Source organism: Micromonospora sp. NPDC049230 (genome assembly GCF_040647875.1).
Taxonomy (GTDB): domain Bacteria; phylum Actinomycetota; class Actinomycetes; order Mycobacteriales; family Micromonosporaceae; genus Micromonospora.
Map to the genome: position 1 here is coordinate 1 of NZ_JBEZCZ010000048.1, position 51,621 is coordinate 51,621.

A 51,621-nucleotide genomic window follows, 5' to 3' on the forward strand; every position below is an offset into this window, starting at 1 on the left:
CCCGCCCGCGCGCCGTTTCTTCTCCCCTCTTTTCTTTCCCCGGCCGCCGGCGACCGTCAGCCGTAGATGATCTTCATCTGCACCAGGTTGTCGGCTCTGCTGACGTCCGGCAGAACGTCACGTTCGCTGTCCATCGGCTGGACCTCCACGTCCGCCTTGTCCGTGCTCACCGTGTCGCCTTTGAACACATGGAAGTCCAGGTCCAGCCGTATCTCCGCCCCGGCGGCGAGCTGACCCAGACCGCAGACGATCGGGTCGATGGTCTCTGGGACGCCCGTGCACCTTTCCCACCCGTCGACGTCCGCGCGCACCACCGCGGGCACGCCCAACCGCAGCGCCACGTGGGCGACCGGGCCCGTGCCCCGGTTGCGGATCCGCACCGTGGCCGTACCCGTCCGGGAGCCGTCGTCCGCGACTTTCAGCACGAGGTCGCCGGTGGTGACCGCGACATCCGCCAGATTCGGGTTCGGGCCGAAGCTCGTCGGCCCGGAGACCTGGGTGAACGAACCATCCTTCCAGCGGTAGCCGCGCCACTGCCGCTGTGACCACTTGGCGGCCCAGCCACCCCCGGGAGCGATGTCACCGACCTGCACCCGGACCGTGCCGTCATCCACGACGTCGAGTGCGAACAGCCACTGCGGCTTGTCGATGGTGGTCGCGACCACGCGGCCGAGCGTCACGACCTTTCCCGTTTCGTCCCGGTCGAAGGCGACCACCTGCATCGGGCCACCGGTGCCGAGCCCGCACTGCACGAGCGCCATCGTCTCCACCGCCCCGTCCCCGTCGACGTCGCCGTGGTCGAGTGCCACGAGCCAGTTGACGCCCTCGCGATTCTCGCCGGAGATCTTTACCCCCGACGTCGGGCAGCCGCGCCCGGCCCGCCACGCGGGCAGCGTCACCGACGCACCGAGCAACTGGGACCTGCTGAACCGCCCGTCGGGCACACCGGGGGTGGGGCTGCCGCTTGGCGCGGAAGGGCTGGGGGTCGGGCTCTCCGGGCCACTCGGTGTGGGTGCCGGCGAGCCGCTCGGCGTCGGCTCGACCGGACCCGGCCGGTGGTCGGGCCCGTTCATCGTCGCGTACCCGAGGGCCGACCCGCCGAACAGCGCGAGCACCGCCCCGGCGGTGGCCACCCACCGACGACGGCCACGGCCTCGCACCGTCCGCCGGACGGCGGCGGGCCCGGGCACCTCGACCTCCTCCAACACGGTACGGCGGTAGCGGGTGAATTCTTCGGCCAGGCCAAAGGTCTCCTGCTCAGACATCCCGCACCTCCTCGTTGGTGTCGCGTAGCTGGCTGGCGAGTGCGGCCCGGCCCCGGTGCAGCCAGGACTTGACAGTCCCCTCGGCGACCTGTTCCTGGGCGGCGATCTCCGCGACAGTGAGGTCGGCGAGGTAGTGCAGGACGACGGCCCGCCGCTGCTTCGCCGGCAACGTCGCCAGCGCGGATTCGAGAGCCACCCGGTCCGGGCTGGGCTCCGGGACATGGGTCTCCCGCTGTCGCAGCAGCCACGTCTGGGCGGTGCGCAGTCGCCGCCAGCGGTTGTGCCCGAGATTCCAGGCGACCTTGCGTACCCAGGCCAGGGGGTCCTCGTATCCGACGATCCGGTCCCAGCGAGCGTACGCCCGGCAGAACGCCTCCTGAACCAGGTCCTGCGCCTGCCCACGGTCACCCGTGTACGCGGTCAGCTGCACCACGAGTCCCCGGAAGTGGGCGTGGTAGAAGTCGTCGAAGACCAGCTCTGCCGACGTGGTGGTTGTGCTTTCCGCTGGGTCTGGTGGGCGTCCACCCACCCGCACGTCTCTCGTCACAAGCACCCGTCCTCCCCGTGGTGGCCACCGGCGGTGCGTTCGCCAGCACCAGTCACACCTGCGGGCGTGACGGCGGGTTGCACGTCGGTTGGCGTCGATTCGTTGTCTGATCCGGGACATCGGGCCGTGCGCTCAGGCTGGTCACCGCCGGACCGCGAGGACGTCGCCTGTGATTCACTGTCGATGAGGAGAGGGGGCGCTCGTGCAGCTACCGGGAGTGCTCGGCGAGCCGATCCGGTTCGTGCTGAACTGGGGCCGCCGCTACTCGCTCTGGGTGTTCAACTTCGGTCTGGCCTGCTGCGCGATCGAGTTCATCGCCACCAGCATGGGTCGGCACGACTTCATCCGGCTCGGCGTGATCCCGTTCGCCCACGGCCCCCGCCAGGCCGACCTGATGGTGGTGTCCGGCACGGTGACCGACAAGATGGCCCCGGCGATCAAGCGGCTCTACGACCAGATGCCCGAGCCGAAGTACGTCATCTCGTTCGGCGCCTGCTCCAACTGCGGCGGCCCCTACTGGGACTCGTACTCGGTGACCAAGGGCGTCGACCAGCTCATCCCGGTCGACGTCTACGTGCCCGGCTGCCCACCCCGGCCGGAGGCCCTGCTGCACGGCATCCTGCGTCTGCAGGAAAAGATCGCCGCCGAGCAGTCCGGCCTGGGCGGTGTGCCGCAACGGGATCTGCTGGCCGCCCCGCTGGACGCCCCGCCCCGCGAGGCCGCCGCCCCGCGCTCCGTCGACTCCCTCACCGCCCCACCGGTACGCCCACCCACCGCGACCTGACGGCAGCCGACCGTCACCCGGGAGAAGTCGGGCGGAGGTCTGCCGCACGCTCATCAGCTGTTGGCCGCGCGACCAGCGTGATCTGTCCGAACCCAAGTCGGGTCCTCCCCTCATGGCAGCCGGAGCGGAACGCGCCCGACACCAGATAGACGTCAGCGAACCCACTGTTTGGTTGCCCTTGCCCGACAGCCAATTCGCCTTGATCCAGAATCGGCGATGCGATACCCCGTCGCCCCTCGCCTCAACCCGTCGGCCGCAGGGGCAAAGCGGATGTCCGACGTACGGGATTGCCGGGCCGGGCTAGCCTGCCCAACATGACCAGCTCCACGGACCAGCGGTCCGCCCACATCGTCGACGTGCTGACCGAGGAGTTCGGTGCGTCGATGGCGATCGACCCGGCCGCCTTCCGCCGGAAGTTCCGCAAGATGGCGGCCTCGCCGTTCGCCTTCTACCGGGGTAGCGCCGCCCTGTTCTACGCCGACCAGCTCGGCGACTTCGCCGACGACCGGTTCCTCGACGAGCGGACCAGCCGGGTGTGGATCCACGGTGACCTGCACGCGGAGAACTTCGGCACCTACATGAACGCGTCCGGGCAACTCGTGTTCAACGTCAACGACTTCGACGAGGCGTACGTCGGGCCGTTCACCTGGGACCTGCGCCGGCTCGCGGCAAGCGTGGCGTTGCTCGGCTACGGCAAGGCCCTCTCCGACAGGGCGATCGGGGACCTGGTCGCCGGCTTCGCCCGGTCGTACCTGACCGAGCTGCGGGCCATCGCCGCCGGCGGCGACGACGCGATCGGCTCGATCACCCTGGAGAACGCCGACGGTGTCCTGCGCCGGGTGCTCCAGCAGGCCCGGCTCAACACCCGCGTCGACCTGCTCGCCGCGCAGACCACCATCGACAACTACGAGCGGCGCTTCTCCGTCGGTGACGGGGTCTTCGAGATCGACGACGCCACCCGGGACCGGGTACGCGCCGCCTTCCAGGACTACCTGGGCACCCTGCCGACCGCCTCGACGCAGCTCCGGCCGGTGGCGGCGCGGATCAAGGACGTCGTGTTGCGCAAGGGCGTGGGCATCGGCTCGGCCGGGCTGCCCTCGTACAACCTGTTGCTGGAGGGGCACACCCAGGCCCTGGAGAACGACGTCGTCATCTACATGAAGCAGGCGCAGGTGCCGGCCGTGGCCCGGTACGTCACCGACGAGTCGGTCCGCGGCTACTTCCAGCACCAGGGGCACCGGACCGCCGAGTCGCAGCGGGCGTTGCAGGCGCACGCCGACCCGTGGCTGGGCTTCACCGAGCTGGACGGTGCCGGCCAGCTCGTCGCCGAGGTCTCCCCGTACGCCGCCGACCTGGACTGGTCGGACGTGAACGAGCCGGAGGAGTTGTCCGGAGTGCTCGTCGACCTGGGCCGGGCGGTGGCCCGGATGCACTCGGTCGCCGACGACGAGTCCAGTCACGACCTGGTGGACTACTCCACCGAGGAGGCGATCGTGGCCGCGGTGCACGACGACGAGTCGGGGTTCGTCACCCACCTGGTGGACTTCGCGCACGCGTACGGGGTGCGCGCCCGGCAGGACCACCAGCTCTTCGTCGACCTGTTCCGCAACGGCCGGCTGCCCGGCATCTGATCGGGCGGCGCGTCGCTCAGGACGCGAACTCCAGCACCACCTTGATGTCGTCCGGCCCGGGGGTGTACGCGTCGGCGTACCGGTTCACCGGCACCCGCCGGGTGATCAGCGACTCGAGCCAGACCTGGTCCGCGCGGGTGAGGGCCTGCGCGGCCATGTCCCAGTGCCGCCGGTTGGCGTTCACCGAGCCGAACACCACGTTGTTCTCCAACACCAACGCCCGGTTGAGCGCACCGGCGTCGAAGTCGATGCTCCGACCACCGCTGGACACCCCGGCCAGGCAGACGATCCCGTTCGGGGCCGCCTTGCACATGACGTCCAGGACCACAGTGGGCGCGCCGGTGCACTCGATCACCACGTCCGGCTCGAACGGCAGGTCGTTGACCGGCACCGCGTGGTAGGTGGCGCCGAGCCCGGCGACCAGCTCCGGCTTCGGCCCGTCGGTCGCCCGGTCCAGCACGTGCACGGTGAGCCCGCGCTGGGCGCCGAGCAACGCGGCCAGCAGACCGATCGGCCCGGCCCCGGTCACCAGGACGGTCTGCGGCTGCCACTCGGCCCGGTGCCCGATCCGCTCGATGTGGTCCCAGGCCTTCGCCACCACACTCGTCGGCTCCAGCAGAACGCCGACCTGGGCCAGCGCCGGGTCGAGCTTGACCGCGAACTGGGGTTCGATCCGCCAGCGGTCGCGGGCGAACCCGGGTAGCGCCTTGATGCCGTGCTCGGTGTACCGACCGTTGCGGCACATGTCCCACTCGCCGACCGCGCAGTTCGAGCAGGGGACCGGGTCGGGATGTCGGACGATCCCGGCCACCAGGTCACCGGGTCGCAGGGTGCCGCTGGCGTCCTCGATCACCCGGCCCAGCGACTCGTGCCCGATGACCAGGCGGTCCGCACCCGGCGGCGCCTCGCCGTAGTCTCCGGCGATGATCTCGTGGTCCGTGCCGCAGATGCCGACGGCCAGCGCCTCGACCAGGACCGAGCCCTCCTCGGCAGGCGGCTCCGGCCGATCCTCGACGAGGCTCAGCGAGTTGGCGACCCCGGGTTTCACAGTCACAGCGCGCACGCCCTCATCTTTCCCCGCCGGGGGCCGCGCCGCGCCCAAAGCTGGCAGTTCATCTGGCGTCGGCGTCGGCCAGCCGGGGACCCGACAGGCCCTAAGATCAGCGGCATGACTCCCGAAGAGGTCGGCGCTCGGCTGGTCGCGCTGCTCGCGCCGGTCGCGGTGACCCCGTCGGTCTCCGGCGGGCAACGGTTCGCCCGCGCCACCGTCGACGTGCCGCCGGAGAGCTGGCTGACCGCCGTTCGTGCCGCCCGCGACGACACCGAGCTGGCCTGCGACTTCTTCGACTGGCTCTCCGCTGTCGACGAGTTGACCGACGGCTTCGACGTGGTGGCGCACCTCTGGTCGACGCGACTGCGGCACGGAGTGCTGCTGCGCACCAGGCTGCCGCGCGGCGCTCCCACCGTGGCCTCGGTGGTCGACGTCTACCCGGGTGCCGCCTGGCACGAGCGGGAGACACACGAGATGTTCGGCATCGACTTCGCCGGCCACGGGGAGTTGCTGCCGCTGTTGCTGCCACCGGAGTTCGAGGGCCACCCGCTGCGCAAGGAGTTCGTGCTCGCTTCCCGGGTGGCGAAGCCCTGGCCGGGCGCCAAGGAGCCGGGCGAGTCCGAGGCCGGTGGCGGACGCCGGCCGATCCGCCCGCCGGGCGTTCCCGCTCCGGGCGAGTGGGGGACCACGCCCACCCCGGCCGGCGCCGGCGGCCTGGGGGAGGGCCCGCGCGGCGGCACCCCGGCCCGCCCGGCCGGTGAACGTCCGGCGCGGCCCGCCCCGGGGGCCCGTCCGGCGCGTACTCCCCGGTCTGCCGCGGGTGACAACGGCCCGGCTGCGTCGGCGCGGCCCGCGCCCGCTGACGACCCGGCCTCGCCCGCGCGGCCCGCGCCCGCTGACGACCCGGCCGTGCCCGCTGACGGGGGCGGCTCGGCTGACCCGGCGGGGTCGGGTCCGGTCGCGGACCCGCCGGCACGGGACGACCGCACCGACGACGACGGGGGTACGGCCTGATGCCGCTCTGGGTGGAGCTGGTGCTGCGGGTGGGTGGCGTGCTTGTCGCGTTCCTCACCCTGCCGTTGCTTGTCGGCCAGGCCGAGCACAAGGTGATGGCGCACATGCAGGGCCGGCTCGGTCCGATGTACGCGGGCGGTTTCCACGGGTGGGCCCAGTTGGTCGCGGACGGGGTCAAGTTCGTGCAGAAGGAGGACGTGACCCCGCGCGAGGCCGACCGGGCGGTGTTCCGGCTGGCCCCGGCGGTGGCCCTGGTGCCCTACCTGCTGGTGCTGCTGGTCATCCCGCTCGGCCCGAACGACCTGGTCGGGCAACCGTTGGACATCGGCCTGTTCTTCGTGCTGGCCGTGGTCGGTGTCGGTGTGGTGGCGGTGCTCATGTCGGCGTGGGCGTCGGCCAACAAGTACAGCCTGCTCGGTGGGCTGCGGGGTGCCGCCCAGTTGCTCGGTTACGAGCTGCCGCTGGTGCTGGCCGCCGCGTCGGTGGCGATGGCGGCGGGCACGCTCAGCCTCTCCGGGATCGTCGAGGCGTGGCAGCCGTGGTGGCTGCTCTGGCAGGCACCCGCGATGATCGTCTTCTTCGTCGCCGGGCTGGCCGAGATCCGCCGGCCGCCGTTCGACATGCCGGTGGCCGACTCGGAGCTGGTCTTCGGCTACATGACCGAATACACAGGTCTGCGCTTCGCCTTCTTCCTGCTCGCCGAGTACGTCGGCATCGTGGTGATCGCCGCGCTGACCACTGTGCTGTTCCTCGGTGGGTGGCAGGGCCCGTTCGCCGACGATCAGTTGGGTTGGCTCTGGACGCTGCTCAAGATCTTCGCGGTGTCCTTCGTGATCATCTGGCTACGGGTGTCCTACCCCCGGCTCCGCGAGGACCAACTCCAGCGCCTCTGCTGGCTGGTGCTGGTGCCCGCCTCCCTGGCACAGCTGGTCCTAACCGCAGCAGTCCGAATAGCCCTGTAGCAGCCCCACCCCACCCCACCCCACCCACCCCGCCCCGCCCCGCCCCCCCTGCTTCGCGTCGATCATGGAGTTGTGGTGCCCGGAATGTGGCGGACAACACCGACTTGTCACCCACCACAACTCCATGATCGACGGGCTGGGCGAGGGCGGCCCGGTCAGCGGAGCGGGGTGTGGGCTGGGTCTACTGGTTCGGTGGGGGGTGGGGGTGGGGTGCCTTCGCCGAAGGGGCGGCCGCCCAGGGCCTCCCGACCGTGTGGGGTGACCCAGTTGGACAGGTCGGGGCCGAGCGGCACGATCCCGGTCGGGTTGATGTCGCGGTGCACCTCGTAGTAGTGCCGCTTGATGTGGTCGAAGTCGATGGTGTCGCCGAAGCCGGGGGTCTGGAACAGGTCCCGGGCGTACGCCCACAGCACCGGCATCTCACTGAGCTTCTGCCTGTTGCACTTGAAGTGGCCGTGGTAGACCGGGTCGAAGCGGACCAGCGTGGTGAACAGCCGCACGTCGGCCTCGGTGATGGTGTCCCCGACCAGGTAACGCTGGTCGGTCAGCCGCTCGGTCAACCAGTCCAGTCGGTCGAAGAGCCGGTGGTACGCCTTGTCGTACGCCTCCTGGCTGCCGGCGAACCCGCACCGGTAGACGCCGTTGTTGACGTCCCGGAAGACCACGTCGTTCACCTCGTCGATCTGTTCCCGCAGGTGTTCGGGGTAGAGCTGCGGGGCGCCGTCGCGGTGGTACGCGCCCCACTGCGTGGACAGGTCCAGGCTCATCTGCGCGTAGTCGTTGGTCACCACCTGCCCGGTCGGCACGTCGACGATCGCCGGGACGGTGATGCCGCGCTCGTAGCCGGGGAAGCGCTTGAAGTACGCCTCCTGGATGCGCTCGATGCCGAGCACCGGGTCCCGCCCGCCCGGGTCAAGGTCGAAGGTCCAGCTCCGGGCGTCGTGGGTCGGCCCGGCCACCGCCATCGAGATGGCGTCCTCCAGGCCGAGCAGCCGGCGCACGATGATCAGACGGTTGGCCCACGGGCAGGCGCGACTGACCGCCAGTCGGTACCGACCCGGCTCCACCGGGTACCCGTTGCGCCCGTCCTTGGTGATCCGGGTGGCGATGTACCGCTGGTCGCGGGTGAACTCGCTGCCCGGCTCGACGTACTTCCCGCCTGGTTCCTCGCCCACGTCACCCTCCCGGTCCGGTCAGTGTCTCTACCCCATCCTTGCGGATCTACTGCCCAGCGATGCCGGATACCCTGCCGGCATGACGGATGTGGAGGCTGCGGCACGGCGGTTCGTCACCGACGTGTGGAACGCCCGCCGGGAGGAGTCGGCGTACGAGTTGATCGCCGAGGAGTGCCCGGGGCTGGGCGGCACCGGCCCGGAGGCGACGCTGGCCTGGCACCGGGAGCGGCGGGCGGCCTTCCCGGACCTGCGCTACAAGATCGTGGACGTGGTGGCGGCCGGCGAGCGGGTGGCGGTGCACTGGCGGGCCGCCGGCACGCACGCCGGGCAGTTCGGGCCGGTGCCGCCGACCGGGCAGGTGGTCAGCTACTCCGGTGCGTCGTTCCTCCGCTTCGACCCGACGGGCCGGATCGTCGAGGTGTGGAGCTGCAACGAGCTGTTCCAACTCCTCCAGCAGCTCGGCGTCGAGATGCTCCCACCGGCCGTCAGCGGACCCGGGGCCTGATCCGGCTGAGCGGCAGGTTGATCGGAAAGGGCTCGCCGGTGTCGACGACCGTCGTCCACCGCCCCGTCTCGCGGTAGACCTGGCTCACCGCGTCGATCCGGTAGGTCACGACCTCCAACGCGCCACCCTGCGTCTCGATCCGCCAGTAGAAGGGGATGCCCGCCTGGGCGTACAGCGCCGGCTTCACCAACCGGTCCAGTGTCTCGGTGCCCTCGCCGACGACCTCGACGGCGAGTACGACGTCGGCGGGGGCGTACCAGTGCCGGTGCCCTTCGTCGTTCGCGGCGTGGAGGATCACCCCGTCGGGCACGAACGTCCGTCTGTCGCTCAGTCGCACCTCCACGCCGTGGACGCCGTCACACCCGTCTGGTGACATGTCGTCAAGCGCGGCCATGAGACGTGCCGTGAGCTTCTGGTGCGTGGTTCGCGGAGGCGGCGGCACGAGCAGAATGCCGTCGAGCAGTTCACGGCGGCGATTGTCGTCGGGAAGTCTGTCGAGATCGTCGGTGGTCCAGCCGCCCTCCGGAGTGCAAAACCTTTCTAGTTCGGTAGTCATCGATCCTCCGGCCGGTTCGCGCACCCTACGTACACCCTAGGGTCGTCGACCTGTGGGTGGTGGTCGCGCGCGCCGGGGCCACAGGGCAGGATGGTCGACATGACCGACCCCAGCGAGCACGGCGACCCGCCCGGCGCCACCAGCGCGCGCGGCCTGCCCGGTGCGGGCCTGGTAAAGGGGCTGGCGGTCACCCTCAAGACGATGACCAGCCGCTCCACCACCCAGCAGTACCCGGACGTGGCCCCCGACCTGCCGCCCCGCTCGCGTGGCGTGATCGCGCTGTCGGAGGAGAACTGCACAGTCTGCATGCTCTGTGCCCGGGAGTGTCCGGACTGGTGCATCTACATCGACTCGCACAAGGAGGAGGTGGTGGTGCCCGGCGCCGCCCGCCCCCGGCAGCGCAACGTGCTCGACAAGTTCGACATCGACTTCTCACTCTGCATGTACTGCGGCATCTGCATCGAGGTCTGCCCGTTCGACGCGCTCTACTGGTCTCCCGAGTTCGAGTACGCCGAGTACGACATCAAGGACCTGCTGCACGACAAGGACCACCTCGGCCAGTGGATGGCCACCGTCCCGGCGCCACCGGCGCACGACCCGAACGGGGAGCCGGCCAAGGAGGAGACCGCCGCCGCCCGCAAGGCCGCCGCCGCGCGTCCGGCTCCTCCAGCGGTACGCCCCGACGCCGACCAGGACCCCACGTCGTGACCGCCGGAACTGGAGAAGCGGCCCGGGCTGGCGAGGCCGCCCGAGTTGGCGAGGCCGCCCGGTGACCGGCGCGGACGTGCTGCTGCTCGCCCTCGGCGCGGTGGCGGTCGGCGCCGGCGTGCTGGTGGTGACCACGAAGCACCTGGTCCGGGCGGGCCTCTACCTGGTGGTGTGCCTGGGCGCGCTGGCCGGTGACTTCCTGGTGCTCAGCGCCGAGTTGGTGGCCTGGGTGCAGGTGCTGATCTACGTGGGCGCGGTGGTGGTCCTGCTGCTGTTCGCGGTGATGCTGACCCGGGCCCCGATCGGTGCCTCCGACGACCTGGACCGGCCGGGCTGGCCGGCCGCCCTGATCGGTGGCGGCGCCGGGCTGGGGCTGACCGTCCTGCTCGTCGACGCGTACCGCTGGAGCACCGTCGCGCTCCCGGACGCGGGCACCGCCGAGCGGCTGGGTGAGCAGATCTTCCAGTCCTGGGTGCTGCCGTTCGAGGTGCTCTCGGTGTTGCTGCTGTCCGCCCTGGTGGGTGCGATCGTGCTGTCCCGGCCCGACATCGGCCGAGCTGGCACCGGCGCGGCTCCCACCGCCGATCGGCCCGGGTTCGACGTCAGCACCGGGGGCCGCCGGTGAGGCCGGTCATCCCGTACGTCACCGCCGCGCTGCTGTTCGGCCTCGGCGTGTACGGCGTGCTGCGCCGGCGCAACGCCGTACTGGTGCTGATGTCCGTCGAGTTGATGCTCAACGCGGTAAACCTGATCCTGGTCACCGCGGACACCACAGCCCGCGCCGTGTTGCCGCACTCGGGGCAGGTCTTCGCGCTGTTCGTGATCGTCCTCGCCGCCGCCGAGATCGGGGTGGGGTTGGCGATCGTCCTCCAGCTCTACCGGCTGCGGGCCAGCGTCGCGGTGGACGACGTGCCGCTGACCGAGCCGGCGCACCCCGTCGGCGGGCGCGAGCCGACCGTCCAGAACACGGAGGCTGGTCGGTGACCGGGCTGCTCGGGGCGCTGCTGCCCGCCGTACCACTTGTCGCCGGCCTGGCCGGCCTGCTGCTGCCGCCGGCGCCTCGGCGCACCGGCGCGACCGGCGGCGACCGGGCTCGGACGATCGCCGTGACGCTCGGCGTCACCGGTGCGGCGGGCGCGTTGGCGTTGGCCGTCGCGCTGCTGCTCACCGTCGACGGGCCGACCGAGACGTCGAGCACCTGGGTCGACGTCGGCGGGTTGGCGGTGACGCTCGGCGTCCGGCTGGACGGTGCCGCCGCGCTTGTCGCGGTGGCGGTCACTGCTGTCGCCCTGGCGGTGCAGGTCTACTCGATCGGCTACCTGCGGCGTGGTCCGCACGACGATGTCGACGTCGACCACCGCTACCCCCCGTACGCCGCACAGATCAGCCTCTTCACCGGCGCCATGCTGCTGGTGGTGGTCGCCGGTGACCTGCTCATGCTGTTGGTCGGCTGGGAGGTGATGGGCCTCTGCTCGTACCTGCTCATCGCCCACGACCGCCGACTGCCCAGCGCGCCGGCCGCCGCGATGAAGGCGTTCCTGGTGACCCGGGTCGGCGACGTCGGGTTCCTGCTCGGCATCGCGCTGCTGGGCGTGTCGACTGGCAGTTTCCGGATCGCCGACGTGCTCGCCCACGACCACTCCACAGCGACGTTGACCGCCGCCGGCCTGCTGTTGCTCGCCGGGGTGGCCGGTAAGAGCGCGCAGTTCCCGCTGCACACCTGGTTGCCGGACGCGATGGCCGGCCCGACGCCGATCTCCGCGCTGATCCACGCCGCGACGATGGTCGCCGCCGGGGTGTACGCGGTGGCCCGCCTCTACCCGCTGTTCACTGCCGCGCCGGTGACGCTGACCGTGCTCGGGGTGCTCGGCGCGATCACGCTGCTGCTCGGCGCGCTCGCCGCCACCGCTCAGGACGACATCAAGCGGGTGCTGGCCTGGTCGACGGTGTCCCAGTTGGGCTACATGACCGGCGCGTTGGCGGTCGGCTCGCCGTCGGCGGCGCTGTTCCACCTGCTCACCCATGCCGCGTTCAAGGCGTTGCTGTTCCTCGCCGCGGGTGCGGTGATCCACGCCGTGGGCACCACCCTGATGTCGGAGATGGGCGGGCTGTGGCGCAGCATGCCTGTGACGTTCTGGTGCACAGTGGTGGGCCTGGGCGCGCTGGCCGGGGTGCCGCCGCTCGCCGGTTTCTGGAGCAAGGACGGCGTCCTCACGGTGGCCGAGGCCGCCGCGCTGGAGGGCACCGGCCCGGCACCGTCGTGGGTGGGCTGGATCGTCTGGGTCGCCGGGTTGGTCGGCGTGGCGATCACCGCCTGGTACGCCGGCCGGCTGCTCCTGCGCGCCTTCTTCGGCACACCGCGCCTGCCGCTGGTCCGGCCGCACGATCCGCCCGCGGTGCTGCGCTGGCCGGTGCTGCTGCTGACCGTGCCGGCCGCGCTGCTCGGTCTGGCCGGGTTCGTCGGGGCGTTCGCCGACCGCCTGCGGTTCCCGACGGTGCCGGTGGCGGGTTCCGAGGACGGCCTGGTCCACGTGGGCCCGGCCATGCTGCTGCCGCTCGCGTTGCTGCTGGTCGGGGCGGGGCTTGTCACGCTGGGCTGGCGTCGGGACCCGACCGCCGACCCGGCGGACGCGCTGGGTCCGCTGCGGCCGGTCTTCGCCCGCGCGTTCCGGCTCGACGACGTCCAGCACACCCTTGTGGTACGCCCCGTCCGCGCGCTGGCCCGCGTCGTGCGCGCCGGTGACGAGGTGGTGGTGGACGGTGCCGTCGAGGGCAGCGGGCGGGTCGCGACCGGCCTGGGTGCGGGGCTGGCCGCGCTGCACCGGGCGGCGCTGCCCCGGGCCGCCGCCGGTGTGCTGGCCGGTGCCCTGCTGATCGGGCTGGCCGCAGCGCTGATCGGGGTGAACCGATGACGTTTGGGCAGGTGTTGCTGGTTGCCGTGCTGGCGGTGCCGGCGCTGGGTGCGGTCGCGGTGGCGGCGACGCCCCGGGACCGGGCGGCCCGGCTGGTCGGCACCGTGGCGGCGGCACTGACCCTGCTGGCCGCGGTGCCGCTGGTGTTCGATCGGCGGGGCTGGTTCGCCTGGTCGGCGGACGCCCCGGCGGTGCGTCCGTGGCACCAACTGGACCTGCCCTGGGTGCCCGGTCTGGAGTTGCGCTTCCACCTCGGCGTCGACGGCATCTCCTGGCCGCTCGTGGTGTTGACCGCGCTGCTCACGCTGCTCTGCTGCGCGTACACGGTGTGGCGGGTGCCCGACGGCGGCAGCGGCCGGGCGTTGGTGGCGCTGCTGTTGGTGGTCGAGGTGGGCATCCTGGGCACCTTCCTCGCCCTGGACCTGGTGCTGTTCTTCCTCTTCTTCGAGGTCGTCCTGCTGCCGATGTACGCGATCATCGCCGGCTGGGGCGGCGCGGACCGGCGTCGGGCGGCCCGCAAGTTCGCGCTCTACACCCTGTTCGGCTCGGTGTTGCTGCTGGTCGGCGTCTACGTGGTGGTCGCGGCGACCGGCACCGCCGACGTGGTGGCGTTGACCGGTGGCGCGGGGATGTCCAGGGGCACCCAGTTGGCGGCGTTCACCCTGCTGGCGCTGGCGTTCGCGGTGAAGAGCCCGCTGTGGCCGTTGCACTCCTGGCTGCCCGACGCGCACACCCAGGCCCCCACGGTGGGCAGTGTGGTGCTGGCCGGGGTGCTGCTGAAGATGGGCACGTACGGGCTGATCCGGGTGGCGGTGGGGGTGGCGCCGGAGGGCGCCCGGTGGGCGGCGCCGGTGCTCGGTGTGCTGGCCGTCGCCGCGATCCTGGTCGGTGCGCTCGCCTGTCTGGCGCAGGGCGACGTGAAGCGGCTGATCGCGTACTCCAGTGTGGGGCACATGGGCTTCGTGCTGCTGGGCGTCGCCACGCTGACCACCGTCGGCATCCAGGCGGCGTTGATCGGCAACATCGCGCACGGGGTGATCACCGCTCTGCTGTTCTTCCTGGCCGGTGCGGTGAAGGACCGTACCGGCACCGGCACCCTCGCTGAGTTGTCCGGCCTGCGGGAGACCGCGCCCCGGTTGGCCGGCCTGCTGGCGTTCGCGGCGATCGCGTCACTCGGTCTGCCCGGGTTGGCCGGCTTCTGGGGTGAGGCGTTCGCGGTGATCGCCGCCGTGCAGGTGGGCGGCCCGCTCTGGACCACCCTCGGGGTGCTGGCGGCGGTCGGCGGCGCGCTCACCGCCGCGTACTTCCTGCGGCTGCTGCGCCAGGTCACCCACCACCGGCCGAGTGTCGCCGTCGATCGGGTTGGCCCTGGCCTGGGCGGTGCGGAGCTGACCGCGTGGGTGCCGCTGGTGCTGCTCGCGTTGGCCATCGGGCTGGCGCCGGCGCTGGTCCTCGGCGTCGCCGAGGCCCCCGTCGACGCCCTGATCGGGGTGGTCAAACCATGAACGTCGCGCAGAGCGTGGACAGCGTGGCGCTGCTGCCGGCCTACCTGGCCGCCGGCACTGCCGTCCTCGTGCTCATCACCGACCTGCTGGTGGCCCGGCCTCGGGCCACCATCGCGGTGGCCGCGCTGGGCGCGCTCGGCACCGCCGTCGGTGCCGTCCTGGTCGGCGCGGCCGGGGAGCGGCGGACGTTCTGTGTCGGCGCGGACTGCTCCTGGGTCTTCGGCGGTCGGGCCGCGCTCGTCGGCGCGGTGGTGGCGCTGCTCACCCTGGGCGTGCTCGGGTTGTCCGTGCCGGCGCTGCGGACGGGGCGGTCGCCGGTGGGGGAGTACTGCTTCCTGTTGGCCTGCTCGATGACCGGTGGCGTGGTGCTCGGCGCGGCCGGCGACCTGATCACGCTGATCGTCGCCCTGGAGACGCTGACCCTGCCGCTGTACGTGCTTGTCGGCCTGCGTCGCGGCAGCCTCGCCAGCGCCGAGGCGGCACTTACCTTCTTCGTGGTCAGCGTGGTGGCCACCACCATCACGCTGCTCGGCGCGGCGCTGCTGTACGCGGTGACCGGCGGGCTGCACCTGGACCGGCTCGGCGCACTGCTCGCCGAGCGGCCGGAGGTGCGGGACCTGCCGCTGACCACTGCGGCGGTGGCGCTGCTGCTCGTCGGGTTGGCCTTCAAGGTGGCGGCGGTGCCGTTCCACGCCTGGGCGCCGGCCACCTACGACGGGGCGCCGCTGCCGGTGGCCGCGTACCTGTCCACGGCGTCGAAGCTGGGTGGACTGGTCGCGCTGCTCGCCGTGGTGCAGCGGGCGCTGCCGGCCGAGCAGACCGGCCCGGTGCTCGCCGTGCTCGCGGTGCTCACCATGACCGTCGGCAACCTGGTCGCGCTGCGCCAGCGGCGGACGGTCCGGCTGCTGGCCTGGTCGTCCGTCGCGCAGGCGGGCTACATCCTCGCCCCGCTGGGCGCGTTGGCGCTGGCCGCCGGCCGCACCGGCGAGGCACGCTCCGCCGCGTACGCCGCCGCGGTGGCGTACGCCGTCTTCTTCGTGGTGTTGGAGTTGGCCGCGTTCGCCGGGGTGACCGCGCTGCGCCCGGCCGGTGCGGATGGCGGCACGATTGACGACCTGCGCGGGGCGGCCCGCCGGCACCCGTGGCGAGCCGCGGCGCTCGGTCTCGCGCTCGTGGGTCTGGCCGGTCTGCCGCCGGGGCTGGCCGGCCTGTTCGCCAAGGTGACGGTGGTGCGGGCGTTGCTGGACGGCGGGGCGGCCTGGCTGGCGCTTGTGGTGGCGCTGAACGCGGTGATCGGGCTGGCGTACTACCTGCGGGTGACCGCCGCGCTCTGGGCACCGGTGACGACCACGCCGGGCCCGGCCGCGGCGTCAGCCGGTGACGGTGCGGTCGCCGTACCCCTGGTGGGTGTGGTGGCAGTGGTGCTGGCGGTGGCGACGGTGGCCGCCGTGGTCCTGGGCCTCGCCCCGCAGGTGGTGCTCGACCTGGCCGGGCGCTGACCTGCGAATTCCAGTCTCAGTGAACTCTCAGCGTTGAGACGGATGGTTGGCGGGTACCGGGTTGTTGCACCGGTCAGCGGATCCCGGCGATCCGTGCACCGAAGGAGAGATCGTGCACCACAACCGTCTGAAGACCGCCGCACTGCTCGGCCTGCTCTCCGCGCTGATTCTCGCGGTGGGCTACGGGTTCGGTGGCAGTGGCGGCCTGGTCATCGCCGTCCTCATCTCGCTTGTCATGAACGGCGTCACCTACTTCTACTCCGACAAGCTCGCACTGCGCTCGATGGGTGCGCAACCGGTCACCGAGGCACAGTTCCCCGAGCTGTACCGGATGGTGCGGGAATTGGCGACCGACGCCCGGCAGCCGATGCCGCGGCTGTACGTGAGCCCGACCGCGCAGCCCAACGCGTTCGCCACGGGTCGTAACCCGCAGCACGCGGCGGTCTGCGTCACCCAGGGCATCACCGAGATCCTCGACTACCGCGAGCTGCGCGGGGTGATCGGGCACGAGCTGTCGCACGTCTACAACCGGGACATCCTGATCTCCAGCGTGGCAGCCGGCCTGGCCAGCATCATCACCCTGCTGGCGAACCTCGCGTTCTTCATCCCGCTGGGCGGTGGGGACGACGAGGACCGGCCGAACCCGGCAGTGCTGCTGCTCACCCTGATCCTCGGCCCGATCGCGGCCACCGTGATCCAGTTGGCGATCAGCCGGAGCCGCGAGTTCCAGGCGGACGCCTCGGGCGCGGAGTTGAGCCGCGACCCGCTGGCCCTGGCCAGCGCACTCCGCAAGATCGACGCGGTGGCCAGCCGTCGGCCGCTGCCGGCTCAGGGCCAGCTCACCAGCACCGCCCACCTCATGATCGCCAACCCGTTCCGGGGCGGCGGCATGGCCGCGCTCTTCTCCACCCACCCGAAGATGGAGGACCGCGTCGCCCGGCTGGAGCAGATGGCCCGCAACTCGGGGCCTGTGCAGTTCCAACGCTGACCCGCTGAATCACCGCTCCGCCCGTACCCGCGCCCGGGTACGGGCGGAGCGCTGTATTTCGGTTGTTTGCCGGTACGGCGGTGGCGTTAGGGTCATAACGGCTCACGCTCATTACATCCTCGGGAGGTTCACTGTGACCGCGCTGCGTCAGTACCTGGGTGTCTGGCGGATCCCCGGCGCACCCATACTGCTGATCACCGGCATCATCGGGCGGCTCGGCATCGGCATGACCCCGCTGGCGCTGCTGCTGGTGGTCGAGCAGGTGACCGGGCGCTACGCGCTCGCCGCCATCGCCGGCGGCATCTACGCCGTCGCCGGCGCCGCCCTCAGCCCGGTGGCCGGGCGGATCGCCGACCGGGTCGGCCCGAGCCCCGTGCTGCTCGTCACCGCCGTGGCCCACCCGCTGGCGCTCATCGGCCTGCTGCTGGCCAGCCGCTCAGGCGACGACGCTCTCCCCGTCATCTACCTCACCGCAGGCGTGGCCGGCGCCACCTACCCGCCGCTCACGGCCGCCATCCGTGGCGCCTGGAACGAGCTGACCGACCCCGCCTCCGGCCGGTACGCACTGCGCAACACCGCACTCGCCGCCGAGACCTCGCTGTTCGAGATCGTCTTCGTGCTCGGCCCACTGCTCGTCGCCGCGTTCGTGCTGGTCGCCGACGCGGCAGCCGCGCTGATCGGCGCGGCGGTGGTCACCCTGGTCGGCACCACCGCGGTCGCCCTCGGCCGGGTGATGCGCGGCTGGCGTCCGCACCCGCGTGAACACCACGCCCGAGGACTCGGCCCACTGCGGGTCGCCGGCTTCCCGGCCCTGCTGGTCTGCGTGGCCGGCCTGGGCATCGCCTTCGGCGCCGCCGGGGTGACAGTCCCGGCATTCGCGAGCGGCCACACCACCGACGACCCGGAGAGCCTGGCCGGCCTTCTCCTGGCCGTCTGGGGGATCGGCAGCGCCATCGGCGGGTTCTGGTTCGGCGTCCGCAAGCCCGCGACGAACATGACCCGACAGTTCGCTCTCCTCCTCGGCGCGCTGGCCGGCACCTTCGCCGTGTTCGCGGTGATGCCCACCCCGCTGGCGCTGGGCGTCGCCCTGGTCTTCGGTGGAGCCACCATCGCGCCCGCGCTGACCCTGGAGAACACCCTGGTCGGCCGGATCGCCCCCACCGGCATGCTGAACGAGGCGTACACCTGGGTGGTCACCGTCGCGGTAGCGGCGAGCGCCGCCGGCGGCGCGGTGGCCGGCCTGATCGTGGACCACGCCGGCGGCGTCCGCTGGGCGTTCCTGTTCGCGGGGGCGGCGATCGCCGTCGGGGCCGCGGTCGCGGCCCTACCCGCCGGGCCCATCGCCCGCGCCGAAACCACAGCGGTACGCGCCGAAGACCTCATCCCCGCCTGACCTGTCCGGCTGGCCTGGGGTCGGCCTGGCCTGGCCTGGGGCAGCCTGGCCTTCGGTTGGGCTTGCCTTGCGGGGTCGGGCCTGGTCTGCGGTCGGCCTGGTCTGCGGTCGGCCTGGTCTCCGGTTGGCCTGGTCTGCGGTTGGCCTGGCCTCCGGTCGGCCTGGTCTGCGGTCGGGCTTGCACTGCGGGGTCGGGCTTGGTCCGGTTGCGCTTGATCCACTCGGGTTTCTTGAAGTCGGGCTGTCACGGGCGCGAAGATGCCCCGATATCAAGGAACCCGAGTGGATCTCAATCCGTGCGCGGCGGCCGGAGCCGCTACCGGTAGTTGTCGAACTGCAGGGCGACGCCGAAGTCCTCGCCCTTGAGCAGCGAGATGACCGCCTGGAGGTCGTCCCTCTTCTTGCCGGTGACCCGCAACTGGTCGCCCTGGATCTGCGCCTGCACGCCCTTGGGACCCTCGTCGCGGATCTTCTTGCTGATGGCCTTGGCCTTGTCGGGCTCGATGCCCTGGACGACCTTGCAGTCAATCTTGAAAATCTTGCCGGACGGGCGCGGCTCGCCAGCGTCCAGCGCCTTCAGCGAGATGTTCCGCTTGACGAGCTTCTCCTTGAACACGTCCAGTGCGGCGCGCACGCGTTCCTCGGTCTCCGCCTGAAGGCCGATCGCCTCCTCGCCGGACCAGGAGATCTCCGCCCCGGTGCCGCGGAAGTCGAACCGAGTCGCGAGCTCCTTAACCGCCTGCCGGAGGGCGTTGTCGACCTCTTGACGGTCAACCTTGCTCACGATGTCGAACGACGGGTTCGCTGCCATGTTTCTGCTCCTGCTGTCCGGCGGTCTGGGCCTGCCGTCGGCCGCCGACCAGCGGCACGACCCCCTGACCGTACCCGGTTGCGCCGGCACCGGGGGGAGCCGCTATCCTTGCTTCCGCCGCCGCGTTGCGACGCGGTGGGGTGCCCTGGCGGGTTGCCCGAGCGGCCAATGGGAGCGGACTGTAAATCCGTCGCGAAAGCTTCAGAGGTTCGAATCCTCTACCCGCCACCAGGTGCAGACACGGCCCCTGACCAGCAGAGATGCTGATCGGGGGCCGTTGTCGTTTGTCTGGCCGGGTCCGGCTGGGTCCAGCCGTTGACGACTGGTTGTGGGCAGATGGTGGGCAGGTCGATCTTGCCCCTGAGGGGCCTCTCTGGGGTTTCTAAGGCTGATTGCTGGGGCTGGCGTGGGCCACGTCGTGAGCGACCGGCTCCGGGCTGCTTGTTGGGCCTCGCTGGCTGCGGGAGGTAGGCCGGGGGCAAGCCAGTCCCGGGGTTGGACTGGCGCGGCAGCCGGAAGCCCTGGCCCTCGATTGGGTCGGCCCCTCCGGCTTCCGTACCGCCTGGCCGCGATCGTGCTGCTTCTAGATCGGCTGAATGCGGGCGGCGGTCCGGCGGCAGTCGGTGGCTCTCCGCCCCGGCGCCGGAGGCGGCCGGGGCGGCTTGCCACCGGCCGGCTCACCGCCCAGCGCCGCGCGGAGCGCGGCGCCTTGATCAGGAAGAGAGTAGTTCGGCAGCACGGGGAAGGAGAATTTTCCAGCCGGGGGATGCGGCTAAAAAGTCATCAAAGCTCGTGCGCTGCCACTACGTCGCCCCTGCTGAGCCGTCCAGTCTTTGGATCGATATCCCAGCCGTCCGCAATTAGGGCTGTAGTGATATCACGCAGGTCCAGCTTGTCGAGTTCCCAGCCTTCTCGTATACCGGTCCGAAGCAGCTCAAGATAGAGATGACTTGGCGTAGCCGGCCTGACGTTCGCCAGCTTTTGGATAGTTGTGGCGACAGTCGCCCGCTCGACCGCCTTGAGCGCCGTCGGAACGTCGCCATCTGCGTTACGCATCGTGATGACCAGATCGAGGGTGGCGACATCCTCAAAGCCCGACGCCAGCCCTTTGACCGAGCGCTGCCCCTTGTTCAGAACCACGAGCTTATCCGGATCAATCATAAGTCCTGCGTTCGCGATGGACCGCTGGATGAGGGCCCACACGCTGCCCGACGAGTTGCCAAAAACCATGCTGATGTAACCATCCGCACGCAAGATTCGATTGCACTCGCGGAGGGCATTGGTTAGCAACGCCTCGTATCGCTCAGCCGTTCGCTTGCCACCCTTGCTGCGATCGATAACCGCTTCCTGGTCGACATCGGTAAAACCGTCAAGCCATGCTTCTTGGAATAGCGCCATATCTGCATAGAACAAGTTGGATCCGAACGGTGGGTCTGTGAAGATATAGTCGACACTGTCGTCTTCAAGGGCAATGCTGTCGGCGCTTCCGATGCTGTAATTAACTTCTGGGCTATCGAGGTCTGGCAGGTCGACGCAGTTTCTGCGAGCTGTCCGAACGTAGTTGTCTGACTTCAGGACCGCCTTGACCTTTCGGGAGAATAGGTCGTAGACGTTCCACTCGTAGAACACGGCGGCGACATAGTAGTTGGCGTTGGCCGCATTGAGTGGGCGCTGGCGAGACCATTGATAGCGTTTTGAAGCGCGAGTTAGACACGCGGTGAAGGCAAACAGGAGCTTGCTACGGATCGCTGGATCTTCGACTTTGGCGATGTTCTTGCGCAGGGTGGCAAGGACAGCGAGGTTTCGGTCTGAATAGAATGAAGCAACGGTAGTCAGGCCACTTTTGCCTAGTGCTGACGCCTTGTACATCTGACGGTCAGGCGTGATTTCAACCCTTGGATAGTTGATTTTTTCTAAGTCTAGGCTAGTCGACTTGCTGCTTGGCGTCTGATCACGCTGGTTCGCCGTGCACTCTGAGCTGATGGAATCGAGAACTGGCTCCTCGCCAACTCGCCGGCTTCGGCTGCTGACGGGTGTGTGACATTTTCCGCAAACCATGTCAGCCTTTCGCCAGCCGGCGGCTTCCATGGACCGGTAGTAGTTGACCCGCTCTGCACAGCCAGGGCATTCCACGACGATTGACCAGACGGTTTTGGCAAGCTTCCCTGCACGGCCGCAGGCGGTACATTCGACGGTGTAAACGTCGCCCAGCTCAGCCTGGGTTGCCTGGACGACCTCTTCAGCATGTTTCGTGAACTGGTCCGGATTTACGAGATTTACGAAATTCTGTCCGATGTGCTGACCGAGCACGCTGATGTCGAAGAGGTACGCCTTGCGGCCCTTCATGGCGGCTGCGACTCCGGTCATGCCGGATCCCGCGAATGGGTCGGCGACAACCCCGCCCGGGGGCGAGTAAGCATCGATGAATGGCGTGATCGCAGGTACCGGCACTTTGGTCAGGTAGGCGTGAGCCAGATAGGCGGGGTCGCCTCGTCCGACACTGAGCTCTTCGGGCACCTGGTCAATGTTACTCATAGTCTGTAGCCCCATAGTCTGCGTACGTCCTAGCGTCGTCGTCATCATGCCCGAGCGGAACGACGGCGAGCTCCGCGCCCAGCGTCTCAGGTTCGGCCAGCGTGTCCGAGATCTCCGTCAGGCGCGCCGGCTCTCGCAGGAAGAGCTGGCGGAGTTGGCGGGCGTCCACCGCACCTACGTGTCGAGCCTGGAACGAGGGCAACGCAACGTGGGGCTGAACAACATCCTGGCGATCGCTGCAGCCCTTGGGGTTCCCGCCTCCGCGCTCTTCACGGAGGAGACGCCGTGACTCTCTTTGATGCTCACGATCCAAGCCTCTTTGGCCAGCGCCGTTCGGCGATACCGGAGCCAGACATCGGCCGCGGCGTTGCGCCGGATGGGACGCATCTTCCTGTTCTTGAGCCGACCGGCGATATCGACCGCCTACTTGCTCAAGGCACTGATATTCAAGCGGTGGCAACTTCCCGGGGCATTCACAACGTCTTCGACGACGGAGGGTACAAAGAGCTGCTTATGCTCAACCTGTTCAACCTGCGTAAGCTTCACCGCGAGGGCGACGACGCTGAGGATGCACAGGGTCGTCGTTACGAGATGAAGACGGTTGCGCGTGTCAGCTCCTCGGGCAAACGCAAGGTCAGTCTTTCCGTTACCACCGAGCACACCCTTACCCAGGCAAATATCGAGCGGTACCGAGCCACGTTCCTATGGATCGTCGCTGTATTCGATCAATCGGTACCCGAGGTAATCTACGAGATCCCGCCCGCGAAGCTGGAGCCGTATTTTGCTTTGTGGGAGGCGAAACTTGCGTCGCAGGGCCAGTCGGTTGGCGGTGCCCCTAACCATTTGAACAATCCCAAGATTCCACTTAAGTACATTGCTTCGCATGGTGCGCAGGTATGGCCGAAAGTTGCGCCTACGCACCGCTTGGGCGGATACTAGTGGGCCTTAAAGAAGATGCTCAGTTCGTTCGAAATATCACCATGGGGGCGCACGGCGCCCGGCATGTCGCTAAGGATCTCGCTGAACGCGGTCACCAGATCATTGAGTTCGAGCGCTATGCCATGGCAAATAAGCGGTGGGACACGAGGATTAAGCGCCTTCGGATGGCCGATCTGCTTTGCGTGTCGTGCGGACGACGGTTCGAGTCAAAGGCTAAAGCTAAGCTTCAAGTAATATTAAGCGATAGTAAGCAGTCGGGCCGGGGGTGGAGCGATGGCATGCGGCCCGATGATGTTTTTGCGTTTCTTACGGTGAGGCTGGATGACGGCGGCCTACCATCGGAAATAGGCAGTCCGCTTTATCTCGAAACCGCTTCTCTGGCTGAAGTCACCCCCAAACCTGGGCAACTTAAGAGTGCCAGAGACGGGTCGGAACGTGATGTCTATTGGCCAGTCGCGGTTGCGACGTGCCCTGGTCTTGTAACCCGTGTTCGGGATGGCAGAGTCACGGTCCAGCCGGAGGGCGCGAGGGTGCGCACGCTCGGTACTAAAGGTTATCGGTCCCTGGTCCAGGTAGGCGACTGGGTCGAAGAAGGTCTCGTGCTCGCTTCGGCTGCGGCCACGATCAGCGACATAAAATGTGCCGGGCCTGTATGGAATCTTCACCGAGCCGTTCACAGCGACGATCAAGTCGAGGTTTTTGGGGCAGTCAAGGCGGCGGGCATTCTCGGAGAAAGCAGCGTAGCTAGCGAAATTCGGAGCATCGTCGATGACAGTCAACGAGACACGCGGTTGCGAGTCGAAGCGCTGGGTGCGCTTGCACGTCTTGGTGATCGAGGCGCCGCTGGCCAGCTTGCAAATCTAGATGAGGACGACGGCGACCTTGGGATGCAAATGGAGCGTGTCCTCCTACTGTCTGAACTTGTTGAACTGGAGGTCGCGACCGGGCTTCTTGCGCAGATCGCCCGAGAAACTAGCCGTCCAGACGAAATCCGCGCAGCGGCCGCCTGGGGGCTTGGTGCTACATGGCACGATCAGTTCAGTGAGTGCTGGTCGTTCGCTTTCGATACGAGTGCAAGAGTTCGTCGCCATGCCCAAGCAGGCCTAGGTAATCCTGGCCCAGAGCATGTTGCCATCCTGGTCGCGGCGTTGCGAGAGGCGGACCAAGCTCCGCTTGCCGCAGCGCTGCTAGCACGTATTGAATCTGTCCGGCAGCTAATCGAAGCTGTGGCCGACCGCCGTAGTCGTGACTGGGCTCTTCAGTCGCTGGGCCAAATCGATCCCGCTCAAGTCCGCCCCTTCCTTGCACAAGTCTCTGCCGAAGATATAAGAGTGCTTGATGCGCTTTGGATGCGGAATCTTTGTGATTCTTACAACGAGCCGGAAAACTTGACAGAAATCCGCTTCCTTGCCGGTCAATCGTTGCGGGCTCCCGAATTTACTCTGGACTGACTTGACCGGAAGTTTGGTCGCTGCGAGACAAGGGGATTCACCATCCGCATACTCGGGGCGCAACAGGTCGGCATACCTGCTTGGAGGTAAATTGGCGATCGATGCCGCCGTCCCGACTGCAGGCGGCTGGGCGAGGGCGAAGGAAGTGGTGATTGGTGACAAGCTCTTCGATGAGAATGGTCGCGTCGCCCGAGTAAAGCGCGCAGTGCTTCTGGCGGCGGACGAGCTGCGATACTGCTTGGACTTTCGCGATGGGACGGCAATTATCGCTGACGCGTTTCAATTGTGGCCTTTGCGTGAGTTTGCGGGCAGCTATTCGGACCGTTCGGTGGCTACTGCAGACGTTTTCTCATCTGGAACTACCTTCGAAAGGCGTCTTACGTCAGGCAAGACGAAGGCGTCTCGGGGTGGCGTCTCGCGTTGGCGGACCCTCGCAACCCCGACCCTTGACCTCGACGAATACCCGCTCCCGTTGCCCCCATATCTACTCGGTTACTGGCTGGGCGACGGTGACAGCGATGGACCTCGTATTACGGTATCCGAGGAGGATCTTCCCTGTCTTGAGCGCCAGATTTGTTTGGAGGGCGGACGTGTCATCTCCCGCCAGAGAACCCACGGAAGAACCTTCCGGGTGCGGTTTGATTTGGGAGCATATGGTACGGGTGCCCAGGCCCTTCGTGATCTGGGCGTGTTGGCGAACAAGCACATTCCTTCCACGGTCTTCCGGGCGTCTGGGCGACAGCGGCTGGAAGTTCTGCAAGGGCTGGTGGACAGTGACGGATATATTGAAAAGCGCACGAACCGTGTAGAAATATGCTTCACTTCGGCACGTTTGGCGCGAGATACGGTTGAATTGATCAGAACGCTCGGACTATATCCCAGGCTGAGCTCAGTGGATGCGGTGCTCAACGGGCGACGGGTCGGTACCCGGCATAGGATCAACTTTACTGCCTATTCTTGTGATGCCGTTTCTCGCCTTCCTCGGAAGCTCGGACGGCTTAGTTCTAGAGGTTTGATTGTCCCGTACTCTCGGGTTAGGACAATCGTTGGCGTCACCTTGGTTGATCCTGGACCTGTCTTTGATATTGAGGTGGATTCTCCGAGCGGACTCTATCTAGCCGGCGAAGGGATGATCCCTGTAGGGCCAACAGTTTCCCGGGGCTGACCGACCTCGACGAGGTGACGACTCCTGCTCTATCGCTCAGTCTGAAGCAGCCGGTAGGTTCTGACGACTGTTCCGACGGCTCCGTTTGTCCGAGTGAGGGTCTGTCGTTCCATCAGGGCCGCACCCACCTCGACAGCGAAGAGGGCTGCAAGCTCCGCGTCAGCAGCCACCTGGCGGTGCTGCGTTTCCGTCTCGGAACCCTCGTCTAGCCCGCGCTCGCGTTGGCGGGGGGTTGTGTAGGTTCCGCGGCCATGTTCGGTTGCCACCAAGCCTGCCTCGCGCAACGCGGCTATTGCTTGACGAACCGTGCCGCGCGCTGCCCGGAATTCAGCGCTGAGCGCGCTCTCGGCCGGCAGAAGGGCTCCGGGCGGGATGGCGCCGCTCTCGATGCGCGCTCTCAACTCTTCGGCGATAACGCGGTAGCGGGGTTGTCCGTAGTGCGGAGTGGGCACCTGCTCACCGTACCTGGCACTTGTCTTACCAAGTGCCAACCAAGTGGGACCAGGTCCGACGTATAGACAACTCATCCACTCGTAGATACGTTTCCTGGTGTGCGGCTGACGTGACAGCTCGTGTCAGGGATGGTCACGCGCTGGCCCTGGTCGCACCTGATGCGCGGCGTCCTGTCGGACCGGTTGCGGTAGCCGCGCGTACAAGTTGGCTCGGCGATACCCGACCCGTCCGGCGTCGGACGGTGCGCCGTGCCTTCATCCGGGCCGGTGGCCGGCCGCATTCCCCCGTGGCTGGCCACCGGTCCCCGTCTACCTGTGGAGGTGCGATGCCCGGCTCTCATCGTCGACACCGTTGGATCTCGTCCTGGTGGTCTCGGAGGCGCCCATCTGCCTGGGGTGCCAGCGGCACCGATCCGTCAACTCCGCACGTGGTTTCTGCGACCTCGTCGCTGCGGTGGTCGACAGGTCCCAGCCGCGAGGTGCCTGCGCTCCGGTATGCGCCCTTGATGACGCGGGCTCAGCTTTACCGAGGCAACGGCGGGCGGTGGCCGCGATGAGTCGTATGAACAAGCCGGCCGCTGTCACGAGCCACCCGGACTGGTGCGCTCCGGATCGCTGCGGCTACCTGGTACCGCCGGTGATGACGCACATGGCCCGCCGCCATCGCAGCTCAATGCAAAGGGTCGGCGAGAGCCGGGCGGGCGGGCTCGTCGCCAGCTACCTCATCAGCGCTGAGGCTCTGGGTGGTGCCATGGTCGGCGTTCACGTGACGTGCCGGGGCGGGAACGCCTGGGCAGAGTTGTCGTTGCCGCAGACGGTCGAGTTGGCCCAGCAACTTAGCGACCTCGTAACGCAGGTGCTCGGGCTGGAGGGGGCCGACGATGAGTGAGGGCACCGCCATTCCAGAGGGCCGGTCGCCGTCGTCGATCGCGCCGGTCGTGTGCCCGGTTTGGTGTCGGGGCTGTGGACCGAACGACCCGATGCACCGTGGGCTTCTCTCCACGATTGGGCGGGAGGGGACCGGCTGGGTCACCGTCCAACTGGTCGTTGACAGGTTCGCCCGCCGGGGCCTGGCCGTGAAGCTCGACGCAACCCGTTACGGCGCGACGCAGACCGTACTCCTGTCGTCCGCGCAGGTGGACCGGCTCATTGACGAGCTGGTCTACGCCCAACTGGAGATGCTGACACCGGCGGATGGCCTCGACCGGGCCGGCGAGGCGCGGTGAACGCGAACAGCCGTCGGGGCTCAACCGTTCCTCGTACTCCCGGCCCACGCCCTGCCCGGCCACCGCGAGCAGCAGTAGCCGTACTGCCGGTTCCTGAGCGGCCTGCTGGTGGGACCACCTGGCAGACGTTGGAACGTCTAGGGGGTACGGTGACCGGTGTGCAAGGCCGGGACTGGCGCCCTCGCTACCTGCAACTCGCAGAAGAGTTGCGGGCGAAGATCGTGAGCGGCGAACTGGCGCCCGGCACTCTGATGCCCAGTGAGACCGAGTTGGCCGACACTTCGGGCCTGTCGCGCACGAGCGTCCGCAACGCCATCCGGCAGCTCCGTGAGTGGGGCCTGGTCCGCGCGGAGCAGGGGCGCGGCACCTACGTGCGGGCACCTCGTCAGCGGGTACGCCGTCGCAACACCGAGCGGTACCAGTGGGAGAAAGATCGCGTCCTGCTCGACGAGGGCGAGCGGCTGAAGACTGGTGCCACCGAGCACGACACCGGCCTGACCGTCAACGACCTGAAGTTCCACGCCGAGTACTCCCGGGTGGAGGCTGATGCGGAGATGGCGGCGGCCTTGCAGGTCGAGCCAGGTACTCCGCTGCTGCGTCGGGTCTACTGGACGTCGTCGCGGCACGAGAATGCGCCGCTGACGGTGTCGTACTCCTATCTGCCTTATGACCTGGTGGCCGCGAACCCGGACCTGCTCGACGCGGGCAAGGAGCCGTGGCCGGGCGGCACGCAACATCAGCTCCACACGCTGGGCGTCGAGTTGGACCGGATCGACGACGAGATCCGGGCGCGTCCGCCGTCGCCGGATGAGGCCGAGTTGCTGGACATCGACCCGGGGGTCTCCGTGCTCACCGTGCGGAAGATCTCGACCGACACCACGGGTCGCGTCGTTGAGGTCGCTGATGTGGTGATGCCGGGTGACCGCACTGAGCTTGTCTACTCCCACAAACTCCAGCGGTGGAAAACTTGACGCAGCTCGTCTCGGTCATCACCCCGGTTCACGCGCCCAGCATTGAGCACCTGGCTGGCGCCTACGAGTCGTTGGCCAAGCAGGAGATGCCTGACGGCTGGGACTGGGAATGGCTCGTCCAGGAGGACGGGCAGACCGGCGCCCTGGTCGACGCGCTCCCGCCTGATCCTCGGATCAGTCTGGGCGCCGGCCGTTCCGGTGGGCCTGGTGTTGCCCGTACCCTTGCGCTCGCCCGAGTCTCCGGGGAACTCATCAAGGTCCTGGACGCCGACGACCAGTTGACCCCCGGCGCACTCGCCCGGGACATCGCCGCGTTCGACGCGCACCCGCAGATCGGCTGGACCACCTCGCGGGTACTCGATCTGCTGCCCGACGGTTCGACCGCCGGATGGGACAAGGACCCGGCCGGCGGGGTCATCGACCGCGGTTCGGTCCTGACGTTCTGGCGGGCCAACGACTACCGAGCATCGGTGCACCCGGCGACCCTGTGTCTGCGGCGGGACCTCGTCTTCGCCCTGGGTGGCTGGATGGCGCTGCCCGCTTCCGAGGACACCGGCCTGCTGCTCGCCGCTAACGCGGTCAGCGCGGGCTACTTCACCCGTGAGTACGGCCTGCTCTACCGCAAGTGGCCCGGCCAGGTCACCAGCCAGGCCGCGCATCGGGAACCGGCCGAGTACCGGGCACGAATGAGGATCATCGAGGCCCGAGCCAACGCCCTGGCCTCGATGATCCCGAACGGCTTCGGCGGCAGCGCTACGGCGTAGCCTCGTGCCCCGGCATCCCGTGGGTACGCCGCCGCTCCTTCATCTCCGCTTCGAAGATGTGCCGCCGTCCGCCGGCTAGCTTCTCCCGCGCGTCCCGCTCGATCTCCTGGAACGCGGCGTAGTAGCCGTCGTCGAACTCCTCCACGATCTGGAACGTCCACCGGCCGGGTAGCACGTTGCGTCCCAACAGTTCGCGCTCGACCCGGTCGGCCGTCTCGTCGTGCCCGGCCTCGCGGAGCAGCTTCACCACTCGGTCAAGGGTGAGATCCGCGCCGCCAACGAGCTGGTGCGCCGAATACAGGTGACCGCGTACACGATGGATCGTCTCCAGCGCCTTGCTCAACTCGCCGAGCGCTTCGACAGTTGCGTCACCTACTCCCGCCGGACGTGAGTGCTTTTCATTCGCAGATTGGCTACCGCTATTCATGGGATTACTGGTTCCCTGCAGTTCTTCGCCCTACACGCATCGGTTCGGTGAGTCAGTCGCTTCACAAGTCCCGATAGCCGCGCGCGCGTCGCACCTTCAATTTCGGATGGGCCGCTAGCATCACGATGGCACTTCACTGATCACCAACTGGCGGGGCGGTCGTCTTCCTTACCCCGCAGTAGGCGACCAGCGCCTCTCCGATCACTTGGAGATCATTGTTATGCCAAGCAGAAGAAGCCGGGGCCGCAAAAGAGGCGCTCCTGGCAGGCGGCGGAGTTCCCGAACGGCTGGAGTTGGCACGTTGATTGAGTGGTGGCACTGATCATCAGGCTGTTGACGCTGGTGGCAGTCGGGACCGATGCCAAGGGTGAGGGGGATGAGCCCTCCGTTTAGGAAGGCCCACCCCCCCTCGGGCGGAGCCTCCGCTTCTCGTCTTGACACGCCGGGAGCGGGGGCTTCCTCCGTGCCGGCCTTGACGGCCGGCAGCAGCGGGGCGGGTTGCAGGGACGTTTTCGCTTCACGTTGCGCTGAACGTTCAACGAACCTGAAAGTTACAGACTTAAGCTTCGGTGCGGACCCTAACTTACCCACCAGCTTCGGTAGCAACTTGCTAACACGCCGAATCGCTAGTTGCTATCTCTATCGAGTAATCCCACTTAGCAAGTAACGGATGCCGGCTGCGAGCCCAATCAACGAGCGAACCGCAGGTGTGACCAGCGGGACGAGTGGCAGTGGTGGCAGTGCCCGGGCGGTAGACCTGGCTCCATCACGGGCGGACGGCCACCTTGACAAAGGCCTTTGTGGTGAGTCCTCGCCAGCCACCCGGGTCGCCCTGCCGGCCGGCCCGACCGCGCAGCTGGTCGAGCTGCTTGCCGTGACGGTAGATCGGCAACTTGAAGGCATGGTCGGTGTACCCCGAGAGCACCGCTCCTGTTGGAGTCGGACGAGTTCGCTTGCGGGCTTCGCCTGATCGATCGCTGAGGCGTCAGCCGGCGGCGGAGACCGGCATGCGGTGGGGTCATTCGCAGAACTTGTTGACTTGTCTGCCAAGTACCGTCTACCTTGGACGCAACTTGGCAGACAAGTTAACAAGTTGGAGGTTGAGCGATGGCTCTGCGTGGCGGCACGAGGTTCGCGGTGCGGTGTGAGGACGTGTTCCCGGCGGGGTGCGCGTTGGTGCCCGAGTCCCTGGGCGAGGTCGAGGACTACGACGAGAAGACCGGGCGGCGTAGTCCGGCGAAGGACAAGTTGACCGGCCAGCGGGTGTGGCAGGTCCGGGTGATGGACCTGGATCCGGAGCTGGGGAAGCGGTCGCGGGAGACGACGGTGAAGATCTCGGCGGACTACCAGCCGGTGCCGCCGACGGGTGGCCTGTTCGAGGCGGTGGAGTTCCACGGCATGACCGTCACGCCGTACGTGGGCAACAACGGTCGGATGGCGTATTCGCTGCGGGCGACCGGGATGCGTGCCCCGGCGGGCGTGGCGACGAAGGCGGCGCAGTAGCCGCATCTGGTGGGGGCGGGGCTGTCAGGTCTTGGCGGACGGCAGCCCCGCCCTCTGTCTCTTTCCCCTGCTCTGTCGAGAGAGGTAGTGACATGTCCAAGCGTATGCCTGCCGTCCTGCGGCGGCCCACAGTGGCGGGTGCGCGATGATGCGCCGGCCGCGGGGCGAGGTCGTGATGACCACCGCCGGGGACCTGATGGTGATCCGGCCGCGTCGCCTGGAGCTGCCGGTCTGGCTGATCGCGCTCGGCCTGGTGCTGCGGTGGCTGTGGCGGGGCCTGTGGTGGTGCCTTCGCCACCCGGTCGCCGTCGGCCTGGCCGTGGCCGGGGTGAGCCTCTTCCGCGAGTTCGGTCGGGCCGGCGTGATCGTGCCCGTGGTCCTGGCCGCCGCCGCGTCGGCGGTGTGGCGGTGGCGGCACGAATCGTCCTGGTGGACCTGGTGCGCCGGCCCGATCCTCGGCCGGTTCCGCCAACTCTTCGTCTACCGACGGGCCTGGCGCGAGGCCATGACCCTCTGCGGCCTGGCCAAGGTGTACGACCACCGCACGCTTCTGCCGGAGCTGCTGCGGGTCCGCTCGGATCAGGCGCTCGACGTGCTGACCATCCGCATGGTCCGCGGCCAGACACCGGAGGAGTTCCAGAAGGCAACGGCAAACCTTGCGTACGCCTTCGGCCGGCGGCACGCCCGGGTCTACTCCGAGCGTCCCGATGACCCGCCGATCCGGTCGGGTTACTGGGCGCTGGTCCTGGGCGCGGTGGACCGGCTGCGGTTCCGGGACCGGCCGTCGGTGGTCTACCTGGTGGTGGTCCGCACGGATGCGTTGCGCACCCTGGTCGACCCGTTCGACGTCCCGTCGGTGCCTGACTTCACCGCGCTGCCGCTGGCTCGGCGGGAAGACCTGCGGCACTGGTGCCTGCACCTGCTCGCCACCCATGTCCTGATCGGCGGCGCCACCCGCTCCGGGAAGGGCTCGGTGCTGTGGTCGCTGGTCCGAGTGCTGGCCGGTGGGATCTCCTCCGGGCTGGTCCGGCTGTGGGTGATCGATCCCAAGGGCGGCATGGAGTTCGCGATGGGTCGGCCGTTGTTCGCGCGGTTCGCTTGCAAGTCGTTCGAGGCCATGGCCGATCTGCTCGACGAGGCCGTGACGGTGATGCGGGAGCGGCAGGCCCGTCTTGCCGGCGCGGTGCGGGTGCACACTCCGACCCTGGATGACCCCCTGGTCGTGGTCGTCATCGACGAGATGGCGGCACTGACCGCGTATCTCCAGGACGTTGACCTGCGTAAGCGCATCGCCGGGTCGCTCGGGTTGCTGCTGTCGCAGGGTGCCGGCGTTGGCGTCTTGGTGGTGGCGGCGTTGCAGGACCCCCGCAAGGAGGTACTGCCGTTCCGGGACCTGTTCCCGACCCGGATCGCGCTCGGCCTGACCGAGGCCGCTCAGGTCGACCTCGTGTTGGGTGATGGCGCCCGCAACCGGGGTGCCCTCGCCGACCAGATGCCGCGCTGGGCCAAGGGCGTCGGCTACGTGATCCTCGACGGCACCCCCGAGCCAGCCCGGGTCCGCTTCTCCTACATCTCCGACGACCACATCCGGGAGTTGGCCGTTGAGTACCCGGCGCCGGCCGACGCGGCGGACATCCTCGCCCAGGTCGGCCGGGAAACCGCCACCGAACCGGCCCGCCCGCCGCTGCCCCGGCAGCGTTGCGGACCACTGCTGCCCGATTCACTGCTGAACATCCTCGACCGGGACACCGACGGGGGTGAGCCGCGGTGACCGCCCCGACCAACGGCCGAACCTTCTACCGGCTGCGCGCTCCCGGCACCGACGGCGCTACCAGCACGGCCGTGTCCGGGAGGGCTGAGACTCGTACAGTCCCGATTCCGCCGCGGCTCGTCGAGCTGCTGTGCGCGCACGTCGAGAATCACGGGGTCGGCCCGGACGGTCGCTTCTTCCGGGGCCTGCACGGCGGTCCGCTCTCCGAGTCGGTCTACCACCGGTGGTGGAAGCTCGCCCGGGAGAAGGCGCTGACCGATTCGCAGGTTGCCTCGCCGCTCGTTCGCCGGCCCTACGACCTGCGGCACGCGGCGGCCTCGCTCTGGCTGAATGCCGGCGTCCCGCCGACCGAGGTTGCCCGGCGCCTGGGCCACGGCGTCGCCGTCCTGCTCCGGGTCTACGCCAACTGCATCGACGGCGGCGACGACACGATGAATGACAAGATCGGCGATGCACTTGGTTGAAGGGTTGGAGCTTATGGGGCAGAGGGATGACGAAAGCGCGTCGCTGAGACTGGAAACGCTTGAGCGTGGTCAGGTTGCCACCGGCGTGGTCGTCGAGATCAAGAACTTCGGGGTCTTCGTAGACATCGGCGGTGTCATTGGCATGGTGAACTGCCCGGAGCTGACCTGGAAGCACTTCGATCACCCCACCGATGTTGTGGGCTTGGGAGACCGGCTTGCTGTGATGGTGCTCGACGCCGACCTCGACCGCGAGCGGGTGTCGCTGTCGCTCAAGGCATTGCAGCCCGACCCCATGGCCGAGTTCGCTCGGACGCGTCTCGGAGCCGTCTTGCGCGGCGAGGTGACCCGTATCGTGCCGTTCGGTGTCTTCGTTGCCGTGGGGGACGGCATCCAAGGGCTGGTCCATGAGTCTGCCCTCGACCGCACCCCTGAGTTGGGTGACAAGTTGTCGGTGAGGGTCGTCGACATCAACCTTGTCCACCGGCGGGTCCGTCTCCTGCCGAGCGGGCACGAACCGTCGTGACACCTCGGGCACCGATGTTGGGCCGTCTGCGGTGGGCGTGGGCAGATGGTGGGCGGTCGAGTGTCGGCGGGCGGGTCGCCAGAGAGAAACACCAGCTCAGGGAGCTTGCGTCGGTAATGATCACGGACGCCCTGTAAATCCGTCGCGAAAGCTTCAGAGGTTCGAATCCTCTACCCGCCACAGGCAATGACAGGGCCCTTGACTTGCGGAAACGCTAGTCAAGGGTCTTCGTCGTCTCCTGTCGGTGTTGACCGCAGTTGCTTCTGACTGACCGACCGATCGCTTCAAGATCGCCATCTTCGAGTCTGGTGCGGACGAGAGCCCGGTCGTCGTGATCGTCGCCGTGCGGAGGCACCGGACGCCGAGGACCATTGCCGAATGACGGTGTCTGAGCCGAGAGGTTTGTCGCCTCTTGAAGCCGACGGATCACGCCCAGACGGGTGGGCCCGGCGGGGCAGACCGCCGGCTGCGGGGCGGGCCTGCCGCGCGGTCCCTCTTTGCTCTGCACCCGCCCACGCACCACACACGGTCCGTAACTGGTGCGCGGGCGGGTGCAGAGCAAAGGGGGCGCGTGCCTCTGGTGCGGCCCGTCCGCGTGCTCTCGCTGTGCGACGCGGCGACGTGGGGGACGCGGCGACGCGGTGTCAGCCCTCGTGGGTGGTGCCGGCCCGGAAGTTGATCACCTTGTGGGTGCCGTCGCAGAACGGCTTGGGTGCCGACTTGCCGCACCGGCACAGCGCCACCTGCCCGGCACGCGTCGATGTGCTCGCCGTCCGGCGTGACAAGCGCGAAGTCGCCGCGGACCAGCAGCGGTCCGTCCTCGACAGGGATGCTGCTCACGAATGACCTCTGGTCGAGGCTGCTGCCGCCGACGACCGCGGGTCACAGCACCGTGTTCAACGGTCGTGATGCCCGAAAGGCCTGCCGTCCCGCTGGCCGCGTCGCCTCTCCTGCCCGGTACGTGCCCCGGTTACTGGCCTACGGATGGCCCATCATGTGGCACAACCCGGCGCGTCTGCCTGACCGAGCAGACCGTCCGTCACCGATCTCCGAGGAAGGGCCGGCTTCGGGGCGGAGCCCGAAGGTCGAACCGCCCGCTAGGCTCCTCGCCTCGACAGGAGAGTGCGGGAGCGTACGTGATCAAGCTGTTCAGGACCAAGAAGTCCGCGTGCCGCTGTCGGCCCAGTGGCCGGCTCTCGTCACGGAGATGAAGTGCGCCGCGGTGGCCGAAGCTGGTGGTCAAGCTGCGTGGCCAGTGGTACCTCGGCTACCCAGGTACGGACGGCCAACTGGTGGTTGACGGCGCAGCCGAGGGGGCCTGCTGCGGTAGCTGCGGGGCGCAGTTCCTGGGAGACATGGTGGTCGACCTCGATGACACGTCGCACCTGGAAGATCCCGACGCGACGTAGCAGGTCCGGCCGGCTCAGTCGATGCCGGCCGGAGCCGGTCTCGTGCTGTTCACGGACGTCCCGCTGAGCGCTGATGTTGATGAGGTGCGCTAGAAGGAGGGGGTGGATTTGCCCGCGTCGCAGGACTCAACCCCCTCCGAGGTCCGTGTCACGGTTGGTTCGACTCCAGCCGCGGAAACTCGTGTGCCGGAGCTGCGCCTCTGGGGGATTCGTCGGTCGATCACATCGGCTGTTCTGGCCGCACTGCTCCTGGTTGGGGTCCTGATCGCGGCGGCACTCTGGTACGCGGAGTGGCCCGGCCTTGAGCGGGGCGCCACCGTCACAGCGGCCACGCTGTTCGACCTCTTGAAGCTCGTCTTCGCCGTGGTGGCGGGCATCGGCGGTGTCGCCGCCCTGGTGGTCGCCTACCGTCGGCAGCGGGTGGCGGAGCACACGAACGCGCTGGCGGAATTCGCTCACCAACTGGCGCACGCCGCTGATCTTCGCGCCGAAGTTACCAAGGCCCTCGCTGAGGCGGCCGACGAACGAGCGAAAACTGAGACTGACCGTAACGGTGTCCGGCTGTTCAACGAACGCTTCGCCAAAGTATCCGAGCAGCTCGGCTCGGAGAAGGCAGCCGTACGCCTGGCCGGCGTCTATGCCATGGCCGGCCTCGCTGATGACTGGCGACATGGGCGACAGACGTGCATTGATGTGCTCTGCGCCTACGTTCGTATGCCGTACACGCCGCCGGACGTTCCGGGCGGAACTCCGACTCAGGATGAGGACCACGTGGCGCTCGGGGCCGCGGACAGGGCCCGGGCCGCCCGCGAGGAGCGGGAGGTACGTCATACCGTTGTCCGCCTCGTCGGCAGGCACCTACGTATTGCCGAGGACGATGGGGCCTCCTGGTGCGGCTACGACTTCGACTTCACCGGCGCTGTCTTTGACGGCGGGGACCTTTCGGGGGCGCGGTTCAGCGGTGGGGACGTCTCCTTCGAGGGAGCAAGTTTCAACGGTGGAGACGTGTCCTTCGGCGAGGCAGCGTTCAGCGGCGGGCGGGTGTTCTTCGACGGGGTGACGTTCAGCGGCGGGAAAGTCTCCTTCGGTGGGGCGACGTTCAGTGGTGGGGAGGTGTTCTTCGATGATGCGACGTTCACTGCGGGGGAGGTGTTTTTCGGCGGGGTGACGTTCAGCGGTGGACGGGTGTTCTTCGACAGGACGACATTCAGTGGCGCAAGGGTTTTCTACCTGGCGACGTTCGATGGCGGGTGGGTGTCCTTCGAGAACGCGGCCTTCAGAGATGGGGAGGTGTTCTTCGGTGGGGCGACATTCAGTGGCGGGGACGTGTCCTTCGACGGAGCGACGTTCCTGGGCGGGAAGGTGTCCTTCGACCGGGCGATGTTCAGCGGGGCGAGGGTGTCCTTCAACTACCTGATTTTCGGTGGTGGCCACGTGTCTTTTCGCACGTCGAGGTTCCAGGTCCCGCCCAGCTTCGAGCCTGGGCTCCTCAGGCAACCGCCGGACGGTCTGATCCTGCCGCGAGAGACGGGTGAGCTGGACATGCTCCGGTGACGAGACGCCGGATCAGCGACCGTCCTTGACCTTGAGGAGCAGCCCGCCGTCTCGGAGAACCCGTTCGGGGCTGTGCAGTGCCCATGCCTTCGCTGCCGGCCCGACCCGGTACCGGCGCATCGGCTTCCCGTCCACCGTCGTGACGTGTGGTGACGTCACCTGCTGCAACGCCTTCCGCGCCAGAGTGGCCAACGCGGCGAAATCACGACGTACGCAGTCCGCCTGGGCCGCCGGGAACCAGGTGAAGGCCAGGCGTCCCGGCTCCAGCCTCTCGGGTTGGCCATCGCACGGTCGCCACCTGCCCCCGGTGGCTGCCAGCACCCCGTCGTCCCTGGTCCAGGCGCGGGTGTGCAGGTACTGGATGAGGGGTCTCACGGTCCGGCCGTCGCGCCCGAGGAGACGCAGGAACGCCTGCACGCCATCGTGGTTCGTCGCCCCCTGCAACGAGTCGTGCAGCACGATGCCTGCTCGGGATCTCGCGAACCGGCGTGGAACAGCGCCACGCCGACCCTGCCGGTCAGTCACCAGATAGATGACAGTGACCTGTTGCCGCGAGGTAGCGGCGAGTAGTGTGCGTACCCGGGACGGAGGGGCGCAGTTCAAATCAACTGTTACGTCTAGTAGGCGTGCTTTCCCCTGCTAGGTCGTTTCTTGGGCATGCCACCGTGGGCTGATCAGCAGATGGTCTGGCCGGACGTTGTGCCTGCTCGGCCGAGCGGGTTGGCTCGCAGGTCGGTTGGCCTGATCGCGGGCGGGGAACTTTCCTGGCGGACGTCGCTGTGGCACCATCGTGGAATCTCCATCCCCGCACCGCCCCCTGCCGACAGGAGTTCCAAATGTCTGGTCGAAAGTTTGGCCGGCTGCGCACGGCGTCGATCGTCCTCGCCGCGCTGGCCGTTGGTGTCCTTGGCGCTCAACTTGGCAGTGGTTTCCAGTCCACGAAGATCGAGTGGGGTGCCCCCGCCGGCCACAGCGTTTCGGTTTCGAGTGGAGCGTCAAGCGTCGCTCGGTGACCCCGGTGCGGCGGCGACGTGTCCGATGACAGGGCGGTGCGGTGTCACCTAAGGCTGTCCGACGTCGTACGACTGAGCACGCCTGGCTGATCACGGCTCCTCTTGCCGGGATCGCCCTGGTGGGATCGCTGGTTCTCGCGTTGACGGTGCCGATCCGTTTCGAGGATTGGCCGACCGCTGTTGCGTTGCTGGTGGTGATGGCTGCTGCCGGGATACCAACGCTCAGCTTCGTCGTCCGCCGTCAAGCGGTGGTGGTGACCCTCCTTGAGATTCCACTCGTACTCGCCCTGTTTTGGCTGTCGCCGCTGCTCATGGTCGTCGTCGCTACGGCAGCCGAGCTCTTCACCCAGATTCACCGCGGTTACGCGCCGCCGAAGTTCTGGTTCAACGTCGCCCGGGCGGCTGCCGGATTCTCCGTCGCCGGGCTGGTGTTGGCCGCCATGCCGCCCCACGAGGGGGTGGGCCCGGCCACGTGGGGCGCAGTCTTCGCCGCTGTCGCCGCCAATGCGCTGATCAGCCTGGTGGCCGTGGTTGGCGTGATCACCCTCCTACAGGGCTGGCAGGGCACCCGGGAGACGACGAGCACGGCCATTCAGGTCCTGCTGACCACAGCGCTGAACGTCGCAGTCGGGATGATCATCCTCATCGCCCTGGCGACGACGCTCTGGTCGATTCTTCTTCTGCTGGCCCTGGCGGTGGCCGGCGTTCTGCTCTACCGCTCCTACTCGCAGTTCATTCGGCAGCACCGCACCCTGGGTGACATGTACGAGCTGACCCGGGCGATGAGCGAGGCGGGTCAGGACGGCAACCTCACGGATGCGCTGCTCGGCCGGCTCCGTTCCCTCATGCAGGCGGAGTACGCCACGCTGTGGCTTCCCGCGCAGGGTCGGCACCCGGAGGTCCTGCTGACCGCACGCCTGGACGACCGGGGCCTGCTCGACGTCGCCCCGACCCCTGCGGTGATCCGGGAGAAGACCCGTGCGTCGGGTCGGACGGTCGCGCTCGGTCGGGCCTTCGGCGGTGACCCGACGCTGCGGTCCGCGCTCGCCGACTCCAAGGTCAAGGACGTCATCGCGGTGCCCCTGCGTTCCGGGCAGGCGGTCATCGGCACGTTGGAGGTGGCCAACCGGCTCAGTGACGTGGGTCACTTTGCCCCGGCCGACCTGCCCATCTTCGAGACCGTCGCGGCGCACGCCGCCGTCGCCCTGGAAAATTCGCGGTTGGTCGACCGGCTTCGGCACGACGCCTACCACGACGCGCTGACCAGGCTGCCCAACCGTCGGCGGATCACCGGCGCGCTCGCCGAGTCCTTCACGATCGCTGCCCCCGGCGAGGTGGTGGCACTGCTGCTCTTCGACGTCGACGGGTTGCGTCAGGTCAACGAGTCGCTCGGTCACGCTGCCGGGGACAAGGTCCTCGCCGAGGTCGCCAGCCGGCTGCGGGCCAGCGCGCCGTCGTCGGCCCTGGTTGGCCGTGCCGGTGGGGACGAGTTCCTGGTGACGCTGCGGTTGGAGAGCGCGGAGGCGGCGCTCGAGTTGGCCGCCCAGCTACGCGACCAGATCCGTGACGAGATGGTCTTCGACGCGCTCACCCTCGACGTGAACACTGCCGTCGGGGTGGCCGTGCATCCCGATCACGGCAGCGACGCGGCGACACTACTGCTCAGGGTCGACCTCGCCGCTACGGCGGCCAAGTCGGTGCCGGGCAGCGTGCAGCTGTTCAACCCCGCCCTGGAGTCCCGGTCGTTGCGCCGGCTGGGTCTGGCTGGCGATCTGCGCCATGCCCTGGACCAGGGCGAGTTGGAGGTCTACTTCCAGCCCAAGGTGACTCTGCGGGACCGGCGCCTGGTCGGTGTCGAGTGCCTGGCCCGGTGGGAGGACCCGACGCACGGCACTGTCGCTCCCGAGGACTTCGTGGCGGTCGCCGAGCACACCGGCCAGTTGAGCCGGCTCACCGAGGTGGTGCTCCGGGAGGGGCTACGTCGCAGCCGGGACTGGGCGCTCGCCGATCAGCCGTTGCCCATCGCGGTCAACATCTCGGCCCGTACGCTCACCGACCAGCACTTTCCGGACCGGGTCCAGGAGTTGCTGACCGAGTACGGGGTGCCGGCGCAGCGACTGACCCTGGAGATCACCGAGGCGGGCGTGCTGGACGGCACCGACCGGCCCATTCCGACCCTGCGACGGCTGCGTGACCTGGGTGTCCGGCTGTCGGTGGACGACTTCGGCACTGGCGACTCGTCGCTGGCGCACCTGCGCCGCCTGCCGGTGCACGAGGTGAAGGTCGACCGTTCCTTCGTGCAGGGCATGGCGACCGACCCGGGGGACCTGGCCATCGTCAACGCCGTGGTGACCCTCTCCCAGCAGTTCGGCCTGGCGGTGGTCGCCGAGGGCGTGGAGAGTGAGCTGACCCTGGAGCTTCTCCAGGACATCGGCTGTGAGATCGGGCAGGGCTTCCTGTTCAGCCGGCCGCTGCCGTACGAGCGGCTGGCCGCCTGGTTCGGCGCCCAGGTCGAGCCGGAATCGATCTCCAACGGAGAGCTGCCGCGCCTTCGCGTCGTGCCCTGAGCAGGGCGTAGACGATCACCGGGGATCCGATTTCACCTGTCGAGCCAGGCCGTGTACTCTTACTTCTGCGCGCCCCACGGGGAGATCGCGCAGGCCCCCTTAGCTCAGTCGGCAGAGCGTCTCCATGGTAAGGAGAAGGTCTACGGTTCGATTCCGTAAGGGGGCTCGAGGGTTCAGCTGGACCCATCGCAGCGGTGTAGCTCAGATGGTAGAGCAAGCGGCTCATAATCGCTGTGTCGCCGGTTCAAGTCCGGCCACCGCTACTCTCGTCTTCCGGGCTCGTTGCCGGTGGTCGTAGAAAAAAATGGGCGCTTCTGGCGCCCACTTTGCATGTCCGCGCTGTCAGCGTCTAGGCTGGCGCGTCGTAGTTGTTTCCGTTAGCGAGGAAGGCACTCCGCCGTGGCGAAGGCTACCGATGTCCGGCCGAAGATCACTTTGGCGTGTGTGGAGTGCAAGGAGCGCAACTACATCACGCGCAAGAATCGGCGTAACGACCCCGACCGCATCGAGCTGAAGAAGTTCTGCCCGCGCGACGGTCGGCACACGGTCCACCGCGAGACCCGCTGACCCGTGGCTGGCCTCGTGCCGGCCGCTGTCCCAGCTTTCCAATCGCCGATCTGACCGGTGTGGTGCGGCTCTGCCGCAGCCTGCCGACCAGGTCGGCGATTGTGCTTTCCGTGTAGGTTCGCGGCATGTCCCTGGACCCTTCCTTCGTCGGCCGGACCTATCCGCCGACCGCCCCCTACCAGGTGGGCCGAGAAAAGATCCGCGAGTTCGCCGCCGCCATCGGCGCCACCGACCCGGCCCACCACGACCCGGAGGCCGCGCGGGCGCTCGGCCACCCGGACGTGGTGGCTCCGCCGACCTTCCCGGTGGTCGTCACGATGGCCGCGAGCCGCCAGATCGTCGAGGACCCGGCCCTGGGTGTGGACTACAGCCGCGTGGTGCACGGTGACCAGCGGTTCGCGTACACCCGGCCGGTGGTCGCCGGCGACGAGCTGGTCTGCGTGAACACCATCGAGGACGTCAGCAGCCGGGGCGGGCACGGCTTCCTGACCACGCGCACCGACGTGCACACCGTCGCCGGGGAACCGGTGGTCGCCGTCTGGTCGAAGATCGTCGTACGCGGGGAGGCCTGAGATGGAGTTGTCCGCCAAGACGTTCCAGGTGACCCGCGCGGACCTGGTTCGGTACGCCGGCGCGTCCGGTGACTTCAACCCGATCCACTGGAGTGACAGGTTCGCCACCGGCGTGGGTCTGCCCGGGGTGATCGCCCACGGCATGTTCACCATGGCGCTCGTCGGTCGGGCGGTCACCGAGTGGGCCGGGTCGCCGGACGCGGTGGTCGAGTACGGCGTGCGGTTCACCCGGCCGGTGGTCGTCCCGGACGATGACCAGGGGGCCGAGATCGAGGTCACCGCGCGGGTGCGTGAGGTGACCGAGGATGGGCTCACCCGACTCGACGTGACGGCGACCTGCGGGGGCGAGAAGGTGCTCTCGCAGGCCCGCGCGACCATCCGGACGACGCGCTGAGGCAGGCCCGCCACGCGAGGCGGAGAGACCGGTTGGGAAAGTCGGGCGGCTACCCGTACACTGGTCCGCCGTGGGGCAAGTGACCCCTGCTCGGTCGTCTGTGACCGCGTGGGGCGAGTGTTGCCGCACAGGGGTGTAGCTCAATTGGCAGAGCAGCGGTCTCCAAAACCGCAGGCTGCAGGTTCAAGTCCTGTCACCCCTGCGCCTCAGGCCTGACCGTTCCCGTGGGTCGCGCCGCCAGCTTGGCGGCGTCCGGCCCGTGGTGGTGGCATCGGCGGGGTGGTTCCGAGGCAATCGGGGCCCTCCGGATGATCCACCGGCCGCGGCCCGTCGCGGGACGGTTGGGCCCGGCCGGCGTGACCAGCGCCGCGTACGCCACTCGGCGTGCGACCCGAGATTCCGCGACGGAGGGCGAAGTGGCCGACAACAAGCGGCACGGCGAGGACGCCGGCGACGATCGTCTGGACGACGAGGTCGTCGACGAGGTTGCCGACGACGACGCCTCCAGCGCGGACGAGCCGGTCTCCCGGGGAGGCACCGCCACGCGGTCCCGCGCCCGGGCGGAGTCGGCGGACAGCCGGCCCACCACCCGGTCGGAAACCGGTCGGGTGGGCGTGTTCGGCCGCATCGCCCGGTTTTTCCGCGAGGTCGTAGCCGAACTGCGTAAGGTCATCTGGCCGACGCGTAAGGAGTTGCTGACCTACACCGCCGTGGTGGTGACGTTCGTCGCGGTGATGCTGACGATCGTTGGCCTGCTTGACCTCGGCTTCGCCAAGGTCGTGCTGTTTGTCTTCGGCAACTCGGACTGACCGGCTGCCTCCAGCCGATAGTGACGGAAGTGAGCGAGCGTGCCTGAGTACGACGAGACCGCCGGACCCGTGGACGAGCAGTCCACGGTCGCGACGGCGGCTGGTGACGAGTCGGTTGAGGCCGCCAGCGAGCCGGAGTTCCCCACGACTGAGCCCGCGCCGGACGAGGAGTACGACCCGGTCGCCGAGCTGAGGCAGAAGCTGCGCTACGCGCCGGGTGACTGGTACGTGGTGCACTCGTACGCCGGCTACGAGAACAAGGTCAAGACCAACCTCGAGACCCGGATCACGAGCCTCGACATGGAGGACTTCATCTACCAGGTCGAGGTGCCGACCCGGGAAGAGGTCGAGGTCAAGAACGGTAAGCGTTCGCAGATCCAGGCCAAGGTCTTCCCGGGCTACATCCTGGTTCGGATGGAGCTGACCGCCGAGTCCTACTCGTGTGTGCGTAACACCCCGGGCGTGACCGGCTTCGTCGGCGCGACCGACCGGGCCGACCGGCCCGCCCCGCTCTCCCTCGACGAGGTGCTGAAGTGGCTGGCGCCGGCCGTCGAGACCGAGCAGAAGAAGTCGAAGCCGGAGATCAAGGTCCTCGACTTCGAGGTGGGCGACTCGGTCACCGTCACCGACGGCGCGTTCGCGTCGCTGCCGGCCACGATCAGCGAGATCAACGCCGACCAGCAGAAGCTCAAGGTGCTGGTGTCGATCTTCGGTCGCGAGACCCCGGTGGAGCTCAACTTCAACCAGGTCGCCAAGATCTGACTGGTCGTCGGCGGCGGGCCCGGCCCGTCGCCGACGTCGGCGTATGCCCTCCCGCTCGACCTCGGCGGACGAGTGGGCTGCGGCCTGCGCTACTCTTGAATGTCGCCGCTGTCGCACCGCGCTGACCGTGCGCGCTCCGAGGGCGGCGACAGCCGCATTTTCCCAGCTCCAAGCCCCAGGAAGTGACATGCCTCCGAAGAAGAAGCTCGTCAAGACGTTCACGCTTCAGTTGCCGGCGGGCCAGGCCACGCCGGCGCCGCCGGTCGGCCCCGCGCTCGGCCAGCACGGCGTCAACATCATGGAGTTCTGCAAGTCCTACAACTCGCAGACCGAGTCCCAGCGGGGCGACATCGTCCCCGCCGAGATCAGCGTGTACGAGGACCGGTCCTTCACGTTCGTGCTGAAGACCCCGCCCGCCGCCCGGCTGCTGATCAAGGCCGCCGGTGTGCAGAAGGGCTCGGGCGTTCCGCAGAGCGAGAAGGTCGGCTCGGTCAGCCGCGCCCAGCTGCGTGAGATCGCCGAGAAGAAGATGGCTGACCTCAACGCCAACGACATCGCCCAGGCCGAGAAGATCATCGCCGGCACCGCCCGGTCGATGGGCATCACCGTCAACGACTGACGTCGGCCCAGGCCGTCGACCCGACAGTGGGAGGGCCCGCGCCGAGCGGCCCGCCAGAGACCACAGGAGTAATCAGCAATGCAGCGCAGCAAGAGCTACCGCAAGGCCGCCGATGTCATCGACCGGTCCAAGCTCTACACCCCCGCCGAGGCCGTGAAGCTGGCCAAGGAGACCACCAACGTCAAGTTCGACGCCACGGTCGAGGTCGCGATGCGCCTCGGCGTCGACCCCCGCAAGGCGGACCAGATGGTCCGCGGCACGGTCAACCTGCCGCACGGCACCGGTAAGACCGCCCGCGTGATCGTGTTCGCCAGTGGCGCGAAGGCCGAAGAGGCCGTTGCCGCGGGTGCCGACGAGGTGGGCACCGACGAGCTGGTCGCCCGGATCCAGGGTGGTTGGCTCGACTTCGACGCGGCGATCGCCACGCCGGACCAGATGGCCAAGATCGGCCGGATCGCGCGGATCCTGGGCCCGCGCGGTCTCATGCCGAACCCGAAGACCGGCACGGTGACCATGGACGTCACCAAGGCGGTGCAGGACATCAAGGGTGGCAAGATCACCTTCCGGGTGGACAAGCACTCCAACCTGCACCTGATCATCGGCAAGGCCTCCTTCACGGAGAGCCAGCTTGTGGAGAACTACGCTGCGGTGCTCGACGAGGTGCTGCGTGCCAAGCCGTCCGCGGCCAAGGGCAAGTACCTCCGCAAGGTCATCGTGACCTCCACGATGGGCCCGGGTGTCCCGGTCGACCCGAACCTGGTGAAGAACCTCACCGGAGACGCCGCCGAGGCCTGAGCCGACAGTTCGCTCCACCGGGGCGCCGCCACGACCGTGGCGGCGCCCCGGCGCGTCTGCGATGTGGCACCCTCTATCCCTATGCGGTTGGAGAACGTCTGGTTGCGGTACCACCGGCGCGGGCCGTGGGTGCTGCGCGGCGTCGACGTGCGGATCGACCCGGGCGAGGTGGCTGTCGTTCTGGGCCGCAACGGGGTGGGCAAGTCGACACTGCTCCAACTGGCCGCGGGAGTGCTCAGGCCGGGCCGGGGCCGGGTCACCGACCGTCCGGCACGGGTGGGCTGGGTGCCTGAGCGTTTCCCCGCCGACCAGCCGTTCACAGTGACCCGCTATCTGACCGGCATGGCCCGCGTGGCGGGGCTGCGCGCGGCGGCGGCCGACGAGGCGGTGGCCTCCTGGACCGACCGGCTCGGGTTGTCCGCCTTCCGCTCGGTCCGGTTGCCGGAGCTGTCCAAGGGCACCGCCCAGAAGGTGGGCCTCGCCCAGGCGATGCTCTGCCCGCCGGGTCTGCTGGTGCTCGACGAGCCGTGGGAGGGGCTGGACGCCGCCACCCGCGAGCTGGTTCCCGAGCTGATCTCCGAGGTGCTCGCCGCCGATGGTGCCGTGTTGGTCAGTGACCACCGTGGCGAGACGGTCCGGCTGCCGGGCGCGCGCCGCTGGTCGGTGGCCGAGGGGTCGCTGACCGAGGAGACGTCGTCGGCGGACGAGACGTTCGCGGTGGTCGAGGTCGCGGTGCCGACCGCACGGGTCGCCGGTACCGTCGCCCGCCTGCGGGCCGAGGGCCACCACATTCTTCGGGTACGCGCCGACGACTCCACCACCGCACCGCAGGCTCGACCAGCCGAGCCGCCGCGGGTGGCCGGTGCCGCCCAACCCGCCGAGCCGCCGCTGACGAGGGCCGGGGAGCCGACGGCGGAGCAGCCGGACGCCACGGGCGCGGTGGTCGAGCAGGCAGCGGGGGAGACCCGGTGATCGCCCTGGTGCGGATGCGGTTGGCCGGCTTCCTGCGGACCGGGCGGGCGCTGGCGCCGCTGCTCGCCGGCCTGGTCGTGCTCGGCACGCTCTACGGCGGCAGCCGAGCCCAGCCAGCGGAGGCGTACGGCGTCTCGGCCGTGGTGCTCTTCCCGGTGCTCGCCTGGCAGACCAAGATCCTGTTGGACGTCGAGCCGGACGTGCAGCGCCGGCTGGCCCAGGTGACTGTCGGGGTGGCCCGCGAGCGGCTTGCCGGGCTCCTCGCCGCCGGGGTGGCGGCGCTGGCGACGGTGACCGTCGCGCTGCTCTTCCCGTGGCTGGTCGGCGGGGTCACCGGCCCGGTAGAGCCGGGCGACCGGTCGATCCCGGTCGGGGTCGCGCTGGGGCTGTGGGCGCACCTGCTCGCCGTATCCGCCGCGATTGCCCTCGGTGCGCTGGCCAGCCGCGCGTCGGTGGGCGGTGCCGCGTACGGCGTCGCGGTGCTGGCCCTCGGCGGTGTCGGCGCGGTGGTGCTCGGCCTGAGCGGGTCGGTGGCGCCCTGGTTGGCACCGCCGATCATGGCCGCGGCCCGCGCCACCGCGGGCCACGCCACGGCGCTCACCCTGCTGGCGCTGAGCGGGTGGGCGCTGGCCTGGAGCGCGGCGGTCGTCGGCGGCTATCTGTGGCGACGGCGGGCGCACGGCTGAGCGGTGCCGGCGTCGGTGACGTGGCTCACCGGGTGCGATTTGGTGCTGGTGGCCGGGGCGCGTAGTCTTCAGTCGTCATCCGTGCTCTCATGGATGAGGAACCACCCAAAGACCGCTGGTCACCGTGCTTCGGCACGGTCGAAGGTCCCGCGACGACGGGCGACCCGCGTAGGGCGGCAAGCGTAACTCGGCAGTGCACACGGTCCGCCGACTGTGTCGATCTGCCGGCCCTCGCCCCGTGCGCCCTGCGCCGGGGCTTTTTCGTTGTCGTGCTGCCTCCGCCCCCGTTCCGGCTTCGGCTGTGACGGGGACCAGCCTCGAGTAACGAGAGAGGAGGGACATGGCGGACAAGCCGATCCGGGCCGACAAGGCCACGGCCGTCGCTGAGTTGACCGAGAGCTTCCGCAGCTCGGGCGCCACCGTGCTGACCGAGTACCGCGGTCTGACGGTTTCCCAGCTCACCCAGCTTCGGCGCTCGCTCGGCGCCGAGACCAGCTACACGGTCGCGAAGAACACGCTGGCGAAGCGTGCTGCGACGGACGCGGGCATCACCGGCCTCGACGAGCTGTTCACCGGTCCTACCGCGCTGACTTTCGTTTCGGGCGACGTCGTCGAGGCGGCGAAGGGGCTTCGCGACTTCGCGAAGGCCAACCCGAAGCTCGTCATCAAGGGCGGTGTCTTCGAGGGCAAGGCCATTTCCGCGGCCGAGGTCACGAAGCTCGCCGACCTGGAGTCCCGCGAGGTGCTGCTGGCCAAGCTGGCCGGCGCGATGAAGGGCAACCTGAGCAAGGCCGCAGCCCTGTTCCAGGCCCCGCTGTCGAAGACCGCCCGTCTGGCGGCTGCCCTGCAGGACAAGCGCGAGAAGGAGGGCGCCGAGGCGGCCTGAGGCCCCCACGGCGCACCAGTTCTTACTTAACAGAATCAGGAAAGGACGCCAGATATGGCGAAGCTCAGCACCGGCGAGCTGCTCGACGCGTTCAAGGAGATGACGCTGATCGAGCTCTCCGAGTTCGTGAAGCAGTTCGAGGAGACCTTCGAGGTCACCGCCGCGGCACCGGTCGCCATCGCGGGCCCGGGTGGCGGTGGCGGCGGCGCCGCCGCTCCGGTCGAGGAGGAGAAGGACGAGTTCGACGTCATCCTCGAGGCCGACGGCGGCAAGAAGATCCAGGTCATCAAGGTCGTGCGTGAGCTGACCGGCCTGGGCCTCAAGGAGGCCAAGGACGCGGTCGAGTCCGCGCCGAAGGCCATCCTGGAGAAGGTCAACAAGGAGACCGCCGACAAGGCGAAGGCCAAGCTCGAGGGTGAGGGCGCCAAGGTCACCCTCAAGTGACCTGACGTTCCACAGGCGCGTACCTGGCTCGTGAGCCGGGACACTATCGCGTCGCGGCGGGCGGTGATCCGACACGGATCACCGCCCGCCGTGTCTGTGCGGGCGGCTCCGACCCCGCTCTGAGCTGGCCTCGGACGGCTGCCACTGTCGATCCGAACGAGCGTGGCGGGTCGCCCTCCAGTGGGAAAGAACTGTCGACCCGGATACCGGCCCTTGACGCGGCCCCGGGCTGCCAGGCACGCTGACACCAGCAAGACACCGCGCTTGCGACGGCCACGACGTGGGTATGACAGCGGCGGCACCATCGGCCGTGTCGACCTGAGCGGCCCAGTGGGGACGTTGCGTTCTGAGCGGCCCGGCAGACCCCGGTTTACGGGGGCCGAGGCGCGTTCCGCAAACGACCTGCGGGGTGGGCTGGACAGCGGTTAGCCTCTCGGCTACACTGCTAGTTTGCGCTGCCTTCCGACTTGACCCCTGCTCGGAAATGTCCGTTTACGGATATTTCTGGTGGGGTCATTGGAGTGCACGCGTACCAGCCGTTCTGCAGCACCGGTCCTCGGAAGGACGCATCTTGGCAGCTTCCCGCCCTGCGAAGACCAGTCGTACGTCGAGCGCATTCGCTCCCCGCCGAGTTTCATTCGGCAGGATCACCGAACACCTCGAGGTCCCCAACCTCCTTGCCATCCAAAACGAGTCCTTCGACTGGCTCGTCGGCAACGAGGCTTGGCAGGGCCGGTCGGCGGACGACCCGCACGCACGCTCGGGTCTCGCGGAGATCCTTGAAGAGATCAGTCCCATTGAGGACTTCTCCGGCACCATGTCGCTCTCCTTCTCGGCGCCGCGCTTCGACGAGGTCAAGGCCTCGATCGAGGAGTGCAAGGAGAAGGACCTGACCTACTGCGCTCCGCTCTTCGTGACCGCGGAGTTCACCAACAACACCACTGGCGAGATCAAGAGCCAGACGGTGTTCATGGGTGACTTCCCGATGATGACGCCCAAGGGCACCTTCGTCATCAACGGCACCGAGCGCGTCGTGGTCAGCCAGCTCGTCCGGTCTCCGGGCGTGTACTTCGACAAGCAGCCGGACAAGACCTCCGACCGCGACCTCTCCAGCGTCAAGGTCATCCCGAGTCGGGGTGCCTGGCTGGAGTTTGACATCGACAAGCGCGACACGGTCGGCGTACGCATCGACCGCAAGCGTCGGCAGGCCGTCACCGTCCTGCTCAAGGCCATCGGCTGGTCGGCCGAGCGGATCCGTGAGCGGTTCGGCTGGTCCGAGCTGCTGATGACCACGCTCGAGAAGGACCACATCGCCGGCCAGGACGAGGCCCTGCTAGACATCTACCGCAAGCTGCGCCCTGGCGAGCCGCCGACGCGCGAGAACGCCCAGACCCTGCTCGACAACCTCTTCTTCAACCCGAAGAGGTACGACGTCGCGAAGGTCGGGCGCTACAAGTTCAACAAGAAGCTCGAAGTCGACGTGCCGATCACCACCGGCACGCTGACCGAGGACGACATCGTCGCCACCGTGGAATACCTGTGCCGGCTGCACGCCGGTGAGGACGGCTACGAGGCCGACGACATCGACCACTTCGGCAACCGTCGCCTGCGTACCGTGGGTGAGCTGATCCAGAACCAGGTCCGGGTCGGCCTGTCCCGGATGGAGCGGGTCGTCCGCGAGCGGATGACCACGCAGGACGTCGAGGCGATCACCCCGCAGACCCTGATCAACATCCGCCCGGTGGTGGCGGCGATCAAGGAGTTCTTCGGGACGTCGCAGCTGTCCCAGTTCATGGACCAGACCAACCCGCTGGCGGGTCTCACCCACCGGCGCCGGCTGAGCGCGCTCGGCCCGGGTGGTCTGTCCCGGGAGCGGGCCGGCTTCGAGGTCCGCGACGTGCACCCGTCCCACTACGGCCGGATGTGCCCGATCGAGACGCCGGAAGGCCCGAACATCGGCCTGATCGGCGCGCTGTCCACCTTCGCCCGGGTCAACCCGTTCGGCTTCATCGAGACGCCGTACCGGAAGGTCGTCGAGGGTCGGGTCACCGACCAGATCGACTACCTGACCGCGGACGAGGAGGACCGGTTCGTCAAGGCGCAGGCAAACGCGCGCCTGAAGGCGGACGGCACGTTCGCCGAGGAGCGGGTGCTCTGCCGTCGTAAGGGCGGCGAGACCGAGGACGTCCTCCCCGGTGCCGTCGACTACATGGACGTCTCGCCTCGGCAGATGACCTCGGTCGCGACCGCCATGATCCCGTTCCTCGAGCACGACGACGCCAACCGGGCACTGATGGGCGCGAACATGCAGCGCCAGGCGGTGCCGCTGGTCAAGGCCGAGGCGCCGCTGGTGGGCACGGGCATGGAATACCGGGCCGCTGTCGACGCTGGCGACGTGGTGGTCGCCGAGGTCGGCGGTGTGATCGAGGATCTCTGCGCCGACTACGTCACCATCCACCAGGATGACGGCCACCGCCGGACGTACCTGCTGCACAAGTTCCGCCGCTCCAACGCCGGCTCCTGCGTCAACCAGAAGCCGGTCGTCTTCGAGGGCGACCGCGTCGAGGCCGGTCAGGTCATCGCCGACGGGCCGTGCACCGACGAGGGCGAGATGGCACTCGGACGCAACCTGCTGGTGGCGTTCATGTGCTGGGAGGGTCACAACTACGAGGACGCGATCATCCTGTCGCAGCGCCTCGTGCAGCAGGACGTGCTCACCTCGATCCACATCGAGGAGCACGAGGTCGACGCTCGGGACACCAAGCTCGGCCCGGAGGAGATCACCCGCGACATCCCGAACGTCAGCGAGGAAATGCTCGCCGACCTCGACGAGCGCGGCATCATCCGGATCGGTGCCGAGGTCGTCCCCGGCGACATCCTGGTCGGCAAGGTCACGCCCAAGGGCGAGACCGAGCTGACCCCGGAGGAGCGACTGCTCCGCGCGATCTTCGGTGAGAAGGCGCGTGAGGTTCGGGACACCTCGCTGAAGGTGCCGCACGGCGAGACCGGCACGGTCATCGGTGTGCGCACGTTCTCCCGCGAGGACGGCGACGAGTTGCCGCCGGGTGTCAACGAGCTGGTCCGGGTCTACGTCGCCCAGAAGCGCAAGATCCAGGACGGCGACAAGCTCGCCGGCCGGCACGGCAACAAGGGTGTCATCTCGAAGATCCTGCCGATCGAGGACATGCCGTTCCTGGAGGACGGCACCCCTGTCGACATCGTGCTCAACCCGCTCGGTGTGCCGAGCCGGATGAACATCGGCCAGGTCCTGGAGACCCACCTCGGTTGGGTCGCCAAGACCGGTTGGAAGGTCGAGGGCGACGACGCCGACTGGAAGCGTCAGCTCCGCTCGATCGACGCGCACGAGTCCGAGGGGGACACCAACGTGGCCACCCCGGTCTTCGACGGCGCCCGCGAGGAGGAGATCTCCGGTCTGCTCGAGTCGACCCTGCCCAACCGGGACGGCAAGCAGCTGATCGGCCGCACCGGCAAGGCGCAGCTGTTCGACGGGCGTTCCGGCGAGCCGCTGCCCGACCCGATCGCGGTCGGCTACGTCTACATCCTGAAGCTCAACCACCTGGTCGACGACAAGATCCACGCTCGTTCGACAGGTCCGTACTCCATGATCACGCAGCAGCCGCTGGGTGGTAAGGCGCAGTTCGGTGGTCAGCGTTTCGGTGAGATGGAGTGCTGGGCGATGCAGGCGTACGGCGCCGCGTACGCCCTGCAGGAGCTGCTCACGATCAAGTCCGACGACGTGCTCGGCCGGGTGAAGGTCTACGAGGCCATCGTCAAGGGCGAGAACATCCCGGAGCCGGGCATCCCGGAGTCGTTCAAGGTGCTGCTCAAGGAGCTGCAGTCGCTGTGCCTCAACGTCGAGGTGCTCTCCAGCGACGGTGTGGCCCTGGAAATGCGCGAGACCGACGACGAGGTGTTCCGGGCCGCTGAGGAGCTGGGCATCGACCTGTCCCGGCGCGAGCCGAGCTCGGTCGAAGAGGTCTGAGGTGAGCGGTCGGGGGGGGGCGGGGCGGGGCCCCCCCCCCCCCACACCAACGAGGAAGGAAAAAGAGAGAAC

At 68.5% G+C, this 51,621-nt stretch carries 51 protein-coding genes, 4 tRNA genes and 1 pseudogene; 44 read left to right on the forward strand and 12 right to left on the reverse strand.

Features of this window, described 5'->3' with window-relative positions:
• Positions 1-56 precede the first annotated feature (56 nt).
• A complete protein-coding gene (locus tag AB0A95_RS29480; RefSeq protein WP_357558999.1) occupies positions 57-1,265 on the reverse strand; it encodes a hypothetical protein in 1,209 nt (402 codons plus the stop codon).
• Complete coding sequence (locus tag AB0A95_RS29485) at positions 1,258-1,794, reverse strand: SigE family RNA polymerase sigma factor (protein WP_357559040.1); 537 nt, start codon at positions 1,792-1,794, stop codon at positions 1,258-1,260. Before AB0A95_RS29485 ends, AB0A95_RS29480 begins: the two co-directional genes overlap by 8 nt.
• A gap of 220 nt (positions 1,795-2,014) precedes the next feature.
• Here AB0A95_RS29485 and AB0A95_RS29490 point away from each other — a divergent pair, with 220 nt between their 5' ends.
• Together AB0A95_RS29490 and AB0A95_RS29495 are read left to right on the forward strand one after the other, a co-directional pair.
• On the forward strand, positions 2,015-2,596 hold the full coding sequence (locus AB0A95_RS29490) for an NADH-quinone oxidoreductase subunit B family protein (protein WP_357559000.1): 582 nt from the start codon (positions 2,015-2,017) through the stop codon (positions 2,594-2,596).
• Between the two features lie 314 nt (positions 2,597-2,910).
• On the forward strand, positions 2,911-4,227 hold the full coding sequence (locus AB0A95_RS29495) for a DUF2252 domain-containing protein (protein WP_357559001.1): 1,317 nt from the start codon (positions 2,911-2,913) through the stop codon (positions 4,225-4,227).
• 16 nt (positions 4,228-4,243) lie between these two features.
• Here AB0A95_RS29495 and AB0A95_RS29500 read toward each other — a convergent pair whose 3' ends face one another.
• Entirely contained in the window at positions 4,244-5,290 is a 1,047-nt protein-coding gene (locus AB0A95_RS29500) for a glucose 1-dehydrogenase (RefSeq protein WP_357559002.1), read from the reverse strand.
• A 105-nt stretch (positions 5,291-5,395) separates the two neighbouring features.
• Between AB0A95_RS29500 and AB0A95_RS29505 the strand changes: the two are divergent.
• Both AB0A95_RS29505 and AB0A95_RS29510 read left to right on the forward strand, forming a co-directional pair.
• Positions 5,396-5,962, forward strand: a pseudogene (locus tag AB0A95_RS29505) (NADH-quinone oxidoreductase subunit C); the annotation flags it as partial.
• Positions 5,963-6,291: 329 nt separating this feature from the next.
• Positions 6,292-7,254, forward strand: coding sequence for a complex I subunit 1 family protein (locus AB0A95_RS29510; protein ID WP_357559003.1), 963 nt, complete (start codon positions 6,292-6,294; stop codon positions 7,252-7,254).
• A 155-nt stretch (positions 7,255-7,409) separates the two neighbouring features.
• Here AB0A95_RS29510 and AB0A95_RS29515 read toward each other — a convergent pair whose 3' ends face one another.
• Positions 7,410-8,429: a glutathione S-transferase C-terminal domain-containing protein gene (locus AB0A95_RS29515; protein ID WP_357559004.1), complete on the reverse strand. Its 1,020-nt coding sequence runs from the start codon at positions 8,427-8,429 to the stop codon at positions 7,410-7,412.
• A 79-nt stretch (positions 8,430-8,508) separates the two neighbouring features.
• On the opposite strand from AB0A95_RS29515, the gene AB0A95_RS29520 reads away from it, so the two are divergent.
• Entirely contained in the window at positions 8,509-8,934 is a 426-nt protein-coding gene (locus tag AB0A95_RS29520; RefSeq protein ID WP_357559005.1) for an ester cyclase, read from the forward strand.
• On the opposite strand, the gene AB0A95_RS29525 is transcribed toward AB0A95_RS29520, so the two are convergent.
• Positions 8,915-9,490 carry a Uma2 family endonuclease gene (locus tag AB0A95_RS29525; RefSeq protein ID WP_357559006.1) on the reverse strand — a complete coding sequence of 192 codons (576 nt, stop codon included), beginning with the start codon at positions 9,488-9,490 and terminating at the stop codon, positions 8,915-8,917. The genes AB0A95_RS29520 and AB0A95_RS29525 overlap by 20 nt on opposite strands.
• 90 nt (positions 9,491-9,580) lie before the next feature.
• Between AB0A95_RS29525 and AB0A95_RS29530 the strand changes: the two genes are divergently transcribed.
• From AB0A95_RS29530 to AB0A95_RS29565, 8 genes are all read left to right on the forward strand, one after another.
• Positions 9,581-10,198, forward strand: coding sequence for an NADH-quinone oxidoreductase subunit I (locus AB0A95_RS29530; protein WP_357559007.1), 618 nt, complete (start codon positions 9,581-9,583; stop codon positions 10,196-10,198).
• A gap of 61 nt (positions 10,199-10,259) precedes the next feature.
• The gene (locus AB0A95_RS29535) at positions 10,260-10,823 is read left to right on the forward strand and encodes an NADH-quinone oxidoreductase subunit J (RefSeq protein WP_357559008.1); all 564 of its coding nucleotides are present in this window, start codon (positions 10,260-10,262) and stop codon (positions 10,821-10,823) included.
• Positions 10,820-11,182 (forward strand): NADH-quinone oxidoreductase subunit NuoK, encoded by a 363-nt coding sequence (gene nuoK / locus AB0A95_RS29540; RefSeq protein ID WP_357559009.1) that lies wholly within the window; start codon positions 10,820-10,822, stop codon positions 11,180-11,182. Before AB0A95_RS29535 ends, nuoK begins: the two co-directional genes overlap by 4 nt.
• On the forward strand, positions 11,179-13,110 hold the full coding sequence (locus tag AB0A95_RS29545; RefSeq protein WP_357559010.1) for an NADH-quinone oxidoreductase subunit L: 1,932 nt from the start codon (positions 11,179-11,181) through the stop codon (positions 13,108-13,110). The genes nuoK and AB0A95_RS29545 overlap by 4 nt, the downstream gene beginning before the upstream one ends.
• Positions 13,107-14,615, forward strand: a complete 1,509-nt coding sequence (locus tag AB0A95_RS29550; protein ID WP_357559011.1) for an NADH-quinone oxidoreductase subunit M — start codon at positions 13,107-13,109, stop codon at positions 14,613-14,615. Before AB0A95_RS29545 ends, AB0A95_RS29550 begins: the two co-directional genes overlap by 4 nt.
• A complete protein-coding gene (locus tag AB0A95_RS29555; protein WP_357559012.1) occupies positions 14,612-16,114 on the forward strand; it encodes an NADH-quinone oxidoreductase subunit N in 1,503 nt (500 codons plus the stop codon). The genes AB0A95_RS29550 and AB0A95_RS29555 overlap by 4 nt, the downstream gene beginning before the upstream one ends.
• 112 nt (positions 16,115-16,226) lie before the next feature.
• Entirely contained in the window at positions 16,227-17,102 is an 876-nt protein-coding gene (gene htpX, locus AB0A95_RS29560; protein ID WP_357079374.1) for a zinc metalloprotease HtpX, read from the forward strand.
• 133 nt (positions 17,103-17,235) lie between these two features.
• Complete coding sequence (locus AB0A95_RS29565) at positions 17,236-18,495, forward strand: MFS transporter (RefSeq protein WP_357559013.1); 1,260 nt, start codon at positions 17,236-17,238, stop codon at positions 18,493-18,495.
• Positions 18,496-18,811: 316 nt separating this feature from the next.
• On the opposite strand, the gene AB0A95_RS29570 is transcribed toward AB0A95_RS29565, so the two are convergent.
• A complete protein-coding gene (locus AB0A95_RS29570) occupies positions 18,812-19,306 on the reverse strand; it encodes a YajQ family cyclic di-GMP-binding protein (protein ID WP_357559014.1) in 495 nt (164 codons plus the stop codon).
• A 147-nt stretch (positions 19,307-19,453) separates the two neighbouring features.
• On the opposite strand from AB0A95_RS29570, the gene AB0A95_RS29575 reads away from it, so the two are divergent.
• A tRNA-Tyr gene (locus tag AB0A95_RS29575) sits at positions 19,454-19,537 on the forward strand.
• A 552-nt stretch (positions 19,538-20,089) separates the two neighbouring features.
• Here AB0A95_RS29575 and AB0A95_RS29580 read toward each other — a convergent pair.
• Positions 20,090-21,823 carry a DNA methyltransferase gene (locus AB0A95_RS29580; RefSeq protein ID WP_357559015.1) on the reverse strand — a complete coding sequence of 578 codons (1,734 nt, stop codon included), beginning with the start codon at positions 21,821-21,823 and terminating at the stop codon, positions 20,090-20,092.
• 64 nt (positions 21,824-21,887) lie between these two features.
• Between AB0A95_RS29580 and AB0A95_RS29585 the strand changes: the two genes are divergently transcribed.
• The 4 genes from AB0A95_RS29585 to AB0A95_RS29600 all read left to right on the forward strand — a co-directional run bounded on the left by AB0A95_RS29585 (position 21,888) and on the right by AB0A95_RS29600 (position 25,396).
• Entirely contained in the window at positions 21,888-22,130 is a 243-nt protein-coding gene (locus AB0A95_RS29585) for a helix-turn-helix transcriptional regulator (RefSeq protein ID WP_357559016.1), read from the forward strand.
• A complete protein-coding gene (locus AB0A95_RS29590; RefSeq protein WP_357559017.1) occupies positions 22,127-22,780 on the forward strand; it encodes a hypothetical protein in 654 nt (217 codons plus the stop codon). Before AB0A95_RS29585 ends, AB0A95_RS29590 begins: the two co-directional genes overlap by 4 nt.
• Positions 22,781-23,310: 530 nt before the next feature.
• Entirely contained in the window at positions 23,311-24,231 is a 921-nt protein-coding gene (locus AB0A95_RS29595) for a hypothetical protein (protein WP_357559018.1), read from the forward strand.
• A 688-nt stretch (positions 24,232-24,919) separates the two neighbouring features.
• Entirely contained in the window at positions 24,920-25,396 is a 477-nt protein-coding gene (locus AB0A95_RS29600; protein ID WP_357559041.1) for an LAGLIDADG family homing endonuclease, read from the forward strand.
• A 29-nt stretch (positions 25,397-25,425) separates the two neighbouring features.
• On the opposite strand, the gene AB0A95_RS29605 is transcribed toward AB0A95_RS29600, so the two are convergent.
• The gene (locus AB0A95_RS29605) at positions 25,426-25,923 is read right to left on the reverse strand and encodes a GntR family transcriptional regulator (RefSeq protein WP_357559019.1); all 498 of its coding nucleotides are present in this window, start codon (positions 25,921-25,923) and stop codon (positions 25,426-25,428) included.
• A gap of 487 nt (positions 25,924-26,410) precedes the next feature.
• On the opposite strand from AB0A95_RS29605, the gene AB0A95_RS29610 reads away from it, so the two are divergent.
• The 4 genes from AB0A95_RS29610 (at position 26,411) to AB0A95_RS29625 (ending at position 28,809) form a co-directional block, all read left to right on the forward strand.
• Positions 26,411-26,737, forward strand: coding sequence for a hypothetical protein (locus tag AB0A95_RS29610; RefSeq protein ID WP_357559020.1), 327 nt, complete (start codon positions 26,411-26,413; stop codon positions 26,735-26,737).
• Between the two features lie 91 nt (positions 26,738-26,828).
• Entirely contained in the window at positions 26,829-27,074 is a 246-nt protein-coding gene (locus AB0A95_RS29615; protein WP_357559021.1) for a precorrin-4 C11-methyltransferase, read from the forward strand.
• Between the two features lie 149 nt (positions 27,075-27,223).
• Entirely contained in the window at positions 27,224-28,045 is an 822-nt protein-coding gene (locus AB0A95_RS29620) for a GntR family transcriptional regulator (RefSeq protein WP_357559022.1), read from the forward strand.
• Positions 28,033-28,809: a glycosyltransferase gene (locus AB0A95_RS29625; protein WP_357559023.1), complete on the forward strand. Its 777-nt coding sequence runs from the start codon at positions 28,033-28,035 to the stop codon at positions 28,807-28,809. The genes AB0A95_RS29620 and AB0A95_RS29625 overlap by 13 nt, the downstream gene beginning before the upstream one ends.
• Here the strand turns inward: AB0A95_RS29625 and AB0A95_RS29630 are convergent.
• Together AB0A95_RS29630 and AB0A95_RS29635 are read right to left on the reverse strand one after the other, a co-directional pair.
• Complete coding sequence (locus tag AB0A95_RS29630) at positions 28,799-29,236, reverse strand: hypothetical protein (RefSeq protein ID WP_357559024.1); 438 nt, start codon at positions 29,234-29,236, stop codon at positions 28,799-28,801. The two genes, AB0A95_RS29625 and AB0A95_RS29630, sit on opposite strands and share 11 nt — an antisense overlap.
• 766 nt (positions 29,237-30,002) lie before the next feature.
• Positions 30,003-30,161, reverse strand: a complete 159-nt coding sequence (locus AB0A95_RS29635; protein ID WP_357559025.1) for a hypothetical protein — start codon at positions 30,159-30,161, stop codon at positions 30,003-30,005.
• Between the two features lie 182 nt (positions 30,162-30,343).
• Between AB0A95_RS29635 and AB0A95_RS29640 the strand changes: the two genes are divergently transcribed.
• The 4 genes from AB0A95_RS29640 (at position 30,344) to AB0A95_RS29655 (ending at position 33,497) form a co-directional block, all read left to right on the forward strand.
• On the forward strand, positions 30,344-30,739 hold the full coding sequence (locus AB0A95_RS29640) for a transcriptional regulator (RefSeq protein WP_357559026.1): 396 nt from the start codon (positions 30,344-30,346) through the stop codon (positions 30,737-30,739).
• Positions 30,740-30,914: 175 nt separating this feature from the next.
• Positions 30,915-32,510 carry an FtsK/SpoIIIE domain-containing protein gene (locus tag AB0A95_RS29645; protein WP_357559027.1) on the forward strand — a complete coding sequence of 532 codons (1,596 nt, stop codon included), beginning with the start codon at positions 30,915-30,917 and terminating at the stop codon, positions 32,508-32,510.
• On the forward strand, positions 32,507-32,974 hold the full coding sequence (locus AB0A95_RS29650) for a tyrosine-type recombinase/integrase (RefSeq protein ID WP_357559028.1): 468 nt from the start codon (positions 32,507-32,509) through the stop codon (positions 32,972-32,974). Before AB0A95_RS29645 ends, AB0A95_RS29650 begins: the two co-directional genes overlap by 4 nt.
• The gene (locus AB0A95_RS29655; protein ID WP_357559029.1) at positions 32,961-33,497 is read left to right on the forward strand and encodes a S1 RNA-binding domain-containing protein; all 537 of its coding nucleotides are present in this window, start codon (positions 32,961-32,963) and stop codon (positions 33,495-33,497) included. The genes AB0A95_RS29650 and AB0A95_RS29655 overlap by 14 nt, the downstream gene beginning before the upstream one ends.
• A gap of 644 nt (positions 33,498-34,141) precedes the next feature.
• On the opposite strand, the gene AB0A95_RS29660 is transcribed toward AB0A95_RS29655, so the two are convergent.
• Positions 34,142-34,282 (reverse strand): CDGSH iron-sulfur domain-containing protein, encoded by a 141-nt coding sequence (locus tag AB0A95_RS29660; protein WP_357559030.1) that lies wholly within the window; start codon positions 34,280-34,282, stop codon positions 34,142-34,144.
• 450 nt (positions 34,283-34,732) lie between these two features.
• Here AB0A95_RS29660 and AB0A95_RS29665 point away from each other — a divergent pair, with 450 nt between their 5' ends.
• Positions 34,733-34,906: a hypothetical protein gene (locus AB0A95_RS29665; protein ID WP_357559031.1), complete on the forward strand. Its 174-nt coding sequence runs from the start codon at positions 34,733-34,735 to the stop codon at positions 34,904-34,906.
• A gap of 183 nt (positions 34,907-35,089) precedes the next feature.
• Positions 35,090-36,460, forward strand: coding sequence for a pentapeptide repeat-containing protein (locus AB0A95_RS29670; RefSeq protein ID WP_357559032.1), 1,371 nt, complete (start codon positions 35,090-35,092; stop codon positions 36,458-36,460).
• Between the two features lie 12 nt (positions 36,461-36,472).
• Here AB0A95_RS29670 and AB0A95_RS29675 read toward each other — a convergent pair whose 3' ends face one another.
• A complete protein-coding gene (locus tag AB0A95_RS29675) occupies positions 36,473-36,919 on the reverse strand; it encodes a hypothetical protein (RefSeq protein WP_357559033.1) in 447 nt (148 codons plus the stop codon).
• 595 nt (positions 36,920-37,514) lie between these two features.
• Between AB0A95_RS29675 and AB0A95_RS29680 the strand changes: the two genes are divergently transcribed.
• The 16 genes from AB0A95_RS29680 (at position 37,515) to AB0A95_RS29755 (ending at position 51,549) form a co-directional block, all read left to right on the forward strand.
• Complete coding sequence (locus AB0A95_RS29680; RefSeq protein WP_357559034.1) at positions 37,515-40,040, forward strand: bifunctional diguanylate cyclase/phosphodiesterase; 2,526 nt, start codon at positions 37,515-37,517, stop codon at positions 40,038-40,040.
• Positions 40,041-40,133: 93 nt separating this feature from the next.
• Positions 40,134-40,206: transfer RNA gene (locus AB0A95_RS29685), tRNA-Thr, on the forward strand.
• Between the two features lie 24 nt (positions 40,207-40,230).
• Positions 40,231-40,303, forward strand: a tRNA-Met gene (locus tag AB0A95_RS29690).
• Positions 40,304-40,439: 136 nt separating this feature from the next.
• Positions 40,440-40,607: a 50S ribosomal protein L33 gene (gene rpmG / locus AB0A95_RS29695; protein WP_007073056.1), complete on the forward strand. Its 168-nt coding sequence runs from the start codon at positions 40,440-40,442 to the stop codon at positions 40,605-40,607.
• Positions 40,608-40,732: 125 nt separating this feature from the next.
• Positions 40,733-41,179: a MaoC family dehydratase N-terminal domain-containing protein gene (locus AB0A95_RS29700; protein ID WP_357559035.1), complete on the forward strand. Its 447-nt coding sequence runs from the start codon at positions 40,733-40,735 to the stop codon at positions 41,177-41,179.
• Between the two features lies 1 nt (position 41,180).
• Positions 41,181-41,573, forward strand: coding sequence for a MaoC family dehydratase (locus AB0A95_RS29705; RefSeq protein WP_357079457.1), 393 nt, complete (start codon positions 41,181-41,183; stop codon positions 41,571-41,573).
• Positions 41,574-41,702: 129 nt separating this feature from the next.
• A tRNA-Trp gene (locus AB0A95_RS29710) sits at positions 41,703-41,775 on the forward strand.
• A gap of 214 nt (positions 41,776-41,989) precedes the next feature.
• The gene (gene secE, locus AB0A95_RS29715) at positions 41,990-42,382 is read left to right on the forward strand and encodes a preprotein translocase subunit SecE (RefSeq protein ID WP_357559036.1); all 393 of its coding nucleotides are present in this window, start codon (positions 41,990-41,992) and stop codon (positions 42,380-42,382) included.
• Positions 42,383-42,421: 39 nt separating this feature from the next.
• The gene (gene nusG, locus AB0A95_RS29720; RefSeq protein ID WP_184178745.1) at positions 42,422-43,144 is read left to right on the forward strand and encodes a transcription termination/antitermination protein NusG; all 723 of its coding nucleotides are present in this window, start codon (positions 42,422-42,424) and stop codon (positions 43,142-43,144) included.
• Between the two features lie 187 nt (positions 43,145-43,331).
• Positions 43,332-43,763, forward strand: a complete 432-nt coding sequence (gene rplK / locus AB0A95_RS29725) for a 50S ribosomal protein L11 (protein WP_357079466.1) — start codon at positions 43,332-43,334, stop codon at positions 43,761-43,763.
• A gap of 78 nt (positions 43,764-43,841) precedes the next feature.
• The gene (rplA, locus tag AB0A95_RS29730; RefSeq protein ID WP_357079469.1) at positions 43,842-44,558 is read left to right on the forward strand and encodes a 50S ribosomal protein L1; all 717 of its coding nucleotides are present in this window, start codon (positions 43,842-43,844) and stop codon (positions 44,556-44,558) included.
• 81 nt (positions 44,559-44,639) lie between these two features.
• Entirely contained in the window at positions 44,640-45,530 is an 891-nt protein-coding gene (locus AB0A95_RS29735; protein WP_357559037.1) for an ATP-binding cassette domain-containing protein, read from the forward strand.
• Positions 45,527-46,216 (forward strand): hypothetical protein, encoded by a 690-nt coding sequence (locus tag AB0A95_RS29740; RefSeq protein WP_357559038.1) that lies wholly within the window; start codon positions 45,527-45,529, stop codon positions 46,214-46,216. Before AB0A95_RS29735 ends, AB0A95_RS29740 begins: the two co-directional genes overlap by 4 nt.
• 340 nt (positions 46,217-46,556) lie before the next feature.
• Positions 46,557-47,102, forward strand: coding sequence for a 50S ribosomal protein L10 (gene rplJ, locus AB0A95_RS29745; RefSeq protein WP_238645346.1), 546 nt, complete (start codon positions 46,557-46,559; stop codon positions 47,100-47,102).
• A 54-nt stretch (positions 47,103-47,156) separates the two neighbouring features.
• Positions 47,157-47,546, forward strand: a complete 390-nt coding sequence (gene rplL, locus AB0A95_RS29750) for a 50S ribosomal protein L7/L12 (RefSeq protein ID WP_357559039.1) — start codon at positions 47,157-47,159, stop codon at positions 47,544-47,546.
• A 571-nt stretch (positions 47,547-48,117) separates the two neighbouring features.
• Positions 48,118-51,549 carry a DNA-directed RNA polymerase subunit beta gene (locus AB0A95_RS29755; protein ID WP_204942104.1) on the forward strand — a complete coding sequence of 1,144 codons (3,432 nt, stop codon included), beginning with the start codon at positions 48,118-48,120 and terminating at the stop codon, positions 51,547-51,549.
• Positions 51,550-51,621: the final 72 nt, after the last annotated feature.

What these genes read in the sequence shown, in the direction of transcription:
- AB0A95_RS29480 (WP_357558999.1), bottom strand. Translation starts at nt 1,265, where the DNA reads ATGTCTGAGCAGGAGACCTTTGGCCTGGCCGAAGAATTCACCCGCTAC.
- AB0A95_RS29510 (WP_357559003.1), top strand. Translation starts at nt 6,292, where the DNA reads ATGCCGCTCTGGGTGGAGCTGGTGCTGCGGGTGGGTGGCGTGCTTGTC.
- AB0A95_RS29495 (WP_357559001.1), top strand. Translation starts at nt 2,911, where the DNA reads ATGACCAGCTCCACGGACCAGCGGTCCGCCCACATCGTCGACGTGCTG.
- AB0A95_RS29555 (WP_357559012.1), top strand. Translation starts at nt 14,612, where the DNA reads ATGAACGTCGCGCAGAGCGTGGACAGCGTGGCGCTGCTGCCGGCCTAC.
- AB0A95_RS29570 (WP_357559014.1), bottom strand. Translation starts at nt 19,306, where the DNA reads ATGGCAGCGAACCCGTCGTTCGACATCGTGAGCAAGGTTGACCGTCAA.
- AB0A95_RS29550 (WP_357559011.1), top strand. Translation starts at nt 13,107, where the DNA reads ATGACGTTTGGGCAGGTGTTGCTGGTTGCCGTGCTGGCGGTGCCGGCG.
- AB0A95_RS29735 (WP_357559037.1), top strand. Translation starts at nt 44,640, where the DNA reads ATGCGGTTGGAGAACGTCTGGTTGCGGTACCACCGGCGCGGGCCGTGG.
- AB0A95_RS29655 (WP_357559029.1), top strand. Translation starts at nt 32,961, where the DNA reads ATGCACTTGGTTGAAGGGTTGGAGCTTATGGGGCAGAGGGATGACGAA.
- AB0A95_RS29605 (WP_357559019.1), bottom strand. Translation starts at nt 25,923, where the DNA reads ATGAGTTGTCTATACGTCGGACCTGGTCCCACTTGGTTGGCACTTGGT.
- AB0A95_RS29525 (WP_357559006.1), bottom strand. Translation starts at nt 9,490, where the DNA reads ATGACTACCGAACTAGAAAGGTTTTGCACTCCGGAGGGCGGCTGGACC.
- AB0A95_RS29520 (WP_357559005.1), top strand. Translation starts at nt 8,509, where the DNA reads ATGACGGATGTGGAGGCTGCGGCACGGCGGTTCGTCACCGACGTGTGG.
- AB0A95_RS29615 (WP_357559021.1), top strand. Translation starts at nt 26,829, where the DNA reads ATGCACCGTGGGCTTCTCTCCACGATTGGGCGGGAGGGGACCGGCTGG.
- AB0A95_RS29530 (WP_357559007.1), top strand. Translation starts at nt 9,581, where the DNA reads ATGGTCGACATGACCGACCCCAGCGAGCACGGCGACCCGCCCGGCGCC.
- rplL (WP_357559039.1), top strand. Translation starts at nt 47,157, where the DNA reads ATGGCGAAGCTCAGCACCGGCGAGCTGCTCGACGCGTTCAAGGAGATG.
- AB0A95_RS29645 (WP_357559027.1), top strand. Translation starts at nt 30,915, where the DNA reads ATGACCACCGCCGGGGACCTGATGGTGATCCGGCCGCGTCGCCTGGAG.
- AB0A95_RS29630 (WP_357559024.1), bottom strand. Translation starts at nt 29,236, where the DNA reads ATGAATAGCGGTAGCCAATCTGCGAATGAAAAGCACTCACGTCCGGCG.
- rplK (WP_357079466.1), top strand. Translation starts at nt 43,332, where the DNA reads ATGCCTCCGAAGAAGAAGCTCGTCAAGACGTTCACGCTTCAGTTGCCG.
- AB0A95_RS29700 (WP_357559035.1), top strand. Translation starts at nt 40,733, where the DNA reads ATGTCCCTGGACCCTTCCTTCGTCGGCCGGACCTATCCGCCGACCGCC.
- AB0A95_RS29640 (WP_357559026.1), top strand. Translation starts at nt 30,344, where the DNA reads ATGGCTCTGCGTGGCGGCACGAGGTTCGCGGTGCGGTGTGAGGACGTG.
- AB0A95_RS29585 (WP_357559016.1), top strand. Translation starts at nt 21,888, where the DNA reads ATGCCCGAGCGGAACGACGGCGAGCTCCGCGCCCAGCGTCTCAGGTTC.
- rplA (WP_357079469.1), top strand. Translation starts at nt 43,842, where the DNA reads ATGCAGCGCAGCAAGAGCTACCGCAAGGCCGCCGATGTCATCGACCGG.
- AB0A95_RS29705 (WP_357079457.1), top strand. Translation starts at nt 41,181, where the DNA reads ATGGAGTTGTCCGCCAAGACGTTCCAGGTGACCCGCGCGGACCTGGTT.
- AB0A95_RS29610 (WP_357559020.1), top strand. Translation starts at nt 26,411, where the DNA reads ATGAACAAGCCGGCCGCTGTCACGAGCCACCCGGACTGGTGCGCTCCG.
- rplJ (WP_238645346.1), top strand. Translation starts at nt 46,557, where the DNA reads ATGGCGGACAAGCCGATCCGGGCCGACAAGGCCACGGCCGTCGCTGAG.